Source organism: Arenicella chitinivorans, from assembly GCF_014651515.1.
GTDB lineage: Bacteria > Pseudomonadota > Gammaproteobacteria > Arenicellales > Arenicellaceae > Arenicella > Arenicella chitinivorans.
Genome location: NZ_BMXA01000004.1, coordinates 229,076 through 275,698 on the forward strand (window position 1 = coordinate 229,076; position 46,623 = coordinate 275,698).

The 46,623-nt window shown below is 50.9% G+C and carries 39 protein-coding genes, 2 pseudogenes and 1 riboswitch; of the genes and pseudogenes, 22 read left to right on the forward strand and 19 right to left on the reverse strand.

Annotated elements, in window-relative coordinates; translation table 11 throughout:
* Positions 1–358: 358 nt before the first annotated feature.
* The 4 genes from IE055_RS12800 to IE055_RS12815 all read left to right on the forward strand — a co-directional run bounded on the left by IE055_RS12800 (position 359) and on the right by IE055_RS12815 (position 6,933).
* The gene (locus IE055_RS12800; protein WP_189401816.1) at positions 359–2,665 is read left to right on the forward strand and encodes a DUF1800 family protein; all 2,307 of its coding nucleotides are present in this window, start codon (positions 359–361) and stop codon (positions 2,663–2,665) included.
* A gap of 2 nt (positions 2,666–2,667) precedes the next feature.
* On the forward strand, positions 2,668–4,287 hold the full coding sequence (locus tag IE055_RS12805) for a DUF1501 domain-containing protein (protein WP_229794280.1): 1,620 nt from the start codon (positions 2,668–2,670) through the stop codon (positions 4,285–4,287).
* A 4-nt stretch (positions 4,288–4,291) separates the two neighbouring features.
* The gene (locus tag IE055_RS12810; protein ID WP_189401819.1) at positions 4,292–6,115 is read left to right on the forward strand and encodes a PQQ-dependent sugar dehydrogenase; all 1,824 of its coding nucleotides are present in this window, start codon (positions 4,292–4,294) and stop codon (positions 6,113–6,115) included.
* 62 nt (positions 6,116–6,177) lie between these two features.
* Positions 6,178–6,933 (forward strand): SDR family NAD(P)-dependent oxidoreductase, encoded by a 756-nt coding sequence (locus IE055_RS12815; protein WP_189401822.1) that lies wholly within the window; start codon positions 6,178–6,180, stop codon positions 6,931–6,933.
* On the opposite strand, the gene IE055_RS17975 is transcribed toward IE055_RS12815, so the two are convergent.
* Genes IE055_RS17975 through IE055_RS12830 form a run of 4 tightly spaced genes read right to left on the reverse strand, consistent with a single transcriptional unit; the run spans position 6,930 to position 9,654 of the window.
* Complete coding sequence (locus IE055_RS17975) at positions 6,930–7,055, reverse strand: hypothetical protein (RefSeq protein ID WP_268244545.1); 126 nt, start codon at positions 7,053–7,055, stop codon at positions 6,930–6,932. The genes IE055_RS12815 and IE055_RS17975 overlap by 4 nt on opposite strands.
* Positions 7,056–7,064: 9 nt before the next feature.
* Positions 7,065–7,370 carry a hypothetical protein gene (locus tag IE055_RS12820; RefSeq protein ID WP_229794281.1) on the reverse strand — a complete coding sequence of 102 codons (306 nt, stop codon included), beginning with the start codon at positions 7,368–7,370 and terminating at the stop codon, positions 7,065–7,067.
* Positions 7,371–7,417: 47 nt separating this feature from the next.
* Positions 7,418–7,996, reverse strand: coding sequence for a DUF934 domain-containing protein (locus tag IE055_RS12825; protein WP_189401825.1), 579 nt, complete (start codon positions 7,994–7,996; stop codon positions 7,418–7,420).
* Positions 7,993–9,654, reverse strand: coding sequence for a nitrite/sulfite reductase (locus IE055_RS12830; RefSeq protein WP_189401828.1), 1,662 nt, complete (start codon positions 9,652–9,654; stop codon positions 7,993–7,995). The genes IE055_RS12825 and IE055_RS12830 overlap by 4 nt, the downstream gene beginning before the upstream one ends.
* Positions 9,655–9,910: 256 nt before the next feature.
* Between IE055_RS12830 and IE055_RS12835 the strand changes: the two genes are divergently transcribed.
* Positions 9,911–10,981 carry an MBL fold metallo-hydrolase gene (locus IE055_RS12835; RefSeq protein WP_189401831.1) on the forward strand — a complete coding sequence of 357 codons (1,071 nt, stop codon included), beginning with the start codon at positions 9,911–9,913 and terminating at the stop codon, positions 10,979–10,981.
* A gap of 94 nt (positions 10,982–11,075) precedes the next feature.
* Here IE055_RS12835 and IE055_RS12840 read toward each other — a convergent pair whose 3' ends face one another.
* Together IE055_RS12840 and IE055_RS12845 are read right to left on the reverse strand one after the other, a co-directional pair.
* Positions 11,076–12,281, reverse strand: coding sequence for a tetratricopeptide repeat protein (locus IE055_RS12840; RefSeq protein ID WP_189401833.1), 1,206 nt, complete (start codon positions 12,279–12,281; stop codon positions 11,076–11,078).
* Between the two features lie 153 nt (positions 12,282–12,434).
* Positions 12,435–15,674 (reverse strand): S8 family serine peptidase, encoded by a 3,240-nt coding sequence (locus IE055_RS12845; RefSeq protein ID WP_189401836.1) that lies wholly within the window; start codon positions 15,672–15,674, stop codon positions 12,435–12,437.
* 529 nt (positions 15,675–16,203) lie between these two features.
* Here IE055_RS12845 and IE055_RS12850 point away from each other — a divergent pair.
* The gene (locus IE055_RS12850) at positions 16,204–16,566 is read left to right on the forward strand and encodes a VOC family protein (RefSeq protein ID WP_189401839.1); all 363 of its coding nucleotides are present in this window, start codon (positions 16,204–16,206) and stop codon (positions 16,564–16,566) included.
* Here IE055_RS12850 and IE055_RS12855 read toward each other — a convergent pair.
* Positions 16,563–17,411 (reverse strand): MipA/OmpV family protein, encoded by an 849-nt coding sequence (locus tag IE055_RS12855; protein WP_189401842.1) that lies wholly within the window; start codon positions 17,409–17,411, stop codon positions 16,563–16,565. The genes IE055_RS12850 and IE055_RS12855 overlap by 4 nt on opposite strands.
* Before the next feature lie 132 nt (positions 17,412–17,543).
* Here IE055_RS12855 and IE055_RS12860 point away from each other — a divergent pair, with 132 nt between their 5' ends.
* Genes IE055_RS12860 through IE055_RS12900 form a run of 9 tightly spaced genes read left to right on the forward strand, consistent with a single transcriptional unit; the run spans position 17,544 to position 25,526 of the window.
* Entirely contained in the window at positions 17,544–18,716 is a 1,173-nt protein-coding gene (locus IE055_RS12860) for a beta-ketoacyl-ACP synthase (RefSeq protein ID WP_229794282.1), read from the forward strand.
* Positions 18,713–19,513: a beta-ketoacyl synthase chain length factor gene (locus IE055_RS12865; RefSeq protein WP_189401847.1), complete on the forward strand. Its 801-nt coding sequence runs from the start codon at positions 18,713–18,715 to the stop codon at positions 19,511–19,513. Before IE055_RS12860 ends, IE055_RS12865 begins: the two co-directional genes overlap by 4 nt.
* A 3-nt stretch (positions 19,514–19,516) precedes the next feature.
* Entirely contained in the window at positions 19,517–21,088 is a 1,572-nt protein-coding gene (locus IE055_RS12870; protein WP_189401849.1) for an NAD(P)/FAD-dependent oxidoreductase, read from the forward strand.
* Positions 21,089–21,091: 3 nt separating this feature from the next.
* Positions 21,092–21,685, forward strand: coding sequence for a COG4648 family protein (locus IE055_RS12875; protein WP_189401851.1), 594 nt, complete (start codon positions 21,092–21,094; stop codon positions 21,683–21,685).
* Between the two features lie 3 nt (positions 21,686–21,688).
* Positions 21,689–22,084 carry an ApeI family dehydratase gene (locus tag IE055_RS12880; protein ID WP_189401854.1) on the forward strand — a complete coding sequence of 132 codons (396 nt, stop codon included), beginning with the start codon at positions 21,689–21,691 and terminating at the stop codon, positions 22,082–22,084.
* Entirely contained in the window at positions 22,081–22,833 is a 753-nt protein-coding gene (locus IE055_RS12885; protein ID WP_189401856.1) for a glycosyltransferase family 2 protein, read from the forward strand. Before IE055_RS12880 ends, IE055_RS12885 begins: the two co-directional genes overlap by 4 nt.
* 13 nt (positions 22,834–22,846) lie before the next feature.
* Positions 22,847–23,800, forward strand: coding sequence for a lysophospholipid acyltransferase family protein (locus IE055_RS12890; RefSeq protein ID WP_189401858.1), 954 nt, complete (start codon positions 22,847–22,849; stop codon positions 23,798–23,800).
* Positions 23,800–24,240 carry a hotdog family protein gene (locus IE055_RS12895; protein WP_189401860.1) on the forward strand — a complete coding sequence of 147 codons (441 nt, stop codon included), beginning with the start codon at positions 23,800–23,802 and terminating at the stop codon, positions 24,238–24,240. Before IE055_RS12890 ends, IE055_RS12895 begins: the two co-directional genes overlap by 1 nt.
* A gap of 35 nt (positions 24,241–24,275) precedes the next feature.
* On the forward strand, positions 24,276–25,526 hold the full coding sequence (locus tag IE055_RS12900) for a beta-ketoacyl-ACP synthase (protein WP_189401863.1): 1,251 nt from the start codon (positions 24,276–24,278) through the stop codon (positions 25,524–25,526).
* Here the strand turns inward: IE055_RS12900 and IE055_RS12905 are convergent, their stop codons facing one another.
* The gene (locus tag IE055_RS12905) at positions 25,527–26,420 is read right to left on the reverse strand and encodes a cupin-like domain-containing protein (protein ID WP_229794283.1); all 894 of its coding nucleotides are present in this window, start codon (positions 26,418–26,420) and stop codon (positions 25,527–25,529) included.
* Between the two features lie 156 nt (positions 26,421–26,576).
* On the opposite strand from IE055_RS12905, the gene IE055_RS12910 reads away from it, so the two are divergent.
* Positions 26,577–27,341 (forward strand): hypothetical protein, encoded by a 765-nt coding sequence (locus IE055_RS12910; protein WP_189401866.1) that lies wholly within the window; start codon positions 26,577–26,579, stop codon positions 27,339–27,341.
* An 86-nt stretch (positions 27,342–27,427) separates the two neighbouring features.
* On the opposite strand, the gene IE055_RS12915 is transcribed toward IE055_RS12910, so the two are convergent.
* From IE055_RS12915 to IE055_RS12950, 8 genes are all read right to left on the reverse strand, one after another.
* Entirely contained in the window at positions 27,428–28,771 is a 1,344-nt protein-coding gene (locus IE055_RS12915) for an NAD(P)/FAD-dependent oxidoreductase (RefSeq protein ID WP_268244546.1), read from the reverse strand.
* 39 nt (positions 28,772–28,810) lie between these two features.
* Complete coding sequence (locus tag IE055_RS12920; RefSeq protein WP_189401871.1) at positions 28,811–29,539, reverse strand: 3-ketoacyl-ACP reductase FabG2; 729 nt, start codon at positions 29,537–29,539, stop codon at positions 28,811–28,813.
* Positions 29,536–31,815, reverse strand: a complete 2,280-nt coding sequence (locus IE055_RS12925) for an MMPL family transporter (RefSeq protein WP_189401874.1) — start codon at positions 31,813–31,815, stop codon at positions 29,536–29,538. Before IE055_RS12925 ends, IE055_RS12920 begins: the two co-directional genes overlap by 4 nt.
* A 3-nt stretch (positions 31,816–31,818) precedes the next feature.
* On the reverse strand, positions 31,819–32,505 hold the full coding sequence (locus tag IE055_RS12930) for an outer membrane lipoprotein carrier protein LolA (RefSeq protein WP_189401877.1): 687 nt from the start codon (positions 32,503–32,505) through the stop codon (positions 31,819–31,821).
* The gene (locus IE055_RS12935) at positions 32,502–32,930 is read right to left on the reverse strand and encodes an acyl-CoA thioesterase (RefSeq protein WP_229794284.1); all 429 of its coding nucleotides are present in this window, start codon (positions 32,928–32,930) and stop codon (positions 32,502–32,504) included. Before IE055_RS12935 ends, IE055_RS12930 begins: the two co-directional genes overlap by 4 nt.
* 3 nt (positions 32,931–32,933) lie before the next feature.
* Positions 32,934–33,176, reverse strand: a complete 243-nt coding sequence (locus tag IE055_RS12940; RefSeq protein ID WP_189401880.1) for an acyl carrier protein — start codon at positions 33,174–33,176, stop codon at positions 32,934–32,936.
* 94 nt (positions 33,177–33,270) lie between these two features.
* Positions 33,271–34,047: a lysophospholipid acyltransferase family protein gene (locus tag IE055_RS12945; protein ID WP_189401883.1), complete on the reverse strand. Its 777-nt coding sequence runs from the start codon at positions 34,045–34,047 to the stop codon at positions 33,271–33,273.
* A 9-nt stretch (positions 34,048–34,056) separates the two neighbouring features.
* Entirely contained in the window at positions 34,057–35,004 is a 948-nt protein-coding gene (locus IE055_RS12950; protein ID WP_189401886.1) for a chorismate transformation FkbO/Hyg5 family protein, read from the reverse strand.
* A 268-nt stretch (positions 35,005–35,272) separates the two neighbouring features.
* Between IE055_RS12950 and IE055_RS12955 the strand changes: the two genes are divergently transcribed.
* Both IE055_RS12955 and IE055_RS12960 read left to right on the forward strand, forming a co-directional pair.
* Complete coding sequence (locus IE055_RS12955; protein WP_189401889.1) at positions 35,273–35,536, forward strand: phosphopantetheine-binding protein; 264 nt, start codon at positions 35,273–35,275, stop codon at positions 35,534–35,536.
* A 37-nt stretch (positions 35,537–35,573) separates the two neighbouring features.
* The gene (locus tag IE055_RS12960) at positions 35,574–36,968 is read left to right on the forward strand and encodes an AMP-binding protein (RefSeq protein ID WP_189401891.1); all 1,395 of its coding nucleotides are present in this window, start codon (positions 35,574–35,576) and stop codon (positions 36,966–36,968) included.
* Between the two features lie 3 nt (positions 36,969–36,971).
* Here IE055_RS12960 and IE055_RS12965 read toward each other — a convergent pair whose 3' ends face one another.
* A complete protein-coding gene (locus tag IE055_RS12965) occupies positions 36,972–37,691 on the reverse strand; it encodes a class D sortase (protein WP_189401893.1) in 720 nt (239 codons plus the stop codon).
* Between the two features lie 4 nt (positions 37,692–37,695).
* Complete coding sequence (locus tag IE055_RS12970; RefSeq protein ID WP_189401895.1) at positions 37,696–38,439, reverse strand: LPXTG cell wall anchor domain-containing protein; 744 nt, start codon at positions 38,437–38,439, stop codon at positions 37,696–37,698.
* A gap of 367 nt (positions 38,440–38,806) precedes the next feature.
* Positions 38,807–38,927: riboswitch (S-adenosyl-L-homocysteine riboswitch) on the forward strand.
* 38 nt (positions 38,928–38,965) lie between these two features.
* Between IE055_RS12970 and ahcY the strand changes: the two genes are divergently transcribed.
* The 4 genes and pseudogenes from ahcY to IE055_RS12990 all read left to right on the forward strand — a co-directional run bounded on the left by ahcY (position 38,966) and on the right by IE055_RS12990 (position 46,389).
* Positions 38,966–40,384: an adenosylhomocysteinase gene (gene ahcY / locus IE055_RS12975; RefSeq protein ID WP_189401897.1), complete on the forward strand. Its 1,419-nt coding sequence runs from the start codon at positions 38,966–38,968 to the stop codon at positions 40,382–40,384.
* 100 nt (positions 40,385–40,484) lie between these two features.
* Positions 40,485–41,330 carry a methylenetetrahydrofolate reductase [NAD(P)H] gene (gene metF / locus IE055_RS12980; RefSeq protein ID WP_189401899.1) on the forward strand — a complete coding sequence of 282 codons (846 nt, stop codon included), beginning with the start codon at positions 40,485–40,487 and terminating at the stop codon, positions 41,328–41,330.
* A 20-nt stretch (positions 41,331–41,350) separates the two neighbouring features.
* Positions 41,351–45,038 (forward strand): annotated as a pseudogene (gene metH / locus IE055_RS12985) (methionine synthase).
* Positions 45,039–46,101: 1,063 nt separating this feature from the next.
* On the forward strand, positions 46,102–46,389 hold the full coding sequence (locus IE055_RS12990; protein WP_189401901.1) for a hypothetical protein: 288 nt from the start codon (positions 46,102–46,104) through the stop codon (positions 46,387–46,389).
* Positions 46,390–46,417: 28 nt separating this feature from the next.
* Here the strand turns inward: IE055_RS12990 and IE055_RS12995 are convergent.
* Positions 46,418–46,623: pseudogene (locus IE055_RS12995) on the reverse strand (IS110 family transposase); the annotation flags it as partial.

Below are 46,623 nucleotides of genomic sequence, written 5' to 3' on the forward strand. Positions count from 1 at the left end.
AAAATTTGTTACTACATGATTTGATGTGCCACGGGTATCAAGTAGGCCAAAAAAAGCTATGATGCATTTGGGTTTACACAGGGTATTTGAATTTAGAGTAGGGGATTAGGCTCACAGAAATCGGTAGCGGTGGCTGTGGGTTTTATAGACTCTATCCAACAACACTGAACTACCCAGGTGTACGCCAATGTTAGAATTTAAACGGACGAGGTGGCTCCCTCGTTTTCTCGTCGACGCAGAAAATAAGTCACATACCCACTGTGTGGGTGCAGTACTTCTGATCCTGCTACTGACGGTTTCATCGCTGACAACTGCGCATGCGCAAACAGGGACTGAGCGCGACAAGTTGACATCAGTCATGAGCGTAATCAACATGTATTTGTTGGATGGCCTTTCAGCCTTTGTGCTCGAATTAGGCAAAATCGAACCGGAATCAGTCACGATCACCTCATCATTTCAAGCCAGTTTTCAAAATACCGGCCAAGATACCGAGTTGTGCTTTGTCGTTTCTGCCCCAGGTTTTTCGATTGGTGATTTATCGATCAGTATAAATGGTGTGGCACAAACAGGCAGCGCGCGCCCCAGAACAGGTGAAAACTGTTACGTCATTCCAGCTGCTCAACAACAAGGCGAAAATATAATCCTGTTCAATGTGGGACCGGGGGTGACGGTAAATTTGAGTCGTGCTGGTATCGACCCTGCAAGTCGGAGTCGACTTGGATTAAACTCGTTAACACGCAGCAGCTGGGACGAGCGCGCGGTACGAAAAGTACTCAAGATTTTTGCATTTGGTGGACACGCGACGGATGCACAGATCCGGGAGTGGTCTTATATGCAGCCGCGGGTAGCAATAGCTGAGATGTTGAACTTCAGTGAACATAACGCCAAGTTGTCGCCGTTGGCACGCGGAGAAAAGTACACAGACACAGCGTTCGCGCACGGCACAATGCGATCGTTCTATGAGTTTATAGCGTCAGAAAGCTCGGATATCCCGATTCCAGTATCTGCACGACAATATTTATCGATCGATGGTTACCGTTTTGACAGCACTTTCGCGCGCATGATCGCGGTGCGGGGTTTGAACCCGTTCCGCCAGCGTATCGGGTTCTGGGAAACTAACTATCATCTAGCGACTAACCTAGACGCGGGTGTGAGTCGCCAACAGATGGTTCAATATTACGATGAGATTATGGCGGCGCATGAAGCGCGACGACCCTACCATGAAATTATGGGTGTGGCAGCTAAATCTGCGGCAGTGGCGATTCAATACGGCCACTACCGAAATCGTTGGCGCACCTCAAACGGGGAGAGCTACTGTGACTGCAACGACGATTTTGCACGAGAAATCCACCAGTTGTTCTACGGTATTTTTGGCGCCAACGACCCCAATCATGAGGATGGGACGATCCGCGAAACAGCCAAAATGTTGACCGATATGGATGTGCCGTACATCGAAGACTTTGGGCGCGATATTCACGTAGACTTCGATACGCGATATCACCATACCAATAGTTTGACGATCCTTGGGCAAACCATTTCGGGTGCCAATGCTAGTGCCAAAATTGATAACTTAATGCCGATATCGATAATGCACCCAGAGAGCTTGCGTAACCTGCCGGTCATGATTATCTCTACCTTAGCAGATGACAATCTAAACGAATCGCGGCGCAATCAATTACGGGCTGCCTGGGCGGCATTGGGTACGAACAAAGACTTTCTGACGTTCATTCATGCTTACGCGACGTCTGAATTGTTTCATGGTCCTAATCAACTCAAGTATTTGACCAGTTTTGAGCGTGCCTTCTACATGGCGAACAAGTTTAACATCGATAACATCGAGGCTTATTTGAGCAATGATTGGGTCGACGGTCGTGCTGGGAGAGAGGTAGACGCGGTAATGGAGGGCGACAATGCCAGTGAGATCTTTAGACCATTGCACAATGTATTTGGCGGACAAAACTCGACTGAGGCTTCTGATTCAGCGGTGGCATTTGAGAAAAATTATAATCGTAGCGCTACGCAGGAATCTTGGGAGTTCGAACGGGAATTACCGGTCGACTGCGGTACTTGCGATCTTGGACAACCTTGGGTGAAGGATTGGACCAAGGTGATACCCTCAGTGAATGGCGGCTACACAGCCGATTACGTCGCCGAATGGCTGTGGCGTCACGTGGTTGGTAACTTTGTGAATTACACTTCGCTAGAGCGAGCGCATTTAGTCGCGATTTTGGGTGCCCGACGTTTACCGCGTGCAGATGGGACTGAATACAGTTGGCAACAAAGTAATCGAAATACGTATTTCGATATAAACCATCTATTGTGCATTCGAGAAGATCGTAGAGCGGTGAACCTGTCTAACAACAGCCTAGCTGATCTTATGCACTTTGATAGCTGGAACAACTATTGCGCACATGGTGATGATGGTGAAGCTGACTACACAGAGGTCGAAGAGGGCGCGTTTAATTTTAGCTTCAACGGTCAGCAACTCGACTCAAGTAACACTGATCCATTCCCGTATCTACGAGGACTCGTTGAAGAACTTGCAGTGAGCCCCGTTATGCTTAACTCGAACGACCCGATTACACGACGACGTGCTAATGAGCACTTACAAGCGGCGATAGCCTTTATCTTTGCGACCCCGTACGTGTTCGCGGAAGGAGAATAATCATGAATAGACGACAATTCTTACAGTCTGCGTTTTACTCCGGATTAATCTATGGAACGGGCGCACTGCCTACGTTGGTAAATGAAGCACGTGCTGGGTTTGAACCGTTACAAAACCGCCTGCTGGTAAACTTATTTCTGGACGGTGGTCCTGATATGCGGCATTTGATTGTGCCGGCGTTTGACAGTAATCCAAATAGTTTTGGTTACCAATATTGGAGTAATCGGTGGCGGGCACATGATGTTGCCAATAATGCGACCGCTTGGCAACAACGTTGGAACGATGATTACTACCCTATCACCGTTGGTGGAAATAATTGGAATGGCCAACAAAACCCAGGTGGGCTCAACACGGGAACGACCTTTGGTATTTGGCGGCACGCAGGTTGGTTGATTGATATGTTCCGTGCCGGGAATGTGGCCTTAGTATGTAATGCTGTTGGTGGTACCAATCGAGCGCACGACTTATCGACGCTACAAATGCACCAAGGAAACGTACTATCTGGTTTGAACAATGCCGATAGATCAGGTTGGGGTGGTCGCTTAGCGCGCTCAGCTGGGGGGAATGCAATCTCAGTAACCAATAGCCCGCGAGCGTTTTGTTTTGGTCCGGTCGGTGATGCACCGAATTACAACCCGAACGCGATCGACAATCGCGATTTAATTGCGGTACAAAACTCGCGAGAAATGGGTCTAAATGTACAAGATTTGACAGAGAATCAAATCTATCGACCACAGCATAGAATGGCCCGAGCACTGAGGAGTTATTATGCAGGTAGCAGGACCGAGCAAGTTAGTCAGGCATATCAAAAATTTATGGACCATGAGCTGAAGGTGCGACAGTTTGGTGAGTTGATACGAGAGCGTTTGAGTGACTTGCCAGAGCCACCACTGATTGAAGCATTGCATCGAGCAATCAGTATTAACGGTCAGCCAGTGAATCCGGACAGTAGCAACGATGCGCGGCGCGTATTACGCAATGGTTATGGTTTTGGACGGCAAATACGAAACCTGTATGACGTCTGTGCTGCCAATGATTTGCTTGATGTACGCACTGTGTCGATGGATTACGGTGGCTGGGACAGCCATGGTGACCAACGCCGCGAAGCTAACAACCCAGATATCAACGATCCGAACGTGTATCGCGGCATCGAAAGTGGGTTTAAAGATATTTTCGGTGGGCAGTTCGCGGGTGGTGTTCAGCCATTTGACGACACCCAATTGCATGGGGGGTTCTCTGCACTGTGGGCATCACTAAATTCGGTTGATCGAAACAAAATTGTGCTGACCATAGCAGGCGAATTTGGCCGCCAGATCCGAGACAATGGCGATGGCGGCACGGACCATGGAAAAGGCAATATCATGTTTGTAATCGGTGATAACGTTCGCGGTGGTATTTACGGCGAACTGTTTCCAGACGCCGAAGTCGATAAGTATGCAGACACTTCTCTGAGGACACCGGATATTGATCCGCGGACCAGTATAGATCCGATCTTTTCACGCGTGTGTGATTGGGTGTCGCCGAATTCTGGTTCTATTGTGTTCCCAAGAATGGCACCAGGTTACAGTGGCGAACAAGCGATAATCGAATCGGCAGGCATGTTCAATAGTTTGTTCATTTAATACTATGTTGCAATTTCGGGGTTTGGCAGTAAGACTGCTGTTCTTCTCGCTGCTGTCGATCGTATTAAGTCAAGTTGCGTTAGCGCGGGACGAGTATCGTGGTTGGTGGCAGGAAGAATACGGCGCGCAGTCTACGTCGGGCGACGCGGTGTGTCAGTTGTGTCATGAGCGAGGTGGGGGTGGTAATGGGTGGAACCGGTATGGTTGGTTGGTTCGATCCCTCTACCTTTCAAACTCAGATATCACTGACATTGAACAGCGTTTGAAACAAAGTTTGTCCGATGTCGAAAACTTTGCCACCGACCCGAATGATGCCGGAAGCCCGACATTTCTGCAGGAGATCCAGGCGAATGCACAACCTGGTTGGCGTCAAACTGACAATAACCGTATTCGCTACGTTGACGATCCCGATAAATTCATCGGTCCACCGGCATCGTTGCCGTGTGCGTTATTGGTCGATGCCGGCGATAGCGAGCTTACCTGCTCCACGCGCAACCCGATTCCGACATCCATCCCCGCCGGCGCAACGGTGAAATTAACCACCGTGGCCACCGGCTTTACCGCCCCCGTTTCTGCGCTGTCTGCGCCCGGCGAGCCTGAATCAATTTACGTGGTGGAGCAGGGTGGTCAAATTTGGCGAGTCAATCTGAGGACCGGCGAGAAACGGCTTTTTCTGGATTTCAGTAACAAACTCGTGGCTAACTATGGGAATCCTATACCAAGTTTTCCTGGCTATGACGAGCGTGGTTTACTTGGGTTCGTGTTTCACCCGGATTACGCAACCAACGGCAAAGTGATCACCTATATTTCAGAGGATTTTCAAACTGGGCGTGCACATTTTTCAACCATGCCGCCCGGACAGGACCCTGATCACCAGTCGGTGGTTACGGAGTGGGTAGTGCTCAACCCGTTGTCGCCGACGCCAAGTGCGTCTAACGAACGTATTTTGATGGTGGTTGATCAACCGCAATTCAATCACAATGGTGGCATGCTGGCCTTCGGACCCGATGGGTATCTCTACATTGCTTTGGGTGATGGTGGTCTGCGCAATGATGAAGGCGTAGGGCATAGTAGCGATGGGAATGGCCAAGACATTGACACGATCCTGGGGAGCATTGTACGTATTCATAGCGATGCCGTGGCACCGATCAACGGACGGTATGGTGTGCCGACCGATAATCCGTTTTTTGGCAGCAGCGGTTTGCATGAAGTTTATGTGTACGGTCTCCGTAACCCGTACCGGTTCTCTGTAGAAACTAGGGGGTCAAATGATTTTGATTTGTATATTGGTGACGTCGGTCAAGATGCAATTGAGGAAGTCAATCGTGTTTCCTCCAACAACCCAGGCGTCAATTTAGGCTGGAACCATAAGGAAGGCAGCTTTTATTTCTCGGTGATTGACGGCACCACATACGTGTCGCCAACGCCACCATTTGGCGTGAATCTGCCGCCGATGCAAGATCCGATTGTGGAGTATGACCACGAAGAAGGGATATCCGTCATAGGAGGTTATGTCTATCGCGGCTCGGCAGTTTCAGCGCTTCAAGGTCATTATGTTTTTGCTGACTGGGGCCGAGGGTTTGCTAACAACGGGCGCTTGTTTATGATCGCCGGGAATAATCAACTTCGAGAAATACGTGTTACGAACGGTGTGTCGATGCACATTACCGGGTTTGGGAAAGACGCTAACCAGGAATTGTATGTGGTAGGAAGCCCAGACTTTGTGGTGTCCGCCAACACGGGACTATTACAGCGTGTGGAGCCAGAAGACGACATGTGCTTGCCTATTAAGACACGACGCGAAACATTGGCGTTAATTTGTCTATAAACTGGGTTTGTAGTTCCGTGGCAGGTAGTCGATAATTCGTCTTCTGAAGTAAGGAGGTCAGCATGACATCAAAAACAGCGTTTATTACCGGTGCCTCAGTCGGTATTGGTCGAGCTACGGCAAATGTGCTCGCGGACCAAGGGTATCAACTTGTATTATTGGCGCGCCGAGCAGAGAAGCTCGATGCATTGGCTGCTCAATTATCGACGCCGGTCCACATAATTGCCTGCGACATCAATGATCATGCCGCCGTCGATGCCGCGTTGCACAGCATGCCGGAAATATTTCGTAATCCAGATGTTTTGGTCAACAATGCAGGACTCGCCTTGGGGATCAAGCCTGCCGATCAGACAGACTGGTTGGACTGGCAAACCATGATCCAAACTAATTGTCTTTCGTTAGCCTACCTGACACGGAAAATCCTGCCATCAATGGTTGAACGTAATCAGGGACATATCATTAATCTCGGTTCGATTGCAGGACGTTACCCTTATCAGGGTGGGAATGTGTATGGCGCGACCAAGGCGTTCGTAGAGCAGTTTTCCCGTAATCTGCGCACCGATGTTTTGGGTAAACAAATACGCGTGACGAACCTGTCGCCAGGCATTATCGGTAACACAGAGTTTTCATTGGTGCGCTTGCATGGTGATGAGTCTGCGGCCAACGCGGTGTATGACTCGTGCCAAGCGTTAACGCCAGAAGACATCGCTGAATGCATTCGTTGGGCTGTGACGCTTCCGGCTCACGTGAATATCAATGAAATTGAAGTCATGCCGACATGTCAGGCCGCTGGTGGCCTTGCGATAGCCAGAGACTAGTTGTCGGAATCGGTGTCTTGGTCTGCGTTTTTGGCGGTCTTGATGACCAGATACACGATGTAAGCCGGGAACGCAAAGACAAACAGTACGATGGCTATTTTTAACAGTGTGTTGAGATCCATCAGGGCCGATTACAACGCGATCTTTTCACTGCTACCAACACCCTGACTGGCCATGAACTTCTTGAATTTGAAGTAAATATCGAACACTTCCACCTGTCCGTCGTCGTGCTCCACCAGGAAGAACGGGGCTCTGGTAACGTCGTGTTTACGCGCCAAACGAGCACCTTCTGAATCCGCGTCACGTTCATCGGCAATGGCGATTTGGTCTATCGAATCGATGAGTGCTTCGGACTCCAGGCGGGTCGAAACCTCTAGACATTTTTTACATAGCTCACCATTGGCAAGTATTTTTTTGACAAACGTAATATGTGGCATAGTCAGTATATTGGGGTTGAGTGCTCGAAATACAAGCGTCTCTCAGATCAGTGAATAGCGCGCCGACGCGAAAAAATTAGGCGGCCTTGATCAGCGGAAGGCTGGTAGACTTCGCTAAATTCGTTGAATGCGCGTAGGGCGGTTTCCAAGCTTTCGCCATCCGGTAACTCAAACGCATCGAAGCCAACACGAGATAGAAACCCAAGTTGATCAAACTTCACATCCCCAATAGCGCGAATTTCACCCTTGAATCCAAAACGTGTACGCAGTTTATAGGCGTGTGAATACGATCGTCCATCAGCATGACTAACAAAGGGTAGAACAATGATATCTATGTCGTTCAGTTGCTCGGCTATGTCCTCTGGAGCTTCGTCAGCTGCAAGCTGTACGGCGACTGGTTTGCCACGCGCGACTATTGCCTCGCTGTGATCTAACCACAGGTTTAATGGCACGCTGACCGCCTGAGATGGCAGGTCGTCGACTGTTAAGGTATCGGTCTCAGCCACATGCAGCATGGTGGCGTCAACAATCGTTCGATTAACGATGGCTTTGGTAGACTGAACACTATTTTGAATTCGGTCTGGAGTAGCCTTCGGTCGAGCTTTAAGATTTCGATTTGCCGTCATGACGCTTGCTCCGCATAGACTTGCTCTTTAAATGGTTCCACACCAACGCGACGAAAAGTGTCGAGTAAGCGTTCGTCACTTTGGCGTTGGTGCTTGTATACCGTCAAAATGTCGACCACAGCATCGCCAACTTTGTCTTTGGCAATGGCCGGGCCTAATCGCGTACCCAGTTCAGCTTGATTGCTGGCATCGCCGCCAAGCGTCAATTGGTACCATTCTTCGCCTTTTTTATCGACGCCTAAAATACCTATATGGCCAACATGGTGGTGTCCACAGGCATTCATACAGCCTGACATTTTCAGCTTCACTTCACCAATGTCGTAAAGCTCGTTGAAGTCGGTAAACTTTTCATTGATTTGTTTCGCAATAGAAATGGAGCTGGCGTTAGCGAGTGAACAAAAGTCGAGGCCAGGGCAGCAGATCATATCATTGACAGAACCAATATTCGGGGTCGCCAGTCTAACGGCGTCCAGTGCCTTCCAGACATCCAATAAGTCTTGTTGCCGAACATCGGCTAACACCAAGTTTTGTTCGTGAGTCGTGCGAATTTCACCAAATGCATACTGGTCAGCGATATCCGCGATGGCGTCCATTTGAGCATCGGTCGCATCACCGGGGGCCACGCCGTGTTCTTTCAATGACACATTTACAATGCGGTACCCGGCTTGTTTGTGCGCAGACGTATTGTGTTCATACCAGGCGTTGAAGCGAGTATCAAGTGCGCGCCATTTCTCGAGTCGTGCGTCGCCGTCGTTCAGAGTCTCATAAGTTGGGAGCGGAAAGAACGCTTGCATTGTTTCGAAATCGACCTCGTGTAGCTTAAGCGCCTGGTCCTTAAAGTGTGCCCATTCGGCCTCCACTTGAGTACGGAACTCTTCGATGCCCAAGGCGTTTACCAGGATCTTGATGCGCGCTTTGTATTTATTATCACGACGACCGTGCAGGTTATAAACTCGAAGAATCGCTTCACAGTAGGACAAGATGTCTTCACGCGGCAGAAATTCCTTAATCACCTTGCCAATAACCGGCGTGCGTCCTAGACCACCGCCAACGTAAACGCGAAAGCCAATTTCTTGTTGTGAATTCTTAATCACTTCCAAGCCAATGTCATGAAACTGCACCGCAGCGCGATCATTGGTTGCGCCAGTGACCGCAATCTTGAACTTGCGTGGCAACCAGTAGAATTCGGGATGCAGGGTCGACCATTGCCGAATAATTTCACAGTAGGGCCGCGGGTCGATAATTTCATCGGGCGCCACACCGGCATACTGATCGGATGAAATATTGCGAATGCAATTACCGCTGGTCTGAATCGCGTGCATTTCAACTTCGGCTAAATCAGCAAGAATATCCGGCACGTCCGCAAGTTCTGGCCAGTTATACTGAATGTTTTGACGCGTAGTAAAATGACCATAACCCTTGTCGTATTTACGAGCAATATGCGCCAAAGTGCGCATTTGGCCGGAATTCAGCATGCCGTACGGGATTGAGACGCGAAGCATATGTGCATGTATCTGCATGTACAGACCGTTACGCAGACGCAATGGTTGCAGATCCGCAGCACTTAGTTCGCCCGCCAAGTGGCGCTGCACTTGATCGCGGAACTGGGCGACTCGTTCGTTGACGATGGTTTTGTCGATGGAATCGTATTGATACATGTGAATAGGTCTGCCTAGCAGCTGTATTGGGTCATTAGTGTATGACACTGGTCGCGGAAATATACCGCTGGCCGTTTAGAAAAAAAAGTAATAACGATTTATATTTATATAAGATCCAGTTCAAATGCGTCCTCCTTAAACACAATAAAGTTAGTCGCTTCACAATAGAAAATGCCGATTTTGCAGCAGTTAGTGTCACAGACCCGCTGTCACCACTCACCTATACTGAGTACAAACCCGTTGCTGAGTAACTGTTGTGAGTGCACTGACCGCTGAATCCGAGACCAAGAAAGAATTGGTCTATCCATTCAAAAAATTTTGGAGCCCCGAGCCTGGTGAGCTGTATGAAGTCGCTGAGGGCGTATTTTGGTTGCGTATGCCGCTGCCGATTGCCTTGGACCATATTAACCTTTGGTTGTTGCGAGATGGTGATGACTGGACGATTGTGGATACCGGCTACGACGCTGAGAGCTGCAAAGCGGTTTGGCATGCTGTGTTTGAGCAGGTGATCAATCCGACCCGAGTAACGCGGATCGTAGTCACGCACTTCCACCCAGATCACATTGGGTTGGCAGCTTGGTTATCTCAGCGCTGTGACTGTCGAATTTACATCACACAGGGAGAGTTGGGTCTGTATCGGAAAATTCATTCCCGACAACAGTCACGTGTACGCGATATGGTGCACGCTTACTTGCAGGAGTTGGGGTTTGATGCGACAGCAACTGATACTTATGTTCCGTTCTTTTTAAGCGATCCAAAACCGGTGAACGAGCGCGTTCAGCCGAGCCAATGTGAGATACTGCAAGAGCATGATGAGTTGCAGATCAATGGTCAGGTCTGGCGCGTGATTTGTGGCAATGGCCATTCCCCTGAACATGCGTGCTTGTACAATGCAGATCAAAACCTGTTGATTGCCGGCGATCAAGCGATTCCACGTATTTCATCGAACGTCAGCGTCTACCCGGCCAATCGCCACGCGGATCCATTGGGAGACTGGATTTCGTCGTGTGAAAAATTGCGGGACACTGTCCCGGCAGAGACTGTCATTCTGCCATCACACCAAGAGCCATTCATTGGTATCCAGACGAGAATGCAACAGCTGATTAATGACCACCTAAGTCAATTAAATCAACTTCGGCTGGCGGTACAGGCGCCAATCTCAGCTGTTCAGGCCCGAAATATTTTGTTTGCGCGTAAGTTGAACGTGGTCGATACGCTTCTGGCGACTGGCGAAACGCTGGCACACTTGAACTATTTGCTGCATCGCCGAGAGATCGCGGCTAAAACTGGTGCCGATGGTGTGATGTTATATTATCAGCGTCGTTGATCCGCGCTTCATAATTTGCAGCAGCCGTTATGACGCGATTGATCATCAATCCCCACGGAAACAGGCTTGAGTACAGAGTACCGGTGTGGATTTTTTAACGTCTAAATTGTGGTAACGTCAACCGCTCAAATCGTTTTTGTCGATCTTCAGCTTGTTGTTTGACTGCCGCGAGTACCAGATCGACCTTGTTGGCATAGCGGCCGCGCTCAGACGGCGTCAGCGAGATATTGTGTGCTTTTTCAAGATCACGTAACGCGGCGATGTATTTTCTTTCGACCTGATAGATACGGCTGCGAAGTTCATAAAACTGGGGGTCTTTGTCGTGCAGTTTTATGGCGCGTTTAACGGCTTTAGCAGCGGTACCAAAGTCGCGCTGGTCGAACGCTTTTTGCGCGGTGTAAAAATGTAAATACGGATTTTTATTGCGAACTCGCGAAGCCAGCTTTTGGAATCGATCCGCGGCTTGAAGTTTGCCTTGTCCTCGATACAACCGCTCCAAATTGCTGGCGGCAAGACTTTCCCGCGGGTTCAATTGGTGGGCATATAGATAGCCCTGCTCGGCTTTATTAACTTGGCCTGTGCGTCGCAGCGCGGCTGACAGGTTGATCCAAAGATCCGGGTTCTTGGCATCGACCGAGACCGCGAGTTTAAGGTAGTGTAACGCCGTATCGTAGTCTTCCTGCTGCATAAATTGGACGCCCAGGTTGCTGAAAAGTAATGCCGCCGCCGAGCGTTTGTTAATAAACCGCTGTGGAAAACCAGCACGATATTCTTGAATCGCAAGGTCAAATACCTGAGTGTATCGATCTGAGCGATACATCGCATTAACGTGTCGGTAATATACTAGACCACGATCTTCGTTTTCGCCCCAAAGATCGGGGATATCCACTTCATTCGCATTGAGCGTAATGCCGATCTCATCGGCTAATTGAATAAGCATAAGTGTGAAGCTTAAGCAGTTCCCCTCATTACGATAAAACGCTTCAATCGGTGCATAGTTGGCCTCCATGTTGTATTGCATGTTTTTGCCGTCTTCGTCGATTAACCATTGCGCCATCTTTCGCAGCGCGCGAAGCTTGGGTAGTTTTCCAAACCGAGCGACCACTGTGGCGCGCATTTCCGGAGTGACTTGATACAGGTTCTCTACACTGTCTAAGTGATCAGGGCCAAGGCGTGTCTCGTAATTGATAACCTCCTGCATCCAGTCATATTTCACCGCCGTAACTGGTTGACTGGCACAGGCGCTGAGTAGCAGTAATATCAACACTGACCCGAGGACTTCCAACCGAATAGTCTTCATTGTGCTTAAAACTCCTTCTTGCTATTTCTAACAACTATAGAAAAGATTCGCCTCAGCGTCTTTCTTTTTGCGTACATTAATGGCAATAAAAAAGGCCGAGAGCATGCGCTCTCGGCCTCTATGTAGAGTCACATTGAGTGACTTGGTGAGTACTTAGTTGGTGTCAATATTGATAATTGTACGACCTACTTCAGCACTACCGTCTTGATGAGAAACAACACCGAGGTGACGGCTAGCGGGGGTGAGGCCCGTATAATCGACAGTCACACTGGTGGCCGTACCAACGGTAGCACTGGTGGGAGCGGTTACCGTGGCATTGCCTTCATCACCCAGCAACACACTGATCCATGCAGTGTAATCAATACTGCTTGCACCACCAGCAGCGGCAAAGAAATCAATCACGAATATATATCCACCGGCCGTTGGGTTGACGATATCCACAACCTCATTCGAGGTAGCGTTGCCACTGCTTCCGATCTGTGTGAGGTTGTTTGACCCGGCACAATCATCCACACGAAACACACGTAAGTCGAGATCGTCTTCACCCGGTGTGGCGGTGTCCTGATCAAACGTTTGGATGCGCATGTGGGACAAGGCCGGCAGGTCGAAACACAGAACATTCAAACCATCGGCCTCTGTGACTGTATCCGAGAACGGTATTGATTCAGAGATGCCAGCCAACGCCGCGTTATAGGTCCCACTGAAGCCGAACTGGACCGGAATTGAAACACTGCCATCGGTACCCGTTCCTTCGACTTCGTCAACCGTTGCCAACGCCACGGGTCGGACTGCGATCGGACTGCGAACTTGGCGCGCGTTCTTTTTATCGTGGCCATACGAATAACCATGACGATACCAATCCCACCAGCTGCGATGCTTGTGGCCTTTGCGCTTGCCACGCTCAACCCAAGTGAGTGCGCCAAACGCAAATTCATTGACACGAACATTGCTATTGGCCGTAAACGTTACGGTGTATTCGGCTGATTCACCAGGAAGTAATACGAGTTTGCGTGGGCTCACTTCAACATCAATACCTGGAGGGGCTTCCACTTCAACCTTGTAAACACTCGGTTTACGGCGATGGCGGCGATTGTCGCTGTCATCAACATTGGTTACTGTACGTGTAACCGTTTGCGTACCGACCAGATCACCGATACCGATTGATGGTAAGTTCAGGTCGCTGCCGTCAAAGGAATAGCCTTGACTGGCCAACAGATCACAAACCGCATCGTCGAATAGCTGAGCATTGTTGCCACAGGTAAACGCGGCGTAGTCCAGTAAATCAGCATCATACGCGAGGCCCGGATTGAAAGTCGCGTTGGGAACGACATGACCTGCGCCAATTTCGAACGGTGTGGCAGGATCATCGCTGTATTGCGTTGCCAGATTTTGACGCGCCGTGGTCATCATCGCTGAACGCGCCATCGCAGGTGACCAGTCAGGGTGTGCCTGTTTGATCAATGCTAAGACACCGGCTATATGTGGACTGGAGAATGACGTACCACTGATGTATTGGAATGACTCTACACTGGATGAAGAGGAGCCGGCATCCGCATTCTCTGTGGTGGTCTCCGCACTCAGAATTTGCACGCCGGGAGCGACCACGTCGGGTTTGATGATATCAAACGCACCGCGGTTAGGTCCACGAGACGAAAAATCCGCAACTCGGTTGGCAAGTTCAACCTGATTTGCACTGTCAAGAGACACCGTGACACCGCTCGCAGCAGCGAGTTCCGCGCCGTCTTCATAGCCAATCATCACACCGGGAATACCTCGAGAGGCGTCAATAAAACCCATAATGAACGGATTGAAACGGTCTGGCGCAGTACCATCATTATAGACAATGACTGCTGTCGCACCGGCGGCCTCAGCATTGGCGTATTTGTCGTCGAATGCACAGCCACCGCGTATGACTAACGCTACTTTCCCGCTCATATCAGCTGCATTGGTGAACGCACCACAACCGTCTGCTGGCACGCTGACCATCAAGTCACCGCTAACGCCGGGAATGTCAGTCAACTGTACTGGCCCTACGCCTTCAATTGCAGTTTTTAATCCCGCAACAGACGCTGGCGCAGCCACATCAATACCCAATGCAAAGTTCTGGTTGTCGTTAACGGCACCAACCGATGTCAACCACGGCACAACACCTGGCGCGCCAACGGTGGCCAGCTCTGGCCCGGAATTCCCTGCGGACGTAGCAACATGCACACCTGCGTCGGCGGCGAACAGGAAGGCAACTGCATCTAGACTGGCGAAACTTGTCGACGCACCACCAACCGAAAAGTTGATGACATCCACGCCGTCAGCCACCGCTTGGTCAATCGCTGCCATGGAGTCAGAATTGAAGCAACCATTGTCATCGTCTGCAGGGTTACTGGTGATGATTGGCCCATCCCAACAAACTTTATACACGGCGATGCGTGCGCGTGGTGCCACGCCCGACATCACGTTGCTGCCAACTTGTTGACCTCCAATTTCAGCTTGTACCCCGTAGTTACCGGCCGCATTCGATGCGGCGGCACTACCGTGACCGTCGTCGTCACGCGCAGACATTGCGGAACCCGGCGCCAGAACGACCGCAGGGTCTCCACCGCGCAAAAATCCTTCATTGTAAAAACGTGCGCCGAGGACTTTGTTATTACACTCGAATGGCACATCGAGTGGATTGAATGCGGTGTTCCCGAATTCGCAGGCGTCGCCAGTCCAGCCAGCCGGAGGCGGGCCATAGGCTACCGGGCGCCCGCGATCGCCTTTGCGCGGTGTTCTTACGTCGGCAAAGCTCGGGTGTTCCGGGGATAGGCCCGAATCGATGACTCCAATGATCACATCTTCGCCCGTGTAGCGACTACGCCATGCGGCGTCACGACCGCGATTTAGCTCTAAAAATTCGCGCGTGCTGTCGGTATCCATTTTAGCCATTTCGTCCTTGGCTACGGTTAGAACACTTGGATCACGACTCAGCAATTCAGCCTGCGCCGCTGTCATCCGGGCCGCCATACCGTTGAATGCGTAGGTGTATTCGTAGATCTTGTTTTCTTTGGGGATTCCGTAGTTTTGAAGGGTGCTGTCCTGCTTGCCCTTTAAAAAGCTGCGATAACTTTGCACTTTGGCGCTGCTGGTGGCAAGTTTTTTACCCGCTTCTGGCTTCGTCGCAGCGAGTCCCGGTGCACCGGCAAAATTAATTGTTGGTTGGTCGCGGAAGTGGACGATATAAATATCGGTGTCTTGTTTCTTGTTGCTTTTGGGCGGGATTAAGGCTGGATCAATCTGGGATGGTTTTGACAGACTCAGTAGGGGGGATTCGGCAGCGTAGGAAGTTGAGTGTCCTCCTAAACAGACAGCTGCAAAACCCAAACCGGCTATTATCGATTTGGAAAATCGCTTTTTCATGCTAATTGGCTCCTGTGGTGAGATAGTCCTTAGACTTCTCGAGATCAATAAATAAAGCCGAGCACGACAATATAGGCGTCATACTCTGGCAAACATTTAGTGAAACAATGAAAATGAAGTAGTACCGCAAAACAACATGCTGGAGAAGCGAGTGTTTAACGTGGGGGCAAAGTTGCCGTGGGAGATATAGACACCAAGGGTGTGAGGGCTTGTCCGCAGTTGATCGTACCGCAATGTACGTTTATGAGCTCAAACTGCGAGCGGAAACAGGCAAACCGGGCACACATCCGTGTCACTATCAAATGAATGATACGTGGATGATTACCTATATTTCCCTACCCATGGTGCCCAGAAAGTCTTAGTTAGGGTGCAGACTGACCGAGCTATTGGTGTTCGTTCAAGAACAAATTCACTGCGGCCTATATTACGGATAGAATGACTTGGCGGCAAGCGCCGAGAAAACAAAGCCGCCGATTATTACGCTGTCATGACATACAAAAAATCATTTTGTTAGGAGAAACAATGGTTTATGAATAAACACGAAAAATTAAACTACCTCGAGTTACCTGCGCGCGACCTTGCATCCACTAAAACTTTCTTTACAAATGTCTTTGGGTGGAGGTTTACAGACTACGGTGCGGAGTACACTGCCTTCGACAATCAAGGCTTGGAAGGCGGGTTCTATCAGGCTGATCTGGTTAGCCGTAGTGATCTCGGCGCTGCGTTGGCAGTGTTTTACAGTACCGATCTAGAGCAAACCTTGGCCAAGGTAGAGGCGGCTGGTGGCACCGTTATAAAACCGATATTTGCATTTCCCGGTGGTCGACGTTTTCATTTTACGGAGCCCAGTGGCAGCGAGTTTGCGGTATGGTCTGAGCCCGCAGCTAATTAAGGCTCGATTAGACGTTTTGACTTAAATATAAAGCGGCTGTAAATGATACCCAGTGATAAACCATCGGTGGTTTCGACCAACGGAGAATCTTCAAAACTGGCACCGGAAATATTCTCGTAACGCAAAAACCATACCCAGAGCCGGTCTTGGTTTTTGGAGCGCAACGTCATTAATAACCGTGAACCTGAATACCCGCTACTGGCGGCGTACTCAGGGCGGTCGTCAGTGGCAAACTCCGAAGCGACACCGTAGTACACGTTTTGGTAGTCACGTGTCCCGAACTGCGGTCCCAGTGCTACTCCAGCGCGCCAGGGCTGTTCGCGCCACTCAAAATTACGGAAATAGGTGATGTTGGGAGCAAAGGTGAAACCAGATTCATCGATACCCTGTTCGCCAATACCAAAGTTAGCGCGAATTGGCAGGTTGAGTTGCCACTGGTCAAAATCTGACTCGGCTAGCTTCAACTCCAGTGAGGGTCCAATCTGCAGCCGACTATCGATGTCCGGCATTCCGGCACGTAAGTCGACGTCGTCACTGTCAACCGCGAGATTGAAGTCGAGGCTCATTTCGAGTTTGGCGCGATCATTATTCAATAATAAGGCGCGCACGCCAGCCTCATCTGACTTCAGTACGTCGCCGCGATATATTGGCACCGGAACTGGGAAAATCAAATTTCGTTGCTGCTTGGTGCCAATGTAGTAGGGTTGGTGCAGACCGCCTAAACCCAAACCTAACTCCCAAAGCGGCAGCTGTTTGGCCGTTGTCGACATACTCATACCCAGCATCGCCAATAGCAGTAAATTGCGGGTAGAGGCTAAGAATCTGTGGTGCGAGACGGTTGGCATGGTCATCTTTGTGGACGATTGTGGATGGCTAAACTCGATACGATCAGTCTAACTTTGATAGAATCTGAAAGCCATCGTGAATATCAGTGCCACGTTTAATTGACTATAGCCATCCTGAGAATGGCGTACCTTATGGACATTCGTTTATTAGATTACCAATCAACCTCGGCGGCGGGCGTCGATATCGGCGCGTTGCGGCAATCGATCGATACGCAAACCAGCGGATTACGTAAAAATGACATGCCTGGGTCGGATCTAACAACCTGGATCGGTCGTGTGCCCGGGGTTGAAGACATTAACTTAGGTGATTGGCAGAGCCGTAATAATGCCTTAGCGCATCTGGGTTACCAGCAAGGCACGATTGCCACGCACGTAGAGAATCTGAAGTCATCGCTGGGGTCGCAGCGACTCGGAATTGTGATGGGCTCAAGCACATCAAGTATTGACCGTACTGAAGCGGCCTACCGTCACCTCGAGGATGGGGCGTTGAGCTTACCGTATCGCCAACCCTTAGTTCACAATCCCCATGCGCCCAGCTTGTATATGGCACATTTGACCGGCATCACCGGCCCGGCGCTGACCATCAACACCGCTTGTTCATCCAGCGCTAAGGTATTTGCGACCGGTGCGCGCTGGCTGCGGGCTGGCATCGTCGATGCCGTGCTGGTGGGTGGTGTCGACACACTGTGTTTAAGCGTGTTGCATGGATTCGATTCATTGCAACTGGTGTCGCCAAACCAGTGCCGACCATTAGATCAACACCGTGACGGAATCAATCTCGGTGAAGCCAGTGGTTTCGCGATCCTGGTGCGAGCAGGCGACGGTTACGCAGACAGCGGTATTCGCTTGCTCGGCTATGGTGAAAGTTCAGACGCGCATCATATGTCGCATCCACATCCCGATGGATTGGGCGCCAGATTGGCCATGCAGCAGGCGCTAACACGAGCGCAGTTGCGCCCGGAACAAATAGACTACATAAACCTGCACGGCACCTCGAGTCGCGCCAACGATTTGATCGAAGGCCAGCTGATCGGTAAATTATTCCCAAAATCAACCCAAGTTTCTTCCACCAAAGCGTGGATGGGACATACCTTAGGTGCCGCAGGTATTACCGAGGCCTTGATTGCAGTGGATGCGTTACAGCGCGGGGTTATTCCAGGTTCGTTGAATCTGGCGGAGCTGGATCACGAACTCGATTTGTCGGTGCAGGCTGACAATATCACCCGTGACATGCACTACGTGTTGTCGAATTCATTCGGTTTTGGTGGCAACAATTGCTGTCTTGTCTTTGGGAGCGTGGCATGAGTGAATTTAACTTCAGCGTACTCGGTATTGGCGCATGGGGATTAACCGCGCGCAGTTGGCCCGAGCTTCAAGAATTAATGGCTGGTAAACCCATTGAAGACGATGGCAGCAAAGGACCAAAGCCAGCCTTAATCCCCGCCAATGAACGCCGACGTGCGCCATTGCCGGTGCGCTTGGCAGTGGAGACTTCCGCGCAGGCCTGTGCAGCAGCAAAACTTGACCCAGCGGAGGTTGGCTGTGTCTTCGTGTCCGGCCTAGGTGATACCGCGCTGACAGACTATATGTGTACCGTGCTTGCGAGCGATAATAAAGCTTTGTCACCAACCAAGTTTCACAATTCAGTACACAACGCTGCGGCGGGATACTGGACCATCAGCACCGGCTGTACGGAAGCAGCGAATTCGGTCGCCGGATTCGACGAATCGGTGTCTCTGACATTGGTGGAAGCCTTGATTCAGGCTGAGGAGGAACAACGTCCTCTGTTGATGACGTTTTATGATGCGCCCGTATCCGCTGTCTTGCAGCCACTCTTAAAGAATCCGTATCCGTTTTCAGTGTCGCTGGTGATTGCCCCAGAGAGCTTGTCACCAGCGGGGTCACCGGTCTGGTCTGCCAGCGTGATGACAGAGGCCGCAACCTGGCCGTCTGCTAACTGGCCAGGTGAGCTACAGGACTGTTATCAATCAAATCCAGTTGCGCGGGTACTTTGTATATTGGACATGCTCACCGGAGGGCTAGACTCTGTCACCATGCCGTTGAGTTCTGCCACTGCCGTGACTGTCACGCGTGTTAGTTGAAGCATGAGGACTTTACACAAAGACGTGATCGTCGCTGGCGGCGGTTTGGCCGGCTTGAGTTTGGCCTACCAGTTGCATCAGGCCAACCCGGCGTTAGACATTGTGGTGATCGAGCGCAATCAGTTTCCTGTACCGGAAAAAACTGCCAAGGTTGGAGAGTCCACGGTCGAAATAGGCTCGCGCTACCTAAAAAATACCTTGAACATGGGGCAGCATTTCACAGACCGTCATTTGCGAAAGCACGGATTGCGTTGCTTTTTCGGTAACCCGCAGTCGGATTTTAGCCGGCAAGATGAACTCGGTGTCAGTGAGCTATTTGGGATTCCAACCTATCAAATCGATCGGGGTGCGATCGAAAACCACCTGCAACAGGCGCTTGTCGAGCGCGGTGTCACGGTACTCGATGGCGTGACGACATCCTCGTTGGATGTTCGAGAGAAACAAAAGCGCGTCACCGTACAAGGACCCCACGGCGAGCAGGTGATTCAGGCGCCTTGGTTGGTGGATGCTGCTGGCCGGCAGGCACTGGTAAAGCGGCAATTGGGTCTGGCTAAGCCTAACCCGCACAAAGGCAATGCCTTGTGGTTTCGTGTGGATAAACAAATCAAGCTGGATGCCTGGTCAACCGATGCCGATTGGCAGGCGCGTATAAAGCAAGCTAATACACGCTGGCTAAGTACCAATCATTTGATGGGGCCTGGCTATTGGGTCTGGATTATACCGTTGGACAACGGTGCGACCAGTATTGGCGTTGTGATGGACGATCAAGCATTTGAAGCGCACGACTTCTCGACTTTTGCCAATACGCTTGCCTGGCTACAACAACATCATCCACGTTGTGCGGAGGAAATCGCCGATGCCAAGGTGTTAGATTATGTTGTGATCCGCGATTACGCGCAGAGCTGTAAGCAATTATTTTCGGATCAAGGTTGGGGCCTCACTGGTGAGGCCGGCGTGTTTGCCGACCCATTTTATTCGCCAGGCAGTGATTTCATAGCGTTTAATAATTGTTTTTTGACGCAACTGATTAGTGATGATTTTGCCGGCCGCGATATCCGATTACAGAGCCGGTTGTTTGATTCCATTAATCAATCGTTTTTCGACAGCACGTTATCGTTGTACACCGGTGAGTATGGTGGCTTTGGCGATCGACGCATGATGGCCCTCAAATTAGTGTGGGATTATGCCTATTACTGGGGTGTCTTGAGTTTGTTGTTTTTCCGCAATGCGATGACCGACGTCGATCTTATGCGGCAACTCAATCGCCCGTTGAAGCAGGCGCAGATGCTAAATCAATCCGTACAGGCTGCCTTTCGTGAACGCGCCCGTAAACGCCTGGTGTTGCCAACTCAAGGGGTGTTTATGGATCAGTTTACGGTACCGTGCCTGAAACATTTTAATCAGGTACTCGAGTCTGACTCAGACGATACCCTGCAGGACATGGTGGATAACATTGTTTTGCTCGAACAAGTCGCCAAATCTACGCAAGCCATGTTGCAGGATGACGCGTCGAATCACATCAGTGAGAGCGAGCGCGCCGTGTTTGGTGACTACCGGCACGTGGTGTTGGCGTAGTCTATGCGATTTAAGTTGGCTTTGTTTGCTGCGATCGCGATTGCCACCGCAGTCTACCCATTTGTCGTATACACCGGGCTAAACGCCTTTGGTCCGGCCAGCTTGTCGCTGGTTTTGTTTGCTTTGTTGTTGGGTCGGGTGGTTCTTCGTGGCCAATATCGAATGCCGGAGCAATATGCACAGTTAGCCTTGGTAGGGTCACTTTGCCTATTAGCCGCTTGGCGTGACAGCGAGACCATTCTACGCTATTACCCGGTGGCCATGAGTCTGGGGTTTTCAATTTTCTTCGCCATTTCTTTGTGTGCTGAAACCAGCTTGGTTGAGCGCTTTGCAAGTTTGCGCGTCACACGCATTGAGCCGCATCAAAAGCGTTATATGCGAGAGCTGACGAAAGCCTGGAGTCTCCTGTTACTGGTGAATGCTGGGGTGGCGGCGTACACCGCTTGCTGCCTTTCACTGGCGCAATGGACACTTTATAATGGTGCGATTGCCTACATAATATTCGGTTTATTTGCCTTGGCCGAGTTGGTGTTCCGGCATTTCTACAAAAAACGATACGCACAGAATAATCAAAACGAACCGCCAAGTTCGAGTTAACCCATGCCTTCCATCACTCCCGAACAGTTGAACGCGCAGTTAGATGCCGCGCAATGGCCACGTTTTCATGCCCTAGTGCAACGGTCAGATCAGGCGATAATAGAGTTGGAAGTGCCCGACGACTTGCGTTATTTTGCCGGCCATTTTCCTCAACAGGCAGTGTTGCCGGGGGTTGTGCAAGTCCATTGGGTAGGGGAGCTGGCGGCTCGTTTGTTTGCCGTTGGGGCATTTACGGAACTCAAAAGTTTGAAGTTCAACAGCATGGTTCTACCCAACACATGGCTCCGCCTAACCCTAGATTTCCACGCTGAGAAATCCCAACTCAAGTTCAGTTACGCAACGCAAGAGCAATATTTTTCCAGCGGTGTATTGGTGTTCAAGTCGGGAGACAGACAATGAATTATCACTGTTGCTTGGTGGTTCCGCATTACAATCATGTGGCTGCATTCTCGGCATTTTTACCCAAACTGGCGGCATTGGCGCTGCCGTGTATTGTGGTCGATGATGGCAGTGAGCCTGAAAGCTTGCAGGGCCTGATGTCAGCACTTGCGGATTATCCGGAAATTCAACTCGTAACCCATCAAGTCAATCGTGGAAAAGGCGCCGCCATGTGGACCGGTGCGCATGCCGCGCGCATGGGCGGGTTTACACACATGCTGCAGATAGACGCCGATGGGCAGCACGACACCGCGGATGTGCCAGGATTTTTGCAATTAAGCCAAGCTAATCCGCAGGCAATTATTTCTGGCGCGCCGCAGTTTGACGACAGCGCGCCGAAGGCAAGGGTTTACGGTCGCAAGGTTACCGATTTTTGGGTAGCGCTGGAGACCGGCACGTTGGCAATTAAAGACAGTTTGTGCGGCTTTCGTGTGTACCCCTTAACCGAGTTTGAATTGGTGCAGGACAAATATCACATCGGTAAACGAATGGATTTTGATACCGATATCTTAGTGAAATCGGTGTGGGAAGGCATTCCGGTTAGGTTTATTGAAACGCAGGTGGTCTACCTTGAAAACAGCGTGTCACATTTTCATTACCTACAAGACAATCTACGCTTGATCTGGCTGCATACGCGCCTAATGTGTGGCATGTTGGTGCGTTTGCCGATACGACTGGGGTCGCGCGTTCGACGCCTGGTGGGTGCTTAAAGTGAGACAATCTGTGAGACCAGTACAACGAGCGCACTGGGCGTCAATGCGTGAGGCTGGTACGCTTTTTGGGCTGCGTTTCCTGCATTTTGTGCACCGCATTTTTGGCCGCTGGTTAGTGTCATTCTGTTTATGGCCGACCGTGGCGTATTTTGTGTTGTTTCGGCCTACATCCCGCCGTAGCTCACAACAGTTTTTGCACGCACATTACGCGTGTTACCCGACGTTTTGGTCGCGTCCACCAACCTTATGGGACACCTGTAAGCATTTATACGTGTTCGCGCAAACGGTCGTCGATAAGCTGCTTTCATGGAGTGTTGAGATCAACGCAGATCAGTTTCGGGTTGCTCACCCAGAGCGGATTGACGAGCTCATGGCCGATACCCGTGGCCAATTAATCATCGGCTCACACATGGGCAACTTGGAGTACTGTCGTGGGTTTATGCATCGCTACCGAGATAAGTTAATCAACATTCTGGTGCACGACAAACATTCTGAGAATTACAACACGGTGATGCAGCAACTGAATCCGGATTCGCGCTTGAATATCTTTCAGGTGGAAGAGTTCGATATCCCGACCATGCTCACCATCAAGAACAAAATTGATACTGGCGAATGGGTGTTTATCGCTGGTGATCGTATACCGCTTACTGGGCAGGCGCGCACAGTCGAGGTGACGTTTCTGGGGCGTACCGCGCATTTTCCAATCGGGCCGTATATGCTCGCGCAGGGTTTGGGGTGTCCGGTGAAGCTAATGTTTTCATACTGCGATTATTTTGCCCCCAACAAACCAGTCTATTTTGAAGTCGAGACGTTTGCTGATCGGGTTACGTTGGGCCGTGCAGACCGCGCAGTCAATCTACAGGCCCATGCACAACGGTTTGCCACGATGTTGGAACAGCAGCTGGCGCACGCGCCGTATCAATGGTTTAACTTCTACGATTTTTGGGCGGAGCCAACGACATAATGAGCCAGCGATTTGACCACGAGATCAAACAACTTATTCCACATCGTGAACCGATGTTGTTGATCAATGAGTTGCTGGAAGTCAGCCAACAAAGTTCAGAATCCCGAGTATTCATCGATGTCGACACACCTTTTGCAACCGAATTGGGCGTACCGGCTTGGATTGGATTGGAATACATGGGACAAACCGCCGCATTGATTGCTGGCTATCAACAGCGTGAAGGTCTGTGTCGGCCGCACCTTGGATTCTTGATGGGGTCGCGTCGGTATCAATCTGACGCAGCCTACTTTGTCCTAGGCCACACGTTGCGCGTGCGCTGTGAGCAAGCGGCGCTAGTTGGTGAGAGTCTGGCGACGTTTAACTGTACAATATGCGATGAAATAACCGGCGAACAAATGGCGAATGCCCTGTTGTCGGTGTATCGCCGACCGTTGGATTGAGCGGCAAGCGAACATAATTAGGGGATCAACCAACCATGAAGCAAAATTTGCGTAGTCCACAGCGAGTGGTCATCACCGGTGCAGGCAACATATCTCCTTTGGGTGATACGTGGGGTGAGGTTCGCAGTAGTCTGTTGGCAAAGAAGAACGCCGTGCGCTATATGCATGAATGGGATCAGTACCCAGAGCTGCGGACGCGCTTGGCTGCACCAGTAGCTGATTTTGAGTTACCTAAACATTTTCGAGCCAAACAAAAGCGGCCGATGGGACGTGTTGCACGTATGGCCGTGCTGGCTACCGAGCGTGCGTTGGAACAGGCGGGGCTGTTGGGCGATCCTTTAGTCCAAAGCGGAGATATGGGTGTCAGCTTTGGGTCCGCCACCGGCAGTAGTGCAGCGGGGATGGAATTCTTCAAACTGCTGTCAGAACAGTCAATGGAAGATGTGACTACCACAACTTACATTCGCATGATGAGCCATACCGCGGCGGTGAACATCGGTGTGTATTTTGGTACCCAAGGCCGAATGTATACCACCTCAAGCGCGTGTACCGCGGGCAGTCAAGGTGTTGGTTACGCCTATGAAGCTATTCGTGCTGGGCAACAGCTTGCCATGATCGCGGGCGGTGCTGAGGAGCTGTGTGTCACGCAAGCAGCTGTGTTTGATACTATTTTTGCAGCCAGCCTCAAAAATGATAATCCGGAAACCGCACCAAGCCCGTTTGACAAATCGCGTGACGGTTTGGTTTTAGGCGAGGGTGCCACGACGTTGATCTTGGAGTCCTATGAGCACGCCATCGCTCGGGGTGCCCCAATTTTGGCGGAAATTATAGGGTATGGCACCAATACCGATGGGGGGCATATCGTGCGTCCACGACAGGCCACGATGCAACGGGTGATGGAGTTGGCGATGGAAGACGCTGGTTTGCAGCCAAGCGATATTGATTTTGTCTCCGCCCATGCTACGGCCACAGATCACGGTGATGTGTTTGAAAGTCACGCAACTTACGATGTGGTAGGTAAGAAGCCGATCAATTCATTAAAAAGCTATACCGGGCATGGACTGGGAGCGTGTGGCGCGTTTGAACTGTGGGCCAGTTTAAACATGATGGACGAGGGCTGGCTGGCGCCAACCTTGAATCTCACCGACATTGACGAGCGCTGTGCAGACTTGGACTATGTGATGGGTGAACCGCGTGAACTGAAAGCCACCACCTTTATGACCAATAATTTTGCGTTTGGTGGCATCAATACATCCTTGATTGTGCGCAGCGCTGAAGCGTTGTAATTACTTGCTGAACAAGGCCTGCTGTCGCGCGAGTGCACGATGAGTGTGAGTCACCGCAAGTCGTTCATTGCGATCATTCCAGCGCTGGCCTAACACTCGTCGCATGACACCTTCCACGGTGCGCGTTACAAATATGTTTTTTAAGAGTGTGGCGCGATCCTGAAAACGTGTTGGCATGGAGCGCAAGGTCATAGAAAAGCCGATGTCCTGATATTCGATAAAATGCCAATAGCCAGATGGGATGAACAATGCATCACCATGTTGTAAATGGGCAACTTGTCCTTGTAAATGCGCGAGCGCGGGGTAGGCTTCAAAGTCTGGCTGGTCAAAATCGACCGCGTGCAAAGCACTGAATGAAAAGGGCACCTTGTACATCAAGTGTGTCTGCTCGGGCGGTATCAACAACACGCGTTTTGGGCCACCGAAATGACAAAGCACCAGGTTAGCGAGGTCAATATCGTAATGCATCTGCACTTTAGCGCCGCGCCCACCGACAAACAGCACAGGCAAACGACGAAAAAATTTCATCCCTAGATCAGGATAATCAAAGTCCGCTAGCATCCTTGGTACGTTTTCCAACAGATTGTAGAAAAACATGCGTAAATCGTTTTCACCAGCCTCGAGCAAGTCGAGGTAGTCGGCGAGTCTTAGGTGCCGTTCAGCGGCGTGTTGATGTTGTTTGCCTTTGGCGGGTAAGCTGCTGTAAACCGGTACGATTTGCTCGCCAGCGACTTGTTTCAAGTACGCCAGTGACCATTTCTCGTGCGCCACCCAGTCGCGCGTCAGATCCGGAAGAATGACTGGTTGCTGTGGATCCTTATAATCACCAACAAATTCCTCGGTTGATAGCCCGGCACAACGAGGAACCGGTTGGGTATTAATTTTATGGGTCACGAATGGGGGCCGGTGGGAGTGCGCACGTTGTTTCGTAAGACTAAAATTCTACCTTATTTCGAAATAGGGCACCGCTAAAATTCATCATCCGCTGCTGCTCGAGTATGACTCGCGATATAATCGGATCTCTCGCTATCTCGTTTACATGGAGCTGTCATGCTGAAGTCTTTCCCTTTACTGTTCGTAATCGCCCTGTCACTGATCTGTTTTAGCTTTAACGCTGACGCAGCCAAAGCTGATATTGATGCAGAAGTCGCGGCATATAATGCCGCATTCACTGGTGACAACTTTGTACTGCAGCGCGAAAAAATGGATACCCTGATCTGGGCTGGTTATACCGCCAAAGCGGTGTATGGTCCGGTGGCGGACGCGTTGGTGACACTGCGTCACAGCAAAGACAAACGTGACGTTGAACGAGCATCCTGGTATGCCAAAACCCTGGCTTTATCGGGAAACCCTGAATTTCGTCCGCTATTGACTGAAACCAGTAAACGCGCCAAATCCAAGAAAGTACGTAAACATGCCAAACTGGCGCTGGTGCGCTTGGCAAAGTACCAGGCCTGGAATCCCGTCATAGCAGCTGGATTGGAGTTTGCACCTGCCGGTCAATTGGAAGAAACGCGGGTTGTTAACATGCTCAATGCAAGCGATTATGAATTGGTGCGCATGGGGGCCAAGCGGGTGTATTTTGGTCATAAAAACGACCCGAACTTGGTTAGTTTGGCACAGCAACGCTTAAGCAAAGAATGGACGCAGGTCAATGCTGGTAATGAAGCACAAGTAGACGCCATTGCCTGGTTAATCAAAGCGATGGCAGAGTCCGGCAACCGCGATGCCAAGCCGTTACTGAACCAAATAGCGCGTGATGCCAAGGTGGGAAAGTTGCGTAAATACGCTAAAAAGTATGCGGCGTATCTGTAAATTTGGCGGGTGGCTTGATGTGGGCAACTACCCGGTCTCCACGAAATAGAATCGGGTGTCGGTCAAAATGCGAAAGATCTGCGCGTTTATTTAGCCCGTAGTCGATTGGTTGCGTAAGAGCGAATTGAGCATTCCGTCTCAATCAGGTTACTGCGAATCCTATTTTGTTGTGGAACCTCTGGGTCTTTGATCAAGTGGTTGCAAGAATGGTGCAGGACCCCCTGCGCAAGGCGGCTACGCGTCTTCACGCCGGAAACCAGTTGTGATAGCGCGCGACTCACGATTGGCTCCGCGTAACGGCTGATGGAGAAAGGCCCCGCATGTTGTCGAATATGGTTTCGCATGGCGCCCATACTGAGCAGACGGCCATCATAAAAATACGCTATCAATTTACTCCAAGCGTCATGCCAATCGAGCATATGGTCATAATACGCGTGCGCGCCGGTTGCAAAGTTGTTATTGGCTGTCGAAAACACGAATTCATCCATCACCGCGGCAGATTCAAGTGCCATAAAGACACCCGGGGATAGCATCGGATCAACAAATCCGAGCGCATCACCCAACAGAATCCATCCCTTGCCATAGGCCTGGTTACTGATCAGTTGATAATTGCTGTAGGTCATAACCTCGCTGACCCGTTCGCGACCTGAGCCAGCCAGTTGCAGCATGGGATTGTCGTCGATCACACTTTCGATGCGTTCGGCGGCAGAGTCACCGTAGTGTTGAGCGGCATGTTTGTCGAGTACGACGCCAACCGAAGTCAGTGAGTCGCTCAACGGTATTTGCCATGACCAACCGCAACGCAGTACCGAGAGCACGACTTGTCCAGGCAATGCCGAATCAGCTACAAAATTACGAAAATGGGCAAAATGCGCGATGTCGTTGCGCGGCCCTCGCCGTGCCGAAATACCCAGCTTGCGACTGAATAAGCGTGACCGACCTGTGGCATCCACTAGCAGTTCTGGTGGTGAGTGTGGCGGATAGCCCGCAGCAGCGAGGCTGTCCGAGCTCAGCACCAGTTCGCGATCCGCGTTATTATCGACTTTCTCTACGCGGGCCTTGTGATTCACGAACCGCACGCCAAGTTCGCCAGCACGGGCTCGTATAAGACGATCAAAACCGGGGCGGGGAATATTGTAAGAGTAGTCCGGGTAGTCCTTGCCAAAGGTTCGAAACTCGAAATCGACACGGTTGCCGTTTCCGTGTCGTAAAGCCGCACCGCGTTTGACATGCGATATGGCAGCCACGCGGTCTTCGATTCCGAGTCGGCGTAATATTGGAATCACTGCCGGAACCAGTGATTCACCAACCAACAACGATGGCGTTTTGTCGTTGTCAAAAACCGTGGTTTGAATACCGCGTTCGGTCAGCATGCATGCGAGCGCGCAACCTGCGGGACCGGCACCTATTATTGCTACACGTTCGACCATTAGAAAATGTGAAAGCAGTTCAGAGCCAGAATCTCGAGCCTAACACATTCCGCCGTTCACACTCAGTACCTGGCGGGTGACATAGGCCGCGGAGTCTGACATTAGGTACGCTACCGCTGCCGCGATATCTTGTGGTTGACCAAAGTGCCCCATTGGAATCATTTTCTTGGCTTCTTCCTCGTGGATGGTTTCAGTCATGTCAGTTTCGATGACCCCGGGAGCCACACAGTTGACGGTAATTTTGCGTTTCGCTAATTCGATGGCCAGTGCTTTGGTGGCGCCGATAATGCCGGCTTTGGCGGCGCTGTAGTTAACTTGTCCACGGTTTCCAATTAAACCAGATACCGACGATAAGGTGACGATCCGGCCGCCTTGGCGTAACCGAATCATCGGCATGACCAGTGGGTGTAATACATTGTAAAAACCGTCCAGATTAGTGTGAATGACTGAATCCCATTGCGCATCCTGCAAGGCAGGAAACGCGCCATCTTGGGCAATGCCTGCATTACACACCACGCCGTAGAAAGCGCCATGCTGTAGTATTTCAGCTTCCAGCGCTTGGCGCGTAGCTTCACGATTGCCAACGTCAAACTGGACTGTGGTGGCGGTTTGCCCCAGGGCGGTAATCTCAGCACTAACAGCCTCAGCTGCGGACTGGTTGCTGTGATAATGAACGGCGATATCGAAACCCTGACGGGCTAATTCAATGGCGGTGGCGGCGCCGATACCACGACTGGCGCCAGTGACTAATACGCGTTTTGTGCTCATGCTATTGCAGTGGATTGTGTGCGGGCATACACCAGTGCGCCGCAAAGATTAAATAAGTTGCCGATCAGCAAGGTGACACCAAAACTGGCCACCACGGTGATGCTGCTCAGACCCAGTAGGCCAAATGATAACAAACTAGTCACGGCTGAGAGTAAAATTGCCTGTAGGGTGATGCGTGCGTGCTGCTTTAGTTCATGCACAAAAATGGCGTAGTCCATGCCAAAACCCAACACCAGAAACAGCGCCATCACATGGAACAAATTTAGCGCAAAGCCGAGCACGGCACTCGCTAGGTAAAGCATGGCGGTGGCAGCGGCGGGAATTACCACCAGCCACAGCGCGCGCCAATGACGAAAACGCAGCAACATCAATAACGCAATAAATACGTAGGCCAGAATTAATAGGCGTAATGCGGACAAGCGTTGCTGTTGCAAAGCAGCTTCCGTGCGTTCTAAGGAGTTGACGTATTCTACGCCACTTAATGGTGCCACCAACGCCTCCAGCCCAGTGGTATCCACGCCCTTGTGAATCAACACAAAGGTGACAGTGTGGCTTGAATCTTGATGCCACAACGGTGGCAGCTGTGAGTCAAACATCGCCATTAACCGAGCCGGGGTAAGTATGTTTTCTGCCGCTTGCTGGTAGGCATGCGTGATGGTCGCGGCGCCATTTGTTTGGCCAAGACGCTTAAACAATAAAGCTGCTGCGCCTTCATTATCATACATAGGTGCCAACGCGGCATAGTTTTTGGCTTGTGTTTCTGGTGCCGGTACCCAGGTCAGTAGACTTGTGAACTGGTCTAGCTGATAGGACGCCGACGCGTGAATACGCGATACTAGCTGCGCGTAGTGCCGATACACTTGTTCAGTGGTTTCCCCGTGCAGAAGGAGATAGCGTCCTGGTTCATAATCACTGGTAGCTGCCGCCACGCGTCGTTCGCTGTCGAGGAGTGCCGGTGGTGGCGTAAAAAACACGCGCGGACTGTCGGCATATGTGTCAGGACGCAATGCCAGCAACACACCTAGTAGGATCACGATCAGCGCGATTCCGGCCCATTGCCGACCACTCAAAACCTGGACCATACGTAAACAGCCCGTAACCACGCTGGGAAGCACACGTTTCTCAGTGTGGATCGGTCGTCGTAGTGCCAGATCACCAAGGCATACGACGCTTAACCACGCCATGACCAGGCCGGCGCACGAAAATACTGCGACTTTTTGCAATGCCATTACGCTCGAAAATCCCAGTGCTGCATAACCGATCAGCGACGTTGCCAGACTTAGCCCAAGGGCGCGTATTAAGGCGCGTTTCTCAGACGGTGCTGACTCGCGAGCGCCGTGATAAAAATAATGCAGCGAGTAATCAATGACGATGCCAATCAGACTGGCGCCAAACACAATGGTGAGCACGTGAATTTTGCCGAACACGGTATGCGTAAACAAAAACGCAAAACCGACGCCAAACAGCACGGAGATCACCGGTAAGATCAGGGCGCTCACCGATCTAAACACCAGTAACAACAACAGCACCACACCGATGGTGGAGCCGGTTGTGATTAGAGTGATGTCCTGCTTCGACCGGCTGGCAGCGTCAGCCGCGAAGAAGAATACCCCAGAGCGATCGATTTGGACCTGGTTGCGCTCCGCGACGTCTGTCAGTAGTTGGTCTAGACTTTGGTTAAGTGCTTGCTGGGCGCGCATATCCAAAGCGCCACGGGTAATGGCGAGTTGCAGCGGCAGCGCCGTCAACGCTTCGTCGTCAAATTTGTCTGCATCAATCAAGCTCAAAAGGGTCTGACTATGCAGTCCAAACGGGTCGTCGTGGAACGGGTATAGCCGTACTAGATCGGTATTGCTGTAGAGCGCACGTTCAGCGCCAGCCACCACAGATTCGATTGATTGTGCTGCCAACCGTGCGCGTTGGTCAGGTGTCAGCAAATGAAAACGAAACGGTTTGAGTTGTGTGATCAGTTTCTCGGATAAAGTGTCGGAGTCCGGAATTACGCGCAGATTGGGATAGTCGGACAGCGCGTTACGTAAGGTGGTATCGGCTGCATAGAGATTATCTTCCTGACCTTGAAGCAACAGCACAATGCGTTGTTCGATATTCTCGCGCAGAGCATCGGTGGCGGCTTTGGTGGCTGCATTTTGTTGTGTACGCGGCGAGAGATCGGCTAGATCGGTATCGATATTCCAATCGAGTCCCGTCTGGATCAGGAGCCAGATGCTTGCTGTAATGAGCACCAAAAAAGCCAAACGTGCGCTGGTCAAAAACATGGTTTACAACCCGAACAGCAAATCGCAATACTCGTCGGTCAGGTTTGCGAGAGACTGGCACTGTGAGGCTGCGTGTTCGGTCGGTTCGAATTGCTGTTGTTGGGTGGCTGCAATGCGCGTAGTTTGATGGTTGCGATCGAGGATTTCGATACCCAATGAAGCGCCACTCGGTGTGTTGTCGTTCTGATCCAGCCCGACTTGCAATTGCGCCAGATCCAACACAAGGTATTGAATTCCGCGTTTGAGTTTACGTTGGCGGGGCGTCAGTCGGTATCGGTGCGCTGTATCTAGAGCGGAAATCTGAAATAAATCCTGCAGCGCGGCCTGATCGCCCGACATCAGGGTGGTGAGTAATTGGCCGAGAAACTTGCTTTGTCGAGAGGTTAGTTTTTGTGCGCCTTGATCCGCGTTGACTTGGAGTCCACGACCATTTCGATGCACGATCAGCGCGTCACTAACCGGTTTCTGTGTTGCCCATACCACGCCGTACTCGCAATGAAAGTAAAAGTGTCCCTCAGTCTGAATTGGCTCGTCGATCCCACTTAAAAATCGAGCTTGGTTAAAATTACCGGCATAACTGCAGGCGGTGGTGGGCAGTGGTAGGCGTTCTTCAGCGGCTGTCGATTCAGCCAAACTGGTGCTTGACCAGTAGCTAACAAGTGCAGCGAAGACCACGTGCTGGATTCTCATCCCTGCTCCGTGGTATTTCGCAACGCAGCTTCGATATGTTGGATCAGTTCTGGTGGACTCTGGAACTGGGTAATGTTATCCGGCATCAACACCGCTACTTGCTGCGTGCGACCTTTAGTGAGACGCTGGCCAGTGTCTAGGTCGATGATTACATAGTCGATAACGAGCTTATTTTCCCAGTCTCGTAACATGGCGCTCACTTGGATCTTCTGTTTGAAAACAATGGGTTTGACATACCGAGTGTGAAGGTCGATAACGGGGAAGAAATACCCGCTTTGTTCCATCTTTTCATAGGGGTAGCCGATCGCTTCTAATAGCTGGCAGCGCGCAACTTCGAAATATTTGGGGTAGTTGCCGTGCCAAACGATACGATAAGCATCCACATCGTAGAACGGCACTTCCATGTCAAAGCTGGTGCGCAGCATGGGCTACATTTTGTGGATGATTTCGGCGACTTCGTCGATGGTTCGCGCATCAATAAATGCGTCGGCATCAATGTCTTTCCCAACGAATTTTTTCAATTCAATCAACAGGTCAATGGTGTCAATGCTGTCGATGTCGAGATCGTCGTATAACCGGGCTTCTGGCACCAGTTTTTCTTTGTCAATCTCAAACAGCTCAATCAACACGCCATTGATGTGATCAAGCACTTCTTGCTTGCTGTGTGGCATAAGTAGGTAGCTCAAAGATGGAACTTTTAGCGGCGAATTATAGCACCAAGTTTTGCGCTCGCCGCCGATAAATTAGCTCGGTTCGGGCACGCGTTCAGCGCTGTGTCACACGCGACACAGCGTCGTGATAGTAGTCGCGCAGCCATTGCGTCAATTTACGATACTGGCGCGTGCGCGGCTCGCTGGTGTCTATGCAATCGGTGACGCGCAGAACAGGGTGAAATTCAATCGTAATCTGTGATTTAACTGGGGGGAGTTGATACCACTTTTTGTCTTTTCCTAGGGCACGCGGCGAGCAGCACATTAGTATGGGCAGAATCGGGGCATCGCTAATCACGGCAATGTTGGCTGCACCGCGTTTAAAGTCCAATTGCAAGTCGTATTGATTGCGCGTGCCTTCCGGGAAAATCAACAGGTTTTCACCGCCATCGAGCTTAGTTGCGGCCAGGTTGACCAAACCTGGGTCGTTGTTGGGAATGTAACCCGCCAGCCGGATAGGCCCACGTGTAAAGACGTTATGACACAAGCTGGCTTTTACCACACAACAAAGATTTTCCACCAGTGCCAGTGCAAACAAGGCATCGATCAACATAGTGTGATTGGAAATCACCATGTGACCCTGCAGATCCTTAGGGGGCGCGCCATGGACTGTGTATTGCATCAGCCCAAGACCCTGCATGATATTTATGTAGACGTAGCAAAGCTTTTGGATGACACGTCGAACCTTGCGCTGTCGTGACTTTGTATCGAGTGGCAACACACCCAGAACCAGAATGTAGAGCCCAGGCAGCAACGCGCCCAGACCAAACAGCACGTAACTAAATCCAGCGGCAACAATACGCCAGTAGTGATTGAAAGACAGGGCAGCCATGTGAGGGCATCACTCGTCGACGCAGAAGCATTCGATTTCGACTAGCAGATCTGCGCGACATATATCCGCATGGGTGTACAGCACAGTGGTGCCGGGAAATAACTCGGCAACGATGCCTTGGCACGCTTCTAAGTCGGATTTGTGACGAAGATAAACACGCAGAGTGCGAATTTGGCTGGCCTTGAATCCGGTCTCTTTGAGTAGATACAGAATATTGTCGTTGGTGGTATACAACTGAAGGCGCAGGTCGCCTTGATGTACCGAGCTGTGACCCAAGATGCTGGCAGTGCCAGATATAAAGCACAGGCGCTGCTCATTGAGTTCTATTGTGGTTGCCCGCGCGAACGAAGGGCTGCTAGGGCCATATTGGCGTGGATACTTAAACGCGTCCACTTGACGTGGATTAGCATGGTGCTCTGCGGATGTAGATGCCGTCAATGCGTACACCGTGATGCCAGTGCCATAATGACCAACAGCCGACGCCGCCGGGAATTGCAAGTCTTGAAGATGATGCTTGCTGTAGGCACGTAAACGACCTGTGCAAAAGCGTTTATAATTCTCGCTGTCGCCCGCGCCATGATTAATGTTGGGAATATAGTTCCAAAAACGAACTAACTCAGGGTGTGGGCAAGTCTCAATTACTGACAACAATTCTTGATAAACCGCGTATGCCGTCGCCTCGAAGTCATCGCCCTGTGCCAGCGGCGCCGAGATCGCGGTAAATTGGAGCGTATTCGTGCGAGCCCATACGCAGTTTCCCGTTGTGCCGTGTTCAACACTGGCATCTTCAACCTTCCAAACCTCAAACGGCGCACCGAGTTCACCGAGTAATTCGACTCGAGTATCGATGAGCGATTGAGTGGTTTCGGTACTTTCGTTAAATCGCAGAACAGCCAGCGAATCCGCTTCGGCCAGCAGCTCCTCTGGTGAACGCGTAGAAGTGAAATTTTGCAACATGCAGAATTAGTCCCCGTCTTAAATTAACAGCGCAAGTAGCGTTTCGATTCGTGCATCCCGCTCAGGCGTGACGACCACTCGATACTGGATTGACCAACGACAGACCCCTAGGCGTGATCACAAGCTATTAATTTGACAGTTGTAAGTCCAAATACGGTCGGCGTGGTTCCCACCATCGATTTGGCAACTTGTTATTATCTTTTGTAAACGAATAGTTTAAACTTTCGCCCTTTGAAAATAAAGAATTAAACCACAAGGAGACTCGCCGATGGCCACTCAAACGCCTGCTGAAGCAGAACTTGCCGCTCTGTTGGTTGAGGTGCTTAATCTGGAAGATATTGAGCCCAATGAAATCGACCCTGAAGAGCCGTTGTTCGGCGATGGTCTTGGGCTCGACTCGATCGACGCTCTGGAAATCGCACTGGCAATTGCGCAGGAGCATGGCGTTGAAATGAAGGCCGAGGATGAAGCAACAAAAGAAGCCTTTGCCACGTTGCGCAGTTTGAACGCTTTCATTGAAGCCAACGCCTGAAGTAAGCCCAAGGGGCCGTAACGTCACTCAGCACGCTATGACCAATGCTTCACCGCTCGTCCCGTTGGCAGACGACCGCCCATTTGCTTGGCTGACCACACCCCTGCGCGGCTTGGCGCAGGAAAACAACGGTCGCATTGTCAGCCGCAATCAATTTCTCGCGCATGTGTTGCGAATGGCGGAGCGATTGCCAGCCACTCAGCATGTTATAAACCTATGTGAGAGCCGGTACCTGTTTCTGGTCGCTACCTGGGCGGCAATAGCGCGTGGACAAACCACTTTGTTACCGCCAAACCGCAACGCAGCGACACAGGCCGATCTCGCGGCGCGGTATGCCAATTGTGTAATATTGCACGATGCGATGAATCAGGATTTGAGCGCTGATCTTGCTGAACTGGATGTATCTAAGTTTGACTGGCGGCTTGCGAATGCGTCGAAGGTCAGTCCACAGATCGACTCAGATCAAGCCGCAATCATCAGTTTCACGTCAGGCTCCACTGGTCAATCGCGTCCAAACCCGAAAAACTGGCGTACCTTGCGCGAAAGTTCCAAAATCAACGCGCGTTATATGTTGCCCAATAGTACTCAGATCCACTATCAGTTAGCGACGGTGCCGGGCCAGCATATGTGGGGCTTGGAAACCTCTGTGCTGTTGCCAGTGTTCGCCAACGCAGCCTTGGTTGACAGTAAGCCGCTGTATCCGGCCGATGTGTTGGAGGCGCTTGCGCAGTTACCCGCACCACGTAACCTCATCACCACACCGTTTCACTTGCGAGCGTTGCTGCATTCACTTTCGGGTGAGGCCGTGGCTTGCCCGGAAATCGCCGTGACTTTGTGTGCCACCGCGCCGCTCGACACGGCGCTCGCGCAACAACAAGAAGCCGTAGCCGGTGGTGAACTGCGAGAAGTGTATGGGTGTAGTGAGGTTGGGTCCATGGCAGTACGCCGTACCGCACAATCAGCATTATGGCGGCGATTTGACGGCATCCATTTTTCGCACATGTCGGATGGGCGGACTCAAGCCAGTGCCGCATATTTGCCGTCGGTGGTCGATTTGGATGATCTCATTGACGTCCATTCTGATGATGAATTCAGTCTACGCGGGCGAGCCAGCGATCAGATTAAAATTGCCGGAAAACGGGGCTCGCTGCAGGAAGTTAACGCCATTCTCAACCGGTTTTCCGGATTGCAGGACGGCGTGGTCTTTTTTCCACAACAACCGCAGCGCTCGGTGCCACGATTGGTTGCGATAGTGGTGTTACAAGATGGCGTAGAGAAAGCGGCTTTGCGTGATCATCTTCGTTCTTATCTGGACGCAGCGTTTGTGCCTAGGCCGATCTTTGTCGTGCCGTCGTTGCCACGTGAAGCGAATGGCAAGTTGCCGAAAACAAATCTGCTTACGTTGTACGACAGCCTCAAGCGCACGCAGTAAGATTTAGCTTCCGTTGCTATCCAGTTGGGTGCGTTTGATCAGTTTGGCGTTGACGATAAACCGCTGGGGCGCTTTGCCAACAAAATAAAATGGGTAGCAAGTCACCAGGGTGAGTTCGGCGGCTTGAGTGGACGCCAGTACATGCACGTCCTCAGGTTGGACGATACTTAACTCAACGACGCGATAGCGGCGGTCTTCGGTCAGCGTAGCGAGTTCGATTTCATCGCCCACTTTGATATCTTTCAGGCCACGAAAAAAGCCATCTCGGTGCGCTGCAATGCCAATATTCCCACGGGTGGAATCAAGCGCCGCAGTGCCCAGTATCCACCCAGCACCGCGGTCTAATTGTGGGTGATCTGTGCCCTGGTAGATCGGCGCCGCAACGCCTACTGACGGAATTTCAATTGCTGCAACAAGCGAGGGTGTGTTCATGCCAGCGTCAACAAAAGCGCGCTTGCGCTGTGGCGACCACAGGGCCATATCTGGTTGCGCTGAACCCAGTTTTCGGGTGGCTCGAATCTCGGCGTGAGCATCTGGCGTGGATGTATTTATATGGGGTTTAGTGCGTGTTGCGCTTTGTGCTTGGTGGATGTCCAGCGCGCGTTGCTGTTTAAAGCTGGCAACAGTGTGTTCACTATTCCAGCGATGAGAATAGGCTATACCGAATTTAAGCAAGGCGAGGGTTGCCAGTATCAGCAACCCTCGTTCTAGATAACGCAGCATGGTGTTATGAAATGCGACGAAAAGTCATCAAACCACCCGCAAGCATCAGTGCGGCTAGACCAGCGATCAACCATGCAAACTGATTTGATGCAGTGGCAGGTAGGACCATGGGCGCTAGCGCAACGGGATCCGAACTCTGTTGCATGGCTTCGCGCGTATCAGCACCAGTTTCTTGCGTGGCTTGGCCGTCTTGGACTAATACAAAACCTTGTACGGTTTCTTGATATTTGAAGTTTGCCGTATCGCCAATTAATAAATCTTCGATTTCAACGAACTTACCGTTGCGGCTAATTGTCACACCGGCCGGTACGTTGATGGTGCGACGGTTTTTTTTGCCCTCAGGGCGAATCGTAATGGTGCGTTTTGCAGGGCGTGTCCCAACTACTTCACCTGAGATTGTGTAGTGGTCTTCAAACTCAATCGGAATGATCTCCACCGTTGCCTCTGTGTTGTCAGTGGCAAAGCTGCCCAGTTCACGGCCCTGGTCCGTGTCATCAAACACCAAATCCACAACTTGACCACGGCGGATATCGGAGAAATCGATTGGGCCTGTGTTGCTCTTTAATTCTGTCGTATTGCCAACGAAATACGTGTTGCGTTGACCGGTCGCATCATCACGCACGGTAATGGTCTGGTATGCATCGTTGGTGCTTACCACAACACCTGACGTGGTTGTTTGTTGTGCATGCGCGATACCAGCAAGTACCACTAGCAGCAAAGAAATGGCGAGTCGTGTAATGTGTTTCATTTAATCCTCAGTTTTAGGGTTTAAAGGTCAACTAGATCAACAGACGATCCAGCCCGTTTAGCAAGCAGTGCTCGCGTCGGTTTTCGATTAGCAATAACGATGCCAACCCTGTTCGCTCGACGAATGACCGCGCTCGGTGTTTGATTTTGCTTGGGTATGGACGAAGGTAGGTCAACTTGCTTGTTATGGCTCAGCACTAAGCACAGATAGGGAGTTCGGCGAGATATTTGTGTATATCCCCCAAAAACGGGGTTTATGCACCAATCGCCATTGAGCACGCGGTTTAGCTTACTTATTCGTATTTCGCCCGGATTTCATGGCTTTTGACTAGAAATTCACCAGATCGGTGACTATAATCGCGCTCAACGTGCTTGAGGAGCGTTGCAACGGGGTCCTCCCGTCAGGCTCAAGCACCACTTTGTATTCTCCTCGTGCTGTATGCACTGAGTCGAGACACTAAGTGCAAACTGCAACGGCGCTCATTTTTCGTTAACTTTAATTCTTACTTAAGAACAGGAGATGAAAGATGAGTGCAAATCCATCGAATCCCGAATTTACTGATTATTTGATCAAAGACATCAACCTGGCTGACTTTGGCCGCAAGGAAATTGCGATTGCTGAAACTGAGATGCCGGGTCTGATTTCGATTCGCGAAGAGTACCGTGCAGCGCAACCTCTGAAGGGTGCCAAGATAACGGGCTCGCTGCATATGACCATTCAAACTGCCGTGTTGATTGAGACGTTGGTGGCCTTGGGCGCCGAAGTACGTTGGGCCTCCTGCAATATCTTCTCGACACAGGATCACGCGGCAGCAGCCATCGCGGCGCAGAACATTCCAGTGTTCGCGGTCAAAGGCGAAACTCTGGATGAGTATTGGGACTACACACACCGTATTATGGATTGGCCGGGCGACACGGGTCCGAACATGATTCTGGACGACGGTGGTGATGCCACCATGTTGTTGATCCTGGGCGCCAAAGCAGAAAAAGACATTACCGTGTTAGACAAACCAGGCAGCGAAGAAGAAGTCTGCTTGTTTGCCGCCATCAAGAAAACTCTGGCGAAAGACAACACGTGGTATTCACGTCGTTTGGCGGGCGTTCAAGGTGTGACCGAAGAGACCACCACTGGTGTGGCGCGTTTGTACAAAATGGTAAAAGACGGCGTGTTGCCATTCCCAGCCATCAACGTCAACGATTCTGTCACCAAATCCAAATTTGATAACCTGTATGGCTGCCGTGAGTCCTTGGTTGACTCCATCAAGCGTGCGACCGACGTGATGATTGCCGGTAAGACCGCCGTGGTGTGTGGTTATGGTGACGTGGGCAAAGGTTCAGCCGCATCGCTGCGTGGCTTAGGAGCCATTGTGAAAGTCACCGAGATCGATCCAATCTGCGCGCTGCAAGCGGCAATGGAAGGGTATCAGGTTGTGACGCTGGAAGAAGCCGTCGCTGATGCAGACATTTTTGTAACTACCACTGGTAACTACAACATTATCCGTCGTGAGCACATGGACGCCATGAAAGATCAGGCGATTGTCTGCAACATTGGTCACTTCGATAACGAAATCGACGTCGCCAGCCTGGCCGATTGCCAATGGGACAACATCAAAGATCAAGTGGATCACGTAATCTTCCCAGACGGTAAGCGCATCATTTTGCTGGCTCAAGGTCGTTTGGTGAATCTGGGTTGTGCTACTGGCCACCCGAGTTTTGTAATGTCCAACTCGTTCACCAACCAGACCTTGGCGCAAATCGAGTTGTGGAGCAAAGGCGATGAATACCAAAACGATGTGTACATTCTGCCGAAACATCTGGACGAGAAAGTAGCACGCTTACACCTTGAAAAAATTGGTGCCAAGTTGACCACGCTGACTCAGGATCAGGCCGACTACATTAACGTGGCGGTTGAAGGTCCATATAAGTCCGATCATTATCGCTACTAACGATCGCTACTAATTCAACCCAGATTAGTTGGGTTCACATGGACGCGTTGCGGCTGGCTGAGCGCGAGTCGCAACGTGACGTGGGCCTAGGAGTAACACCATGAGCAAGACCCCTGAACTCAGTTTTGAGTTTTTTCCGCCGCGTACTGAGAAAGGCGTAGCTACGCTGAATCGCGTGCATGCCGAACTGGCCCGCTTTGAACCGACCTTTTTCTCGGTCACCTTTGGTGCTGGCGGCAGCACGCAAGATGGCACCTACGACGCCGTTAAACACATGATCAACGCTGGCTCGGATGCCGCGCCACATATCTCGTGTGTGGGCGCTTCGAAACCGGTGATCAAGAGCATGGTTGAGGGTTATCTGGCGTTGGGTGTAAAACGTCTAGTTGTGTTACGCGGTGATTTGCCATCCGGTATGGTTGAGCGTGGCGACTTCGCCTACGCCAACGAATTGGTCAGTTTCATTCGACAAGAATTCGGTGATGATTTGCACCTGGAAGTGGCGGCGTATCCAGATTTCCATCCGGAATCACGCAGCCCACAACGTGACCTTGAAAACTTCAAACGCAAAGTCGATGCCGGTGCGAACTCCGCGTTGACACAGTATTTCTATAACGCAGACAGCTACTTTGCGTATGTGGACGAAGCGCAGCGTCTAGGCGTTACAGTGCCGATTATTCCGGGCATTATGCCGATTACCAATTACGCGACGCTGGTGCGGTTTTCGGATGCCTGCGGCGCCGAGTTGCCACGCTGGATTCGCGCCCGCCTGGAACAGTATCAAGACGACGAAGCCTCACTCAAAGCCTTTGGCTTGGACGTGGTCACACACCTGTGTTTTGACCTGTTAGACAATGGCGTTGAAGGCCTGCATTTTTATGCGCTCAACAAAGTCGAACCGGTGAAAGAAATCTGCACACGCATTGGCTATCAGCTTACGGCCTAAGCGCAACCTCGGGAACCATCATGTCTGATCGCAGCGCACAATTAAAACAACTTATGGCGGAACGCATTCTGATTTTGGATGGCGCCATGGGTACCATGATCCAGCGCCACAAGTTAGAAGAAGAAGACTATCGTGGCGAACGATTTGCAGACTGGCCGACGCCGTTAAAAGGCATGAACGACTTGCTGGTGCTCACCAGGCCCGAGATTATTGCCGGCATTCATCGCGAGTACCTAGAGGCGGGCGCGGACATTATTGAAACCAATAACTTTAATGCCACGCCAAGTGATCTGGTGCGTTACCAATTGCAGGACTACGCCTACGAAATCAATGTGGCGGCGGCCAAGTTAGCGCGTGCGGTCGCAGATGATGTCAGCACCGACGACAAACCACGTTTCGTGGCGGGCGTGTTAGGCCCAAATCAGAAAACCGCCTCGGTCTCGGTGGATGTGACGGACCCCGGCGCTCGTGCCATTAATTTTGATGAGTTGGTCGAAGACTATTCCCTTGCCACGCGTGGCCTAATCGAAGGCGGGGCCGACATCATTCTGATCGAGACCGTATTCGACACACTGAATGCCAAAGCCGCTGTGTTTGCGGTACAAAGCGTGTTCGAAGACTTGGGAGCCTCGTTGCCGGTGATGATCTCCGGCACCATCACCGATGCATCGGGTCGGACTCTAACCGGCCAGGTTACTGAAGCCTTTTACAACAGCTTGCGTCACGCGAAACCGCTCACCATTGGATTGAATTGTGCACTTGGCCCTGGCGAATTGCGCCAGTATGTGGCTGAAATCAATCGGATTTCTGAAACCGGTGTGTCGGCACACCCAAACGCGGGTCTACCAAACGAGCTTGGCGAGTACGACCTCACGCCAGACGAAATGGCCGCACACATCCAGGAATGGGCCGAAAGCGGGTTTTTAAACATTGTTGGTGGCTGCTGTGGCTCATCGCCGGCTCATATTAAAGCCATTGCCGAGGCCGTGGCCGACATCAAACCGCGAACGGTGAATTAATATGAGTACGCCAACCGCCATGCGTTTATCTGGCCTCGAGCCGTTCAACATTCAGGAAGACACCCTGTTTGTTAACGTTGGTGAGCGTACCAACGTCACCGGGTCAGCACGTTTCAAAAAGCTGATTAAAGAGGAAGATTACGAAGCCGCCTTGGAAGTCGCGCGTCAGCAGGTTGAAGCCGGTGCGCAAGTCATCGACGTGAACATGGACGAAGGCTTGATCGATGCCGAGAAGGTCATGGTCACCTTCCTGAATTTGATGGCCTCTGAGCCGGATATTTCACGCGTGCCGGTGATGATCGATTCCTCTAAATGGGAGGTTATCGAAGCCGGTCTCAAGTGTTTGCAAGGCAAGGGCATTGTAAACTCGATCTCGCTGAAAGAGGGCGAAGAGAACTTCATTCATCAAGCTAAGCTCGTTATGCGTTACGGCGCCGCCGTCATTGTGATGGCGTTTGACGAGCAGGGTCAGGCCGACACCAAAGCGCGCAAAATAGAAATTTGTACCCGGGCGTACAAGATTCTGACCGAGCAAGTGGGATTCGCGCCAGAAGATATTATCTTCGACCCCAACATCTTTGCCATCGCCACCGGCATTGACGAACACAACAACTATGCGGTTGACTTCATTGAAGCCACCCGTGAAATCAAACGCACACTGCCACACGCCAAAGTCTCGGGTGGTGTGTCGAACGTGTCCTTCTCGTTCCGTGGTAATAACCCGGTGCGTGAAGCCATCCACTCCGTGTTCCTGTACCACGCAATTCAAGCCGGTATGGATATGGGCATCGTGAATGCCGGTCAGCTCGCTATCTACGAAGATCTGCCCACCGAGTTACGCGACAAAGTCGAAGACGTGGTGCTAAATCGCCATCCGGGTGCCACCGAAGCGCTGCTTGAGATTGCCGAGAAATATCGAGGCGACGGCAAACAAGCCGATAACAAACAAGATCAGGAATGGCGTAGCTGGGACGTCAATAAACGGCTGGCGCACGCGTTGGTCAAAGGCATCACCGAATTTATTGAACAAGATACCGAAGAAGCTCGCCTCAAAGCGGACAAACCGCTGCACGTGATTGAAGGCCCGTTGATGGACGGCATGAACGTGGTGGGCGACTTGTTTGGTTCCGGCAAAATGTTCCTGCCGCAGGTGGTTAAATCCGCGCGTGTCATGAAAAAAGCCGTGGCTTACCTCATGCCGTTTATCGAAGAGGAAAAACAAGAAGGCGATACTAATGGCCGCATTCTGATGGCCACCGTAAAAGGCGACGTGCACGACATTGGTAAAAACATTGTCGGCGTCGTATTGCAGTGCAACAACTACGAAGTCGTCGACCTAGGCGTGATGGTACCTGCCGAGAAAATTCTGAGCGAAGCGTTGGCGCACAACTGCGATTTGATTGGTTTATCTGGTCTGATTACACCGTCGCTGGATGAAATGGTGCACGTGGCCAAAGAGATGCAACGCCAAAGTATTAATATGCCCTTGATGATTGGCGGTGCGACCACCTCCAAAGTGCACACGGCGCTCAAGATCGAGCCGAATCTAAATGGCGATCAAGTGGTGCACGTACCTGATGCCTCACGTGCCGTTGGTGTGGCGCAAAGCCTGCTATCCACCGAACTAAAACCTGGGTTCGTACAAAACTTAAAAGACGAATACGAACGCATTCGAGTTGAACGCGCCAAACATGGCAAAGTGCACAAAACGCTAACCATCAAAGAGGCGCGTGCGAATAAATTTGCGCCGGATTGGCAGACCCAGCAAATCGACAAACCAAGCTTCTTAGGCCTAAAGGTCTTTGATTCATACTCCTTGGCTGATCTGATTGATCGCATTGACTGGACACCGTTCTTCAGCGCCTGGGAATTAGCCGGTCGCTTCCCGCGTATTCTGGACGACGACGTGATTGGCGAAGAGGCACGTAAGCTCTACGCCGACGGTCAAGCTATGCTACAAAAAATAGTCGATGAAGACTGGCTCGAAGCCAAAGGTGTAATCGGCTTCTTTCCAGCCAACAGTCGTGGTGACGACATTCAAATCTACGCCGACGATACACGCCAAGAAGTCGTACAAACCCTGCATAACCTGCGCCAGCAAGACGCCAAAAAGAATCAACAGGCAAATTACTGTCTGTCTGACTTTATCGCCCCCAAAGACAGCGGTGTCGCTGACTACATTGGAGGATTTGCGGTGACCACCGGCCATCGTATTGAAGAAAAACTCGCCGAGTTCGAAGCCCAACACGACGACTATCAAGCCATTATGTTGAAAGTCCTTGCCGACCGCTTAGCCGAAGCCTTCGCCGAGCACATGCACGAACGCGTGCGCAAAGAGTTCTGGGCCTACCAACCCAACGAAGACCTCGACAACGACGCCCTCATTCGTGAAAAATACCGCGGCATCCGACCCGCACCTGGCTACCCAGCCTGCCCAGACCACACCGAAAAAGCCACCTTGTGGGCCATGCTGCAACCAGATCAAAACGCCGGCATGACCATCACCGAAAGCTTCGCCATGCTGCCCACCGCCGCCGTCAGCGGCTGGTACTTCGCACACCCAGAAGCCCGCTACTTCTCCGTCACCCGAATCCAGCAAGATCAAGTGATTGATTATGCTGAGCGCAAGGGGCAGGACTTGATTAGTACGGAGCGCTGGTTGGCTTCGGTTTTGGGGTATGATGTTTAGGTAGGTTAAAATACTGTAAATATAAACAGCATATCTGGGCAACGCCCTCAAAACTAGTCACTTTACGCCCCAACTCGCGCACACTTTGCCACTTTTGATATTAAACAAAGTAAAGAAAATCAAAGGCTTAGATATTATATTGAGAATGTTATTGCGCACTGCTAGGATTGATATTGCGCACGCACACTTTCACACCAAGGAAAAACGAGGGAATGAGGAAAAGTAGAGTTAAAACAGAGGGTTACAAAAGTTTCTCGAAATATCAATTTGGGCGAAATCGAGCGCGCTCAATAATAAGCTGTTAGTTGCATTTCAGTGCCAAGAGTCGTTTAATCGAATAGTTAATTGCTTTTAGCCACATTGGAAATGCCTGGCTTAGAGTTCGAGGATAAATGGACAAACATGAATTCTAAAAATTATGCGTTCAAAATTTCGCAAGCATCGGTCGCAGAGAAGAGGCTTCTTGGCTCTGCTCGTATCGGGCTTCGCTATAGAGTTTTGGCTCTTTTGGTTTCTGGGTTTCTGAAAGTAGCGGCTTCGTTCTTCAACGTGGTTGCGGAAAGATCCTCTCAGCAACTAACAAGTCGCCAAAGTTCACTCCGCTGCAAAAAGCGCAGCTCCGCGGGACGGCCTTGTCAGGCCGCCCCTTGGCTTAGCGTTAGTGCTATTTAAGCTATGAACAACTCTCTAGAAAACTTTATTTGGCATGATGGGAATATTGAATCTCTCAATTATTCAGTTGCAAAGACCGGAGTTTCATTAGTAATAGAAGGAGAATTCTATTCATCATCAGAATCAAAACAAAGAGACAAATACCTAATCACATGTGACAACGTTACCCGTTTTAATAACATGGCTGATTTCGAAGAAATCCTAGATAACCTTTCGGCGGGCTCAGTTTCTAACGGCTATCTCAAGGAAAACAAATTATGGTTATATTTAAGTGATGGCGTCATCGAGATACATGCAAAGAACATCAATGTGTCAAAGCACTAACAAGGCAAAACACTGCCGCTTCGCTCGGACGCACTTTGTGCGCCCGTGTTCACGGCGTTAGGTTTACATGAAGATTGCAAAGACACTTTCAATTATTCTAATGATGGCCTCCGTTGGTTGTTTTACAGCAATGGCTCTCCAGATAGGGGTCGCAAATGAAATATCAAATGAAGTCACGAAATATGAACTACAAATTGATTCACTGGAAGATCCAGATAGCAAAACGAATTTCGAAAGAGTTTCTTATATAAATAGTCGTTGGAACAACAGTGCAGTCTACTTGGCTTTCGCTGCTTTTCTATTTATCTTAATTCAACAGTTTATAACCTGGAAGTACATTGAAAAAGAAACCTAACAAGAGACTATGATCCCAGGTCAAGTATTCAGGCCATTTTTTCGTTCCAATAAGTCCTCGTTTTCATCATCGCGTTCAGGGTAATCAACTGCTTTCTGGCGCAGGCGATCAATGCCACTTTCTTGGGTTTGCCTTGCGCGACTAACCGTTGATACATCGGTTTGAGTGTGGGGTGATGTTGGATGGCCGACATCATCGAGACGAACAACACTGAACGGATCTTGTGCCGTCCAC

Excerpts from the sequence above, each read along its gene's own strand:
- IE055_RS12800 (WP_189401816.1), top strand. The coding sequence starts at position 359 with ATGAGCGTAATCAACATGTATTTGTTGGATGGCCTTTCAGCCTTTGTG.
- IE055_RS12805 (WP_229794280.1), top strand. The coding sequence starts at position 2,668 with ATGAATAGACGACAATTCTTACAGTCTGCGTTTTACTCCGGATTAATC.
- IE055_RS12810 (WP_189401819.1), top strand. The coding sequence starts at position 4,292 with ATGTTGCAATTTCGGGGTTTGGCAGTAAGACTGCTGTTCTTCTCGCTG.
- IE055_RS12815 (WP_189401822.1), top strand. The coding sequence starts at position 6,178 with ATGACATCAAAAACAGCGTTTATTACCGGTGCCTCAGTCGGTATTGGT.
- IE055_RS17975 (WP_268244545.1), bottom strand. The coding sequence starts at position 7,055 with ATGGATCTCAACACACTGTTAAAAATAGCCATCGTACTGTTTGTCTTT.
- IE055_RS12820 (WP_229794281.1), bottom strand. The coding sequence starts at position 7,370 with ATGCCACATATTACGTTTGTCAAAAAAATACTTGCCAATGGTGAGCTA.
- IE055_RS12825 (WP_189401825.1), bottom strand. The coding sequence starts at position 7,996 with ATGACGGCAAATCGAAATCTTAAAGCTCGACCGAAGGCTACTCCAGAC.
- IE055_RS12830 (WP_189401828.1), bottom strand. The coding sequence starts at position 9,654 with ATGTATCAATACGATTCCATCGACAAAACCATCGTCAACGAACGAGTC.
- IE055_RS12840 (WP_189401833.1), bottom strand. The coding sequence starts at position 12,281 with ATGAAGACTATTCGGTTGGAAGTCCTCGGGTCAGTGTTGATATTACTG.
- IE055_RS12845 (WP_189401836.1), bottom strand. The coding sequence starts at position 15,674 with ATGAAAAAGCGATTTTCCAAATCGATAATAGCCGGTTTGGGTTTTGCA.
- IE055_RS12850 (WP_189401839.1), top strand. The coding sequence starts at position 16,204 with ATGAATAAACACGAAAAATTAAACTACCTCGAGTTACCTGCGCGCGAC.
- IE055_RS12855 (WP_189401842.1), bottom strand. The coding sequence starts at position 17,411 with ATGCCAACCGTCTCGCACCACAGATTCTTAGCCTCTACCCGCAATTTA.
- IE055_RS12860 (WP_229794282.1), top strand. The coding sequence starts at position 17,544 with ATGGACATTCGTTTATTAGATTACCAATCAACCTCGGCGGCGGGCGTC.
- IE055_RS12865 (WP_189401847.1), top strand. The coding sequence starts at position 18,713 with ATGAGTGAATTTAACTTCAGCGTACTCGGTATTGGCGCATGGGGATTA.
- IE055_RS12870 (WP_189401849.1), top strand. The coding sequence starts at position 19,517 with ATGAGGACTTTACACAAAGACGTGATCGTCGCTGGCGGCGGTTTGGCC.
- IE055_RS12875 (WP_189401851.1), top strand. The coding sequence starts at position 21,092 with ATGCGATTTAAGTTGGCTTTGTTTGCTGCGATCGCGATTGCCACCGCA.
- IE055_RS12880 (WP_189401854.1), top strand. The coding sequence starts at position 21,689 with ATGCCTTCCATCACTCCCGAACAGTTGAACGCGCAGTTAGATGCCGCG.
- IE055_RS12885 (WP_189401856.1), top strand. The coding sequence starts at position 22,081 with ATGAATTATCACTGTTGCTTGGTGGTTCCGCATTACAATCATGTGGCT.
- IE055_RS12895 (WP_189401860.1), top strand. The coding sequence starts at position 23,800 with ATGAGCCAGCGATTTGACCACGAGATCAAACAACTTATTCCACATCGT.
- IE055_RS12900 (WP_189401863.1), top strand. The coding sequence starts at position 24,276 with ATGAAGCAAAATTTGCGTAGTCCACAGCGAGTGGTCATCACCGGTGCA.
- IE055_RS12910 (WP_189401866.1), top strand. The coding sequence starts at position 26,577 with ATGCTGAAGTCTTTCCCTTTACTGTTCGTAATCGCCCTGTCACTGATC.
- IE055_RS12915 (WP_268244546.1), bottom strand. The coding sequence starts at position 28,771 with ATGGTCGAACGTGTAGCAATAATAGGTGCCGGTCCCGCAGGTTGCGCG.
- IE055_RS12920 (WP_189401871.1), bottom strand. The coding sequence starts at position 29,539 with ATGAGCACAAAACGCGTATTAGTCACTGGCGCCAGTCGTGGTATCGGC.
- IE055_RS12925 (WP_189401874.1), bottom strand. The coding sequence starts at position 31,815 with ATGTTTTTGACCAGCGCACGTTTGGCTTTTTTGGTGCTCATTACAGCA.
- IE055_RS12930 (WP_189401877.1), bottom strand. The coding sequence starts at position 32,505 with ATGAGAATCCAGCACGTGGTCTTCGCTGCACTTGTTAGCTACTGGTCA.
- IE055_RS12935 (WP_229794284.1), bottom strand. The coding sequence starts at position 32,930 with ATGCTGCGCACCAGCTTTGACATGGAAGTGCCGTTCTACGATGTGGAT.
- IE055_RS12940 (WP_189401880.1), bottom strand. The coding sequence starts at position 33,176 with ATGCCACACAGCAAGCAAGAAGTGCTTGATCACATCAATGGCGTGTTG.
- IE055_RS12945 (WP_189401883.1), bottom strand. The coding sequence starts at position 34,047 with ATGGCTGCCCTGTCTTTCAATCACTACTGGCGTATTGTTGCCGCTGGA.
- IE055_RS12950 (WP_189401886.1), bottom strand. The coding sequence starts at position 35,004 with ATGTTGCAAAATTTCACTTCTACGCGTTCACCAGAGGAGCTGCTGGCC.
- IE055_RS12955 (WP_189401889.1), top strand. The coding sequence starts at position 35,273 with ATGGCCACTCAAACGCCTGCTGAAGCAGAACTTGCCGCTCTGTTGGTT.
- IE055_RS12960 (WP_189401891.1), top strand. The coding sequence starts at position 35,574 with ATGACCAATGCTTCACCGCTCGTCCCGTTGGCAGACGACCGCCCATTT.
- IE055_RS12965 (WP_189401893.1), bottom strand. The coding sequence starts at position 37,691 with ATGCTGCGTTATCTAGAACGAGGGTTGCTGATACTGGCAACCCTCGCC.
- IE055_RS12970 (WP_189401895.1), bottom strand. The coding sequence starts at position 38,439 with ATGAAACACATTACACGACTCGCCATTTCTTTGCTGCTAGTGGTACTT.
- ahcY (WP_189401897.1), top strand. The coding sequence starts at position 38,966 with ATGAGTGCAAATCCATCGAATCCCGAATTTACTGATTATTTGATCAAA.
- metF (WP_189401899.1), top strand. The coding sequence starts at position 40,485 with ATGAGCAAGACCCCTGAACTCAGTTTTGAGTTTTTTCCGCCGCGTACT.
- IE055_RS12990 (WP_189401901.1), top strand. The coding sequence starts at position 46,102 with ATGAAGATTGCAAAGACACTTTCAATTATTCTAATGATGGCCTCCGTT.